This window comes from Veillonella sp. VA141 (assembly GCF_003992175.1).
In the GTDB taxonomy this organism is placed as follows: Bacteria; Bacillota; Negativicutes; order Veillonellales; family Veillonellaceae; genus F0422.
Window position 1 is genome coordinate 1 of record NZ_RQVM01000004.1, and the last position, 57,671, is coordinate 57,671.

General features: G+C 39.4%; 52 protein-coding genes (1 of these 52 running past the window's edge). 44 read left to right on the top strand and 8 right to left on the bottom strand.

The annotated features are described in order from the left end of the window. Both EO112_RS05140 and EO112_RS05145 read left to right on the top strand, forming a co-directional pair. The coding region (locus EO112_RS05140) for a hypothetical protein (protein ID WP_164723757.1) at window positions 1-76 on the top strand (76 nt) is incomplete at its 5' end. A 251-nt stretch (window positions 77-327) separates the two neighbouring features. Continuing rightward, window positions 328-1,140 (top strand): class I SAM-dependent methyltransferase, encoded by an 813-nt coding sequence (locus EO112_RS05145; protein WP_127163285.1) that lies wholly within the window; start codon window positions 328-330, stop codon window positions 1,138-1,140. Between the two features lie 275 nt (window positions 1,141-1,415). Here the strand turns inward: EO112_RS05145 and msrB are convergent, their stop codons facing one another. Further along, entirely contained in the window at window positions 1,416-2,393 is a 978-nt protein-coding gene (gene msrB / locus EO112_RS05150) for a peptide-methionine (R)-S-oxide reductase MsrB (RefSeq protein ID WP_127163287.1), read from the bottom strand. A gap of 762 nt (window positions 2,394-3,155) precedes the next feature. Between msrB and EO112_RS05155 the strand changes: the two genes are divergently transcribed. The 3 genes from EO112_RS05155 (at window position 3,156) to EO112_RS05165 (ending at window position 7,682) form a co-directional block, all read left to right on the top strand. Then, the gene (locus tag EO112_RS05155; RefSeq protein ID WP_127163289.1) at window positions 3,156-7,052 is read left to right on the top strand and encodes a YadA-like family protein; all 3,897 of its coding nucleotides are present in this window, start codon (window positions 3,156-3,158) and stop codon (window positions 7,050-7,052) included. Between the two features lie 179 nt (window positions 7,053-7,231). Continuing rightward, on the top strand, window positions 7,232-7,465 hold the full coding sequence (locus tag EO112_RS05160; protein WP_062401461.1) for a DUF2922 family protein: 234 nt from the start codon (window positions 7,232-7,234) through the stop codon (window positions 7,463-7,465). Between the two features lie 13 nt (window positions 7,466-7,478). After that, window positions 7,479-7,682: a DUF1659 domain-containing protein gene (locus tag EO112_RS05165; RefSeq protein ID WP_009353480.1), complete on the top strand. Its 204-nt coding sequence runs from the start codon at window positions 7,479-7,481 to the stop codon at window positions 7,680-7,682. A 277-nt stretch (window positions 7,683-7,959) separates the two neighbouring features. On the opposite strand, the gene EO112_RS05170 is transcribed toward EO112_RS05165, so the two are convergent. Further along, window positions 7,960-8,586 carry an RNA polymerase sigma factor gene (locus EO112_RS05170; protein ID WP_127163291.1) on the bottom strand — a complete coding sequence of 209 codons (627 nt, stop codon included), beginning with the start codon at window positions 8,584-8,586 and terminating at the stop codon, window positions 7,960-7,962. A gap of 449 nt (window positions 8,587-9,035) precedes the next feature. On the opposite strand from EO112_RS05170, the gene metA reads away from it, so the two are divergent. The 6 genes from metA to EO112_RS05200 all read left to right on the top strand — a co-directional run bounded on the left by metA (window position 9,036) and on the right by EO112_RS05200 (window position 14,498). Then, on the top strand, window positions 9,036-9,995 hold the full coding sequence (metA, locus tag EO112_RS05175; protein WP_127135765.1) for a homoserine O-succinyltransferase: 960 nt from the start codon (window positions 9,036-9,038) through the stop codon (window positions 9,993-9,995). A 47-nt stretch (window positions 9,996-10,042) separates the two neighbouring features. Then, entirely contained in the window at window positions 10,043-11,311 is a 1,269-nt protein-coding gene (locus EO112_RS05180) for an O-acetylhomoserine aminocarboxypropyltransferase/cysteine synthase family protein (protein ID WP_127163293.1), read from the top strand. 326 nt (window positions 11,312-11,637) lie between these two features. Next, window positions 11,638-12,690, top strand: a complete 1,053-nt coding sequence (locus EO112_RS05185) for a hypothetical protein (protein WP_127163295.1) — start codon at window positions 11,638-11,640, stop codon at window positions 12,688-12,690. Between the two features lie 84 nt (window positions 12,691-12,774). Next, window positions 12,775-13,548, top strand: coding sequence for a hypothetical protein (locus EO112_RS05190; RefSeq protein ID WP_127163297.1), 774 nt, complete (start codon window positions 12,775-12,777; stop codon window positions 13,546-13,548). A 114-nt stretch (window positions 13,549-13,662) separates the two neighbouring features. After that, window positions 13,663-13,995 carry a helix-turn-helix domain-containing protein gene (locus EO112_RS05195; protein WP_164723949.1) on the top strand — a complete coding sequence of 111 codons (333 nt, stop codon included), beginning with the start codon at window positions 13,663-13,665 and terminating at the stop codon, window positions 13,993-13,995. Between the two features lie 338 nt (window positions 13,996-14,333). Beyond that, window positions 14,334-14,498 carry a 4Fe-4S binding protein gene (locus tag EO112_RS05200; protein WP_009353470.1) on the top strand — a complete coding sequence of 55 codons (165 nt, stop codon included), beginning with the start codon at window positions 14,334-14,336 and terminating at the stop codon, window positions 14,496-14,498. A 130-nt stretch (window positions 14,499-14,628) separates the two neighbouring features. On the opposite strand, the gene EO112_RS05205 is transcribed toward EO112_RS05200, so the two are convergent. Further along, window positions 14,629-15,528 (bottom strand): virulence RhuM family protein, encoded by a 900-nt coding sequence (locus EO112_RS05205; RefSeq protein WP_240629347.1) that lies wholly within the window; start codon window positions 15,526-15,528, stop codon window positions 14,629-14,631. Window positions 15,529-15,831: 303 nt separating this feature from the next. Between EO112_RS05205 and EO112_RS05210 the strand changes: the two genes are divergently transcribed. Then, window positions 15,832-17,925 (top strand): heavy metal translocating P-type ATPase, encoded by a 2,094-nt coding sequence (locus tag EO112_RS05210; RefSeq protein WP_127163303.1) that lies wholly within the window; start codon window positions 15,832-15,834, stop codon window positions 17,923-17,925. A gap of 239 nt (window positions 17,926-18,164) precedes the next feature. On the opposite strand, the gene EO112_RS08270 is transcribed toward EO112_RS05210, so the two are convergent. Further along, window positions 18,165-18,308: a hypothetical protein gene (locus tag EO112_RS08270; RefSeq protein ID WP_164723950.1), complete on the bottom strand. Its 144-nt coding sequence runs from the start codon at window positions 18,306-18,308 to the stop codon at window positions 18,165-18,167. Between the two features lie 425 nt (window positions 18,309-18,733). Here EO112_RS08270 and EO112_RS05215 point away from each other — a divergent pair, with 425 nt between their 5' ends. The 8 genes from EO112_RS05215 (at window position 18,734) to EO112_RS05250 (ending at window position 29,181) form a co-directional block, all read left to right on the top strand. After that, window positions 18,734-20,827, top strand: a complete 2,094-nt coding sequence (locus EO112_RS05215; protein WP_127163305.1) for a heavy metal translocating P-type ATPase — start codon at window positions 18,734-18,736, stop codon at window positions 20,825-20,827. Between the two features lie 302 nt (window positions 20,828-21,129). Further along, the gene (locus EO112_RS05220) at window positions 21,130-22,083 is read left to right on the top strand and encodes a magnesium transporter CorA family protein (protein WP_127010992.1); all 954 of its coding nucleotides are present in this window, start codon (window positions 21,130-21,132) and stop codon (window positions 22,081-22,083) included. A 546-nt stretch (window positions 22,084-22,629) separates the two neighbouring features. Then, window positions 22,630-23,562 (top strand): nickel ABC transporter permease, encoded by a 933-nt coding sequence (gene nikB, locus EO112_RS05225; RefSeq protein WP_240629348.1) that lies wholly within the window; start codon window positions 22,630-22,632, stop codon window positions 23,560-23,562. A 1-nt stretch (window position 23,563) separates the two neighbouring features. Then, on the top strand, window positions 23,564-24,391 hold the full coding sequence (gene nikC, locus EO112_RS05230; protein ID WP_127010990.1) for a nickel transporter permease: 828 nt from the start codon (window positions 23,564-23,566) through the stop codon (window positions 24,389-24,391). 36 nt (window positions 24,392-24,427) lie between these two features. After that, a complete protein-coding gene (locus EO112_RS05235; RefSeq protein WP_206168568.1) occupies window positions 24,428-26,011 on the top strand; it encodes an ABC transporter substrate-binding protein in 1,584 nt (527 codons plus the stop codon). Between the two features lie 105 nt (window positions 26,012-26,116). Continuing rightward, on the top strand, window positions 26,117-26,908 hold the full coding sequence (locus EO112_RS05240; protein WP_127010989.1) for an ABC transporter ATP-binding protein: 792 nt from the start codon (window positions 26,117-26,119) through the stop codon (window positions 26,906-26,908). Then, on the top strand, window positions 26,901-27,674 hold the full coding sequence (locus tag EO112_RS05245) for an ABC transporter ATP-binding protein (RefSeq protein WP_127163307.1): 774 nt from the start codon (window positions 26,901-26,903) through the stop codon (window positions 27,672-27,674). The genes EO112_RS05240 and EO112_RS05245 overlap by 8 nt, the downstream gene beginning before the upstream one ends. A gap of 184 nt (window positions 27,675-27,858) precedes the next feature. Continuing rightward, a complete protein-coding gene (locus EO112_RS05250; protein ID WP_127163309.1) occupies window positions 27,859-29,181 on the top strand; it encodes an MATE family efflux transporter in 1,323 nt (440 codons plus the stop codon). Between the two features lie 203 nt (window positions 29,182-29,384). Here the strand turns inward: EO112_RS05250 and EO112_RS05255 are convergent, their stop codons facing one another. Then, window positions 29,385-29,963, bottom strand: coding sequence for a TetR/AcrR family transcriptional regulator (locus tag EO112_RS05255; protein WP_009353294.1), 579 nt, complete (start codon window positions 29,961-29,963; stop codon window positions 29,385-29,387). Window positions 29,964-30,243: 280 nt separating this feature from the next. On the opposite strand from EO112_RS05255, the gene EO112_RS08275 reads away from it, so the two are divergent. From EO112_RS08275 to EO112_RS05300, 10 genes are all read left to right on the top strand, one after another. Then, a complete protein-coding gene (locus EO112_RS08275) occupies window positions 30,244-30,399 on the top strand; it encodes a hypothetical protein (RefSeq protein WP_164723951.1) in 156 nt (51 codons plus the stop codon). Window positions 30,400-30,485: 86 nt separating this feature from the next. Beyond that, entirely contained in the window at window positions 30,486-30,764 is a 279-nt protein-coding gene (locus EO112_RS05260) for a glutaredoxin (protein ID WP_127068381.1), read from the top strand. Between the two features lie 108 nt (window positions 30,765-30,872). Then, window positions 30,873-31,493, top strand: coding sequence for a 3'-5' exonuclease (locus EO112_RS05265; protein WP_127163311.1), 621 nt, complete (start codon window positions 30,873-30,875; stop codon window positions 31,491-31,493). 552 nt (window positions 31,494-32,045) lie between these two features. Continuing rightward, window positions 32,046-33,032: a galactose-1-phosphate uridylyltransferase gene (galT, locus tag EO112_RS05270; RefSeq protein WP_127163313.1), complete on the top strand. Its 987-nt coding sequence runs from the start codon at window positions 32,046-32,048 to the stop codon at window positions 33,030-33,032. Further along, entirely contained in the window at window positions 33,025-34,179 is a 1,155-nt protein-coding gene (locus tag EO112_RS05275) for a galactokinase (protein WP_127163315.1), read from the top strand. Before galT ends, EO112_RS05275 begins: the two co-directional genes overlap by 8 nt. A 13-nt stretch (window positions 34,180-34,192) precedes the next feature. Continuing rightward, on the top strand, window positions 34,193-35,356 hold the full coding sequence (locus EO112_RS05280) for an ROK family transcriptional regulator (protein ID WP_240629349.1): 1,164 nt from the start codon (window positions 34,193-34,195) through the stop codon (window positions 35,354-35,356). 62 nt (window positions 35,357-35,418) lie between these two features. After that, a complete protein-coding gene (locus tag EO112_RS05285) occupies window positions 35,419-36,453 on the top strand; it encodes a galactose ABC transporter substrate-binding protein (RefSeq protein ID WP_009353273.1) in 1,035 nt (344 codons plus the stop codon). Between the two features lie 60 nt (window positions 36,454-36,513). Beyond that, window positions 36,514-38,025, top strand: a complete 1,512-nt coding sequence (locus EO112_RS05290) for a sugar ABC transporter ATP-binding protein (RefSeq protein ID WP_062401480.1) — start codon at window positions 36,514-36,516, stop codon at window positions 38,023-38,025. A gap of 10 nt (window positions 38,026-38,035) precedes the next feature. Then, entirely contained in the window at window positions 38,036-39,043 is a 1,008-nt protein-coding gene (gene mglC, locus EO112_RS05295) for a galactose/methyl galactoside ABC transporter permease MglC (RefSeq protein WP_127163319.1), read from the top strand. A gap of 215 nt (window positions 39,044-39,258) precedes the next feature. Then, window positions 39,259-42,936 carry a YadA-like family protein gene (locus tag EO112_RS05300; protein WP_127163321.1) on the top strand — a complete coding sequence of 1,226 codons (3,678 nt, stop codon included), beginning with the start codon at window positions 39,259-39,261 and terminating at the stop codon, window positions 42,934-42,936. A 202-nt stretch (window positions 42,937-43,138) separates the two neighbouring features. Here EO112_RS05300 and EO112_RS05305 read toward each other — a convergent pair whose 3' ends face one another. Together EO112_RS05305 and menA are read right to left on the bottom strand one after the other, a co-directional pair. Further along, a complete protein-coding gene (locus EO112_RS05305; RefSeq protein WP_009353368.1) occupies window positions 43,139-43,960 on the bottom strand; it encodes a MetQ/NlpA family ABC transporter substrate-binding protein in 822 nt (273 codons plus the stop codon). A 176-nt stretch (window positions 43,961-44,136) separates the two neighbouring features. Next, window positions 44,137-45,042: a 1,4-dihydroxy-2-naphthoate octaprenyltransferase gene (gene menA, locus EO112_RS05310; protein ID WP_009353274.1), complete on the bottom strand. Its 906-nt coding sequence runs from the start codon at window positions 45,040-45,042 to the stop codon at window positions 44,137-44,139. Window positions 45,043-45,358: 316 nt separating this feature from the next. On the opposite strand from menA, the gene EO112_RS05315 reads away from it, so the two are divergent. Genes EO112_RS05315 through EO112_RS05325 form a run of 3 tightly spaced genes read left to right on the top strand, consistent with a single transcriptional unit; the run spans window position 45,359 to window position 48,545 of the window. Further along, complete coding sequence (locus tag EO112_RS05315) at window positions 45,359-46,816, top strand: nicotinate phosphoribosyltransferase (RefSeq protein WP_127163323.1); 1,458 nt, start codon at window positions 45,359-45,361, stop codon at window positions 46,814-46,816. Between the two features lie 12 nt (window positions 46,817-46,828). After that, complete coding sequence (locus EO112_RS05320; RefSeq protein WP_127061530.1) at window positions 46,829-47,641, top strand: hypothetical protein; 813 nt, start codon at window positions 46,829-46,831, stop codon at window positions 47,639-47,641. A 4-nt stretch (window positions 47,642-47,645) separates the two neighbouring features. Next, window positions 47,646-48,545, top strand: a complete 900-nt coding sequence (locus EO112_RS05325) for a hypothetical protein (RefSeq protein WP_062401485.1) — start codon at window positions 47,646-47,648, stop codon at window positions 48,543-48,545. A 2-nt stretch (window positions 48,546-48,547) separates the two neighbouring features. Here the strand turns inward: EO112_RS05325 and EO112_RS05330 are convergent, their stop codons facing one another. Then, on the bottom strand, window positions 48,548-49,051 hold the full coding sequence (locus tag EO112_RS05330) for a methylated-DNA--[protein]-cysteine S-methyltransferase (protein ID WP_127163325.1): 504 nt from the start codon (window positions 49,049-49,051) through the stop codon (window positions 48,548-48,550). A 130-nt stretch (window positions 49,052-49,181) separates the two neighbouring features. Between EO112_RS05330 and EO112_RS05335 the strand changes: the two genes are divergently transcribed. The 11 genes from EO112_RS05335 to atpH form a co-directional block, all read left to right on the top strand. After that, on the top strand, window positions 49,182-49,556 hold the full coding sequence (locus tag EO112_RS05335) for a RidA family protein (RefSeq protein ID WP_009353332.1): 375 nt from the start codon (window positions 49,182-49,184) through the stop codon (window positions 49,554-49,556). A gap of 126 nt (window positions 49,557-49,682) precedes the next feature. Next, window positions 49,683-50,675, top strand: coding sequence for a YitT family protein (locus EO112_RS05340; RefSeq protein ID WP_009353335.1), 993 nt, complete (start codon window positions 49,683-49,685; stop codon window positions 50,673-50,675). 1 nt (window position 50,676) lies between these two features. Next, a complete protein-coding gene (locus EO112_RS05345; RefSeq protein ID WP_164723952.1) occupies window positions 50,677-52,401 on the top strand; it encodes a phosphoglucomutase in 1,725 nt (574 codons plus the stop codon). Window positions 52,402-52,593: 192 nt separating this feature from the next. Beyond that, window positions 52,594-53,616, top strand: coding sequence for a glycosyltransferase family 4 protein (locus EO112_RS05350; protein ID WP_062401490.1), 1,023 nt, complete (start codon window positions 52,594-52,596; stop codon window positions 53,614-53,616). A gap of 376 nt (window positions 53,617-53,992) precedes the next feature. After that, window positions 53,993-55,138 carry a non-hydrolyzing UDP-N-acetylglucosamine 2-epimerase gene (gene wecB, locus EO112_RS05355; RefSeq protein ID WP_127163327.1) on the top strand — a complete coding sequence of 382 codons (1,146 nt, stop codon included), beginning with the start codon at window positions 53,993-53,995 and terminating at the stop codon, window positions 55,136-55,138. A gap of 188 nt (window positions 55,139-55,326) precedes the next feature. Further along, window positions 55,327-55,530, top strand: coding sequence for an AtpZ/AtpI family protein (locus EO112_RS05360; protein ID WP_164723754.1), 204 nt, complete (start codon window positions 55,327-55,329; stop codon window positions 55,528-55,530). Between the two features lie 9 nt (window positions 55,531-55,539). Further along, complete coding sequence (locus tag EO112_RS05365) at window positions 55,540-55,926, top strand: ATP synthase subunit I (protein WP_127010979.1); 387 nt, start codon at window positions 55,540-55,542, stop codon at window positions 55,924-55,926. A gap of 14 nt (window positions 55,927-55,940) precedes the next feature. Then, complete coding sequence (atpB, locus tag EO112_RS05370; RefSeq protein WP_009353413.1) at window positions 55,941-56,612, top strand: F0F1 ATP synthase subunit A; 672 nt, start codon at window positions 55,941-55,943, stop codon at window positions 56,610-56,612. Between the two features lie 20 nt (window positions 56,613-56,632). Then, window positions 56,633-56,905, top strand: a complete 273-nt coding sequence (gene atpE, locus EO112_RS05375) for a F0F1 ATP synthase subunit C (protein WP_009353316.1) — start codon at window positions 56,633-56,635, stop codon at window positions 56,903-56,905. 29 nt (window positions 56,906-56,934) lie between these two features. Beyond that, complete coding sequence (gene atpF, locus EO112_RS05380) at window positions 56,935-57,429, top strand: F0F1 ATP synthase subunit B (RefSeq protein ID WP_009353350.1); 495 nt, start codon at window positions 56,935-56,937, stop codon at window positions 57,427-57,429. Window positions 57,430-57,433: 4 nt separating this feature from the next. Then, window positions 57,434-57,671 carry the 5' end (the start) of an ATP synthase F1 subunit delta gene (gene atpH / locus EO112_RS05385; protein ID WP_009353260.1) on the top strand. It continues 329 nt past the right edge of the window, so only the first 238 of its 567 coding nucleotides appear in the window; its start codon is at window positions 57,434-57,436; its stop codon lies beyond the right edge, outside the window.

Below are 57,671 nucleotides of genomic sequence, written 5' to 3' on the forward strand. Positions count from 1 at the left end.
AGAAGGTTTACGTTTCGCGATTCGCGAAGGTGGCCATACAGTAGGCGCTGGTGTTGTTACAGCTATCGAAGCATAATTGAATCGTAGATTCTAAATAGGAAAAGCGACCGCAAGGTCGCTTTTTTGTGTTCTAATACTTCTTGTATGGTTGTACAGATTTTGTTGCTATAGACACAGTATAAACACGTATTGTATTGTATAATTAAAATATATGAATTGATAATTTTTATCATATATAATTTGCTGTATATCGTATATAATGTATAGTAGTAATATTAGTGTAAATGATATCTATCCTATTAAATATAAAGTGATAAGGAGGTTTCTATGAGTACAATCACAACAATGCCTGTTTCTATGGAGGGCTGGCAAGAAGAACAACAATCTTGGAATCAAACATCCAAATTCTTTGTCAATATGCACAAACGTGAGGATCGTGTAGCGCAAGTAGTGGACTTTGTAGCACGATTACAAGAATTAGGGATTCATCCAGCAGAAGGAGAAACAGCACTTGATGTAGGCTGTGGTACTGGGGACTATGCCATGGGACTAGCTCGTAATGGGGTGAGAGTAACCGGTGTTGATCTTTCCACAGGCATGCTAGAAGGGGCAAAACAAATTAGCGAAAAGGAAGGCCTTTCTTTAGATTTATGGCTTGGACCGTGGTCAGAGGAAGCTCGGCAAGCTTTAGGATGGGAGAAGAAATTTGATTTAGTATATAGTATCTTCTGCCCTATTATGTCGGATACAGCTAATTTACGTGCTTTACATCGGGCTAGTCGTAAGCATTGCTTGTGCATCATGTTCGCCGATCGAAAAGATGAATACTTAGATGCCATCTATTCTGAGCGATATGGTGTAAGTGGAAGCCCATGGGAATCCATGTTACAAGATTGCTTGGGCACAGTTAACGAAATCGGAAAGAATGTAAATATTACTTATAAAACGGTAGAAGAAGTAGAAACTTTAACCGTTGATGAAGCAGTCGATTATTTCTGCTTACGTGTGCATCGAAAAGTAGGTGGCGACTTAGAAATGATCAAAGAAGAAATACGTGAATTTTTATCGGAGAAAGCTGTAGATGGTAAATTAGAAAATCACACAACAGATACCATTGCGTGGATTTCATGGCGAGTTTAATCTTCTGCACTTATAAGATATAGACTATACTGGGCTACAATAGTATATGCATAATCTATAGGGATATACGTACTTTATTAAAAGTAATATAGTGTATCAAGTATGCTAGATCTAACGGTATAGATAGGGCATATAAGCATAGACTATTTATATAACGATAAAAGACTGTAAACAATTGGAAATATAATCCTGTGTTTACAGTCTTTTTATGTTGTAAGATACGGTAAGTTGGTAATCGTTGAAATCAGCTTTGTATTATGCTAAGTTGTTGTATACTAAATTTTTTGAGAATCTTGAGATAGAGCGTGGCTACTTTCTACAAATTCACGCAAAGCGCCATACCCTTCTGTTTCTAACTCTTCTAAAGGAATAAAGCGTAAGGAAGCGCCGTTGATACAATACCGGAGACCTCCCATGGACTGAGGGCCATCTTCAAAGACATGCCCTAAATGAGCATCTCCAATGCGACTGCGTACTTCGATGCGACGATGTCCTAAACTATCGTCCTCATAGTAACGAATGACATCGCTGTTGATCGGTTGTGCAAAACTAGGCCAACCACAACCAGAGTCGAATTTCTGAGCGGAGACAAAAAGAGGCTCTCCAGAGGTGATATCTACATAAATGCCGGGGCGGAATTCATCTGTATAGGCATGAGAGAAAGGTCGCTCCGTAGCACTATGTTGTGTTACAGCGTATTCTAAATCACTAAGTTCTTTTTGTAATACATCATCTGCTTTGCGTTGGTATTCCTTTTCATCGATTAAAGGCTCGTAAGCTTTGGATACATTAATATGGCAATAGCCATTAGGATTTTTATCTAAATAGTCCTGATGATATTCTTCAGCCGGATAAAATGACTGTAAGGGTAACACTTCAATGGCAAAAGGCTTTTGGTAATGGCTATTAGCACGTTCTAACGTGGACTCGATGATTGCTTTGTCCTCAGAATGTTCGTAATACACACCGCTGCGATATTGAATGCCAACGTCGTTACCTTGTTTGTTGATACTAAAAGGATCAATAATACGCAAAAAATATTGTAGTACCTTAGAAAGGGAAATCACAGAGGTGTCATAAGTAACCTTGACAGTTTCCACGTGACCGCTGCCACGGCAAACCTCTTCATAACTGGGATTCGGATGAGCGCCATTGCTGTAGCCTACCTCAGTATCTACAATACCGGGAATGCGTTGAAAGTAGCTTTCCACACCCCAAAAACAACCGCCTCCTAAATAGATGGTATGATTCATAGTATCACTCCTTTTTTAATTGTAATCTTAGTATCTATGTTTAACCAGTAATAACCGTATGAGATAGGTGCTACTACCTTACGTATAGTAGGTACTAACTAATATGAATATGCTGGTAGGATAACTATACTCTAGAATTATGTATATAAGGTGAAAGCCACCTAACTCGTATGGGGACGAGTAGGTGGCTTCTTTGTGATAACCGTAGGTGTGTATGGGAAGTCACCGTTATCACATATGTAAGTAGTTTGAAAGGCTGGAACATATGAGGTTCATAGTTCCTGTCGAGTATCACATCGACATAGATAGTATATCAAAAAAATAGGAATAAGTAAAATAATAATAAAATGTTACCACTTATAGGGCGTACCTATTAGGTGCACCGCTAATTATCAAGAGGGTGTATAAACATGAATAATTATACTATACTATACTATACTATACTATACTATACTATACATACTGTTTATAAAGAATGGTTATTAAGCGTTTTTTTGCTAGTGTGAGGGGAGGAGTTGTTTTATGAAACTTCATGAAAATTTCATTTGACATTTATAAGGGCGAATTGTATAATTGTGGCATAAATTGAGATGACATAGTGGATTTATATGAATTATGGCGATAAACTTTTTGGTAAGTCGGGCATATTTTTTTTTGCTTGAAAATGCACCTATCAAGTGTATTTTGTTCATTCATATGTCATCTTAATCGTTTAGTATAGTAAGTCAATATGTGTTTCAATCTGTAAGGAAAAGGAGAATCATGAAAAACCGTACTGAAATTGTTCGAATGAATGCAGCACATGCACAAGGTCAACAAAAAGTAAATCGATTAGCCGCTATGGCTGCTATTTTAGGTGTTACAGCTTTTAGTGTAGCTGGTATGACTACTATATTCGCTGTAGACAATGCAGTAGGTACAGGTGAAGGTACTGCCATTGGTACAAGTAGTAATGCTGTAAAAGAAGGTTCTATTGCCTTAGGTAATAAAGCAGTGACTAATGCAGAAGGTGGCGTAGCCATCGGTAAAGCCACATTAGCAGGGGCAGGTCCACATGTTATTGCACCTTCAAATGCGCCGAAAAATACGGTAGCTATCGGGACTAATGCATATGCATCTCATACAGATACAGTAGTGATTGGTACAGGAGCAACTTCTTTACGAGATAATCAAAATGTTACTCGTCAATCTGGTTCTGAAGCAGTGGCTATTGGTAAACAAGCGTCTAGCCATTGGGATAAAGCTGTTGCAATCGGTTCTGAATCTCGTACAAATATGTCTCAATCTGTAGCTATTGGTTATCAAGCTGAATCCACAGCAAGAGCAATGCGCTCTGCTGGTGCCGTGGCGATTGGTCCAGTAGCAAAAGCTTTAGGAGGCGGATCTTCGGTTATTGGTAATAATGCACAAGGTGTTGGTAACTATACTACAGTAGTTGGTACAGAAGCGCTAGCGCATGACACAAACGGTACAACTGTTGGTAACCAAGCTAGTACTCGAAAAGACAATGATACTGCTATAGGTGCTCTTGCTGGAACTGGTGTGAAGGCTGGTCGTGCGGTAGCTGTAGGTTATGGTTCACATGTGGCAGAAACATCTGGTATGGCTGTGGGTGACCGTGCAGTTTCTTTTACAGCAGGTGGTTTAGCATTAGGTCGTACATCTACTACGTATGGTAGCCAAGCAATCTCTATTGGTAATGGTTCTGCTACAAAAGGAAATGCTGGTGAAAATACCTTTGCTGCTGGTACAGGAGCGATTTCTGTAGGTACGACTGCACGTGCTATGGGGCTTTATGGTTTTGCCTTTGGTAATGAGTCTGTGGCAGGTGGAGATGCAACATTAGCCGCAAAAGTATCTACAGCATTACAAACGTATCAAGGGGCGTATAATACATATTTAGCAAAACAAGATGAAAGCCTTAAAGCTAAGAGCGATATGGAAGCTTCTAAACAACGTTTAGCAGGGGATGCCCGTGATTTTGGTCTTACTGTGTATTCTTTAACCGCTGATGAAGTGCAATTAGCAAAAGCTTTAGGTATCGATTATGATGCAATGAAAGCAGCTTTCTTTGATGGCGTCAAAGTAGATAATGATTATGCATCAGGTAAAGAGGCGGTAACAGGTAATTTGGCAGCTCTTGAAAAAATTGCAGCTCTTGATCCTAAAACAGCATCTAACACTAAGGTGGATATTACTCGCTTAATTAAAAGAGCGAAAGACTTAGTAGATCTTAATAAAAAAGATGATACTAATAAAGAAAAAGCTACTATTGCGGCAGCGGCAGCAACGGCTGAGGAAGCTACTTTAGAAACAGCTAAAACGACATTAAAAGATGCTTATGCAAGTGCTAAGGAATCTGCTTTAGCAGTGGGTACAAAGGCGGTAGCAGAAGGTAAAAACTCAGTAGCTATTGGTAGAGAATCTAATGCTAAAAATGAAAATTCTGTAGCTATTGGTACACAATCTAAATCTTTGGCTGATCATGGAGTAGCCATCGGTGTTAAAGCACAAGCTACAGTGGATAATGGTGTAGGCTTAGGTTCTTACTCTGTAGCAGATATAGAAGCTCGTAAAGGCTATGATGTAAACGAAAACCATTTGAATACTTATGCTGGTCTTAAAGGTAATACATTAACATCCGGTACAGCAGCAGTGGCGGTAGGTACTCCACGTATGACTCGTCAAATTACATATGTAGCAGCGGGTACAGACGATACTGATGCAGTAAACGTGGCACAACTTCGTTCTATCAACTTACGAATTGCCGGTGATACAGTAGCTAATGTATCACCAGTAGAAGATGGCGTATCTAAAGCTGACGTATTGTTAGATAACCAAACATTAAAAGTGGTTTCTGCCAATAAAGATGTATTGACAACAGATGCAACGAATAATACAATTACTATTAAACCTGTTACAGCTAAGCTTAAAAAAGACCCAAATACAGGTTTGGTAACACTTGAAGACCCAACGAAAGGCAATGCCTTAACAACGGCTCAAAACGTAGCTGATATGATCAACAATGCAGCTCCAAAAATTGGCAACGGTTTGACTAATGGTGATGGTACAATCGTAGTAAAACCTGCAGATAAATCCATTAATGTATCGGATGCTGGTGTAAAAGTAAATGCTGATGGCACGACAATAACTGTAGGAGACAATGGTTTACAAGTTAACACTGGTGCTATTACAGTTAATGATAAAGATGGAAAAGGCGCAGATGACAAGCCTGTAAACGCTGGTACTGTATCTGTTAAAGATACAGATAAAGGTAAAATTGCTACTGTTGATACTGTGGTAAACGCTATTAATAATGCAGCTTGGAATGTAACAAGTGGTGAAGATGGAACTGGCAAAGCTGAAGGCACAACGAAAGAAGCTGTAAAAGCTGGTAACACTGTTACTTTAAAAGCTGGTAATAACTTAAAACTTAAACAAGTTGGTAAAGAGTTCACATATTCTTTAAATCCAGAATTGAAAGATTTAACAAGTGCATCTTTCATAAATACTGCAGGTGATACAACTACTGTAATCAATGCAGAGGGTATGACTATCACTCCTAAAGCAGCGGATAAAAACCCAGTTTCCTTAACAACAACAGGTTTAAATAACGGTAATAACAAAATCACTAATGTGAAAGCTGGTGAAAAAGATACTGATGCAGTTAATGTAAGCCAATTAACTGGTGTTAAAAATGATGTAAAAAATCTTAAAGATGAATTAGAGCAACATATTAATTCTTCTGGATTCTCCATTACATCTGATATTGAAGATGGTGGTAAAAAAGCAGACGATACTACTACATCTACTGAAGAAGTTAAAGATGGCAACAAAGTAACGCTTAAAGCGGGTGCTAATCTTAAAATCAAACAAAAGGGTACAAACTTCACATATTCCTTGAATCCAGAGTTGACAGGTATTACTTCTATCGCTGGAGAAGGTGATACTGCTGGTAAAGTAACATTCGGTGATAATGGTGTTGTAACAGTAGGTACTCCTGGTGCTGCTAATGCTATCTCCTTAGACGGTAAAGATGGAAAAATTAGCATGGGCAAAGTATCTCTTTCCAAAGAGGGCTTAGACAACGGTGGCAAGAAAATCACTAATGTAGCTCCTGGTGAAGCTGATACTGATGCAGTTAATGTAAGCCAATTACGTGATGCAGCAGGCAATATGCAAGAAATTACTAACCAATTACAAGGTCAAGTGAACCGTGTTGGTTCTCAAGCGGCTGCGTTATCTGCATTGAAACCTATCCAATACGATCCATTAGAACCAACTCAAATCATGGCTGGTGTAGGTCATTACCAAGGTCAAAACTCCTTAGCATTAGGTGTGGCACATTATAAAAATGAATCTTTGATGTTCCATGCAGGTGCTGCTATTGGTGGTAACCATAGCCAAGTGATGGCAAATGCTGGTATTACTTGGAAAGTAGGATCTAAAGCAGACGAAACAGCTGTAGCAGATGTATACAGACAAGGTCCAATTAGTTCCGCATACGTATTGCAAGATAAAATGGGTGCATTAGAAGCGCAAAACCTTGAACAAAAAGGTGAAATTAACGCATTACGCGAAGAAAACAAATCTCAACGTGCAGAACTTGATGCTGTAAAAGCTCAATTAGCAACAGTATTAAGCCGTTTACAAGGTTAATATAGAATTGTAAACGTAATCTAAGCGTTATATAGAAAAGACTGTAATCGAATGAAAATTATCATTCTGATTACAGTCTTTTTTTGTTTACTCCGATAAGATTATGAATTTGGTTGACAAGTCTTCTTTTTTTGAATGTATCTAAGTGTAAGCACTTGGTACTAGGAAAGGAGAAAATTATGGCAGCAAGTACAGTAGTGAAAAAAGAATTACATTTGGTCTTTACAGACACATCTAAGGAAGAAGTCAATATTGTGGTAGCTTTTCCTAAAGAAGGTGTTACAAAAACTGAAATTGACACAGTAGGTCAACTGATGGTGGAGAAAGATGTACTTCGTGGTCGTAAAGATCAACGTTTGACTAACTTTCAACATGGTGCATTAGTGACTACAGAGTCCACAGTGGTAGAATAAGGAGGATTAGACTATGACAACAACAATGGTAACCAAATTACAATTACAATTTAAAAAAGGTGAAGGTGCACATAATTTAAAAGTGGCTAATTTTGCCTATGTCAATGAAAGTGCTACAGATGAGGATGTAAAAGCTGTAGGCGATGCATTGGGTAAGCTATATGCCTATCCTTTGGTAGGGGTTGTGCGAAATAATGCCATCGCTTTAGAGGCGTAATATGGAAAAGCTTGAAAAAGCATTAAAAATTATTAGGATTACCCTTTGGGTATTAAAGTGGTTAAAACGATAAGGTAGGATAGGACCTTTAGACAGCTGAGAACCACACCAAGAAGGGTATATGTAAATGATAGTGATAGAACTTAGTACCAAGGATTACCGTAGCCATCCTGCTGACACATAGCAGGATGGCTATTGTTATATATTAGTGTACTACACAATAAGAAAACCTGAATCTCTTTGAGAGATTCAGGTTTTACTTCTTTTCAATGTGATGTTATTGAACTGTTTCTAAAGCCTCTTTTAGCAGGGCAATAGCTCGTTTGTATTTCTTATGCATAGCCTGTCGACTCATGCCATAGGTATTAGCAATTTCGCTGATGGATTTGCCTTTTAGCAAGACTTGCCGTAATAGGTTTGCATGCACCGGCTCCATTTCTGATAGAGCTGTGTGCAATGCTAATAGCTCTAAATGATGAATGGCTTCCTCTGCAGTATCATGGCTGGATGGGATAGATACTAGAGGATCTGTTTCATCTTCTTGTGGGGCTAACACCGTTTCATGAGTCCATTGTCGTAGACTCTTTCGATATAGATTCCACTGGGTGAAGCGTATACGAGATTTTACAAATCCAGCAAAAGGGATGTTGCTAGTTATATCATAGGTCTTAATAGCCTGCAAGAAGCATTCCCATAAGGCAGATTCTAAATCACTGTCTATAGAACGAAGTTGGCGCACATGCGCGTATTTTGTAATGAGAGGTACGTACCGTTGACATAAGATAACAGTCATATGACAATAACCAGATTGGATGAAGGCTACCAGTTCTTCGTCAGTGTAGGAATCATCTTGGGTGTCAGAGGCTGTCATCAATAATGAGTGTTTAATGTAAGAATGACTCATTGTTTACCTCCTTGTATATAATATTACATAACATGATTGTCATGGATGATGTATAAGGGGCGTACTTGCATCATAGTTTCTATAGTATCACAGGCCTGTTGATATATAGCTCATTTACTGTAAATTGCTATTATAAGTAATGAAACATGACATCTATATATGTTGATGAAATTATATATCAAAATCCACTCAATAGCAAGTTAAATTTTCTGAAAGTGTGTAAAAGTAACATATTGATATAATAGAATGGATTTCAAGGGCATGTATGACATATGAGCAATATTGGGAAAATATGTATTTATAACTTTCCTTATAGTTTTTTGCTATATATAATAATATGTATCCTGTATAAGGATAAATGTACGCATATTGTTGACATATGATGGACATCCTAGTATACTTAATTCATCGTTAATCGATAGGTTTTACTGGAAAGAGAGGTGGATTGAATGCCTATACGAGTAGTGAAAGGATTACCAGCCATAGGGAAACTTTCAGAAGAGAATATATTCGTCATGGATTCGGAACGGGCAGAGTCACAAGATATTCGACCACTCCACATTGTGGTTGTGAACTTGATGCCACGGAAAGAGACTACGGAAATTCAACTGCTTCGCGCTTTGAGTAATACACCGTTACAAACAAAGGTTACCTTTCTGTACACGGCGTCCTATACAGCGAGTCATACAAGTCAAGAATATTTGGAAACCTTTTATAGAACTTTCGAGGAAATCAAAGATCAATACTTTGATGGTTTGATTATAACAGGCGCTCCGGTAGAGCAAATGCCTTTTGAGGAAGTGAATTACTGGGATGAGCTTTCAGGAATTATGGAATGGAGTAAAACCCATGTGTGCTCTACTCTCTATATTTGTTGGGGAGCCCAAGCTGGGATTTATAAGCACTTCGGCATCCACAAGGAAGATTTGCCTACCAAGTTATTCGGTGTATATGAACAGGAAGTGCAGAACAGTAAGCCCATGCTTATGCGTGGCCTAGATGAACTCTTCTATATGCCTCATTCACGGCATACGACGGTGAGTGAAAGTGAAATCAACGCTCACCCTCAGTTAGAAGTACTAGCCCGCGCGGATAAGACAGGTGTTGGTATCGCCCGGTCCTATGATAATAAACATGTGTTTATCTTTGGACATCCAGAATATGATCGAGATACTTTATACCAAGAGTATGATAGGGATAGAAAGTTAGGATTAGAGATTGAAATTCCAGAAAATTATTTCCCTGATGATGATCCGACGAAAGAGCCCATCATTCGATGGCGATCTGCATCGACCATACTCTATTCAAACTGGTTAAACTATTATGTGTACCAAGAAACACCGTATGAGGTCAGTGAATTACAATCGAGACCGATTGAAGAAGCATATATACAAGACTGGGTCATTTAATCCTAGTCAATAGATAGTAAAGATTTAAGAATGATGAGGAGTTTAACATGAGTAATTACAAATTTGAAACATTACAATTACATGCAGGTCATACAGTAGACGCAACAGGTTCCCGTGCGGTGCCAATTTATCAAACAACATCGTATGTATTTAAAGATGCAGAACAAGCAGCAGGACGTTTTGCTTTAACTGATGCAGGTCCTATCTACACTCGTTTAGGTAACCCTACACAAGACGTATTGGAAGGCCGTGTAGCCGCTTTAGAAGGTGGTGCTGGTGCCATCGCCGTAGCCTCTGGTTCTGCAGCGATTGCCTATGCTATCCAAAACGTAGCATCTGCTGGTGACAACATTGTAGCAGCGTCCACATTGTACGGTGGTACTTACAACTTATTCAGTGCAACATTGCCACGTTTCGGTATTACTACAAAATTTGTGAACCCAGATAATTTAGAAGAATTTAAAGCAGCTATCGACGACAACACAAAAGCTGTGTATGTAGAATCCGTTGGTAACCCAGGAGCTAACTTGGTAGATTTAGAAGCGATTGCTGAGATCGCTCACTCTCATGGTATCATCGTGATTGTGGATAATACATTCGGTACTCCATACTTGTTCCGTCCATTTGAATACGGTGCAGACGTAGTGGTTCACTCCGCTACTAAATACTTAGGTGGTCATGGTACAACTATCGCTGGTGTGATCGTGGAAAGTGGTAAGTTCGACTACAAAGCAAGCGGCCGTTATCCTGGATTCGTAGAAGGTGACGTACATTACAATGGTTTAGTATACGGCGATCTTCCAATTCCTTTCACTGTGAAAGTACGTGCTCAATTATTGCGTGACACTGGGGCAGCTATTACTCCACTAGCAGCATGGTTGATTATTCAAGGTATTGAAACATTGTCCTTGCGTGTAGAACGCCATGTAGAAAACACTCGTAAAGTAGTAGATTTCTTGGTAAACCATCCCAAAATTGCTTATGTAAATTATCCTGAATTACCAAACAGCCCATACAAAGCGTTGGCTGACAAATATTTCCCAAATGGTGTTGGCGCAGTGTTCACATTTGGTGTGAAAGGTGGCAAAGAGGAAGGTATCAAATTCGTTGATGCTCTTGAAATCTTCTCTAACCTTGCCAATGTGGCGGATGCTAAATCCTTGGTTATCCACCCAGCAAGTACAACACATGCCCAATTGAGCCCTGAGGAACAATTAACAGCAGGTGTAAAACCAGAGCAATTACGTGTATCCATCGGTATTGAAAATGTAGAGGATATCATTGCTGACCTAGCGCAAGCATTGGATAAACTGTAAGATATAGCAACTGTATAGTAGTATATAAGGGAACTCACAATAGTGGGTTCTCTTTTTGTTGTACAGTAAAAGCGAGTCTCCTAATTGTATTTCATAGTGATTATGAGAGTATCGTCGGAACCAGTGCTGATATGCATGAATGGCAGTTTGGGTATATACAATGCAAGCTATGGTATACTAGATATATAGTTATATTAGATAAAAGCACGATGATACGGTAATAACCTATTAGGTGGTTATCTAGATATCGAGATGGAGTCAACTATAGACATATATAGAAATTGCATAGGGTGTATAAAGGAATTAGTAAGAAAGGAAATCAACGAATGAAAAGCAAACTAGTTAAAAATACGTGGTGGAAATCTGTGGTATGTGGCATGGCGATGGTTACTTTCACCGGTTTTGTAGGTATGGCGTATACTATAGAGGGAACACCGGTGAGGACTTTCACAAAGGAGTTAGATAGTGTACAAACAGTAGATGCTCAAGGAATAGATGGGGAACACTTCGTATTACAAAAGGAGAATGCTGCACCAGAGAAGAGGGGGCTCTATATTAGCCACCGACCAGCTCATTTTCGGGTGTCTATGTTTGGCACTGTGAAAGATATTCATTGGATTGATAAGGTTGTTCCTACAGATAGCGGACATATAGAGGGATTTTTGCTAGATTTTGACGAGAATACGACTATGATGATCACGAGACGAGATAATACACCAACGCAAGGTGTTTCTCAGGAGAGATGGAATACGACCTGGTATGACCAACCAATCCAAGGGATGACGGATGAGGAGTATATGGCAATTTGGCGACGTGAAGATCCACATTTATCTGAAAAATATACACAGCTCGAAGGTGGATTGTTGTGGAGAGAAGAGATGACTGCGGCTCGTTGGGATCGGTCTGTGCAAATGACAGCAGAAGGTCCGAAAGTGCGTTTTACGGTAGACATGATTTTGAAAGACGATCCTACGCATCGGTATGTGATTACTTTCACCTATGATGATATCCAAAAGTATAGTATAGAATCATTGAAACACCTAGTGGATATTCTGGAGTATTTGCCAGAAGAAAGTGATACAGATGCTCGGCAAAACGAAAAACAACAGGCAAAGGAGCAGAGAGCCCCTTCACTAGCAGATGAAGAGTATAACCTACCATCTGCGTTGCTGCCAGACATGTGGATGGAAACGAAGGATGTAACGGATCTTGAAGATTTATACCATCAGGAGTTAAGCCAAGGCAAGCCATCGGTGCGCAAAGAGCAGGAATTAAGAATTACAGAAGAAGGGATTACGTCCCAATCCACCTGGGAAGATACGAGAAAAACGAAGGCGACTATCCAACGGTCTGGTCGAATAGGGCTAGAGAAAGAATGAGTTAGCGAAAATAGTTGGTGAAAATTGGCATAGACTAAGGGAGAACATTACTAGGAAGAGAAAAGAGGGAGGAATGATGCAACAATGGGTAAGACATTTTGGAAGGCTTTAGCATGTGGCATAGCGATTGCAACTTTCACAAGCACTGTAAGTCTAGCAAATGATATACAGGTAAAGCCTATGGTTACAGTCATAGACCAGGGAAGAATGCAAAAAGGAGTACCATTTTATATAGGAGACCACTATTCAAAAAACAGTTTGATAAAAAACAATAAAGAAGCAGAAAATATACCACACTATACGTACATCAATAGTCGTGAAGGGAATTTCCGCTTTGCGATTCCTTGGGCAATACAAACTATGGTATGGATTGATACGACCGAACTTAAAGGTAAGGGACATACAGTAGGAGTTCTGTTGCATTTGGATAAAGATGTAAATATGACGGTAACTCGTATAGATAATGTAGCACCGAAAGGGGTATCCCAGGAACAGTGGAATACTACATGGTATGACACACCAATTCAAGGAATGACGGATGCGGACTATATGGAAGTTTTGCGTCGAAGAAGTCCCGAAGTTTTTAAAGAGTTCACAGTAGTAGAAGTGGGGGCATTATCTAGAGATGATATGACAATGGCTCGCTGGGAGCGATTTGAACAGCCTACACCGGATGGACCATATGTAACGTTTACCCTGGATATGATTATGAAAGCTGATCCTACTCATCGATATTTGATGGAGATTGAATATGATGATATTCATAGATATGATTTGCAGACTTTGTTGCACTTATTAGATAATTTTGTGTATACAGGGACTGATGAAAGTCGAGGAGCATCCGTCTCATCACTGTAGAACAGCATTTTAGAAAACCATCGTATCAGATATGCCCTTGATTTATGAATTTTGCCTATATATAATGTGAGTAGAGCAGTTCGGTTATATACTTTTGAAATGAGGTGTATAGAGATGGGGACTCACTTACAATCAATGGAATCTATGCCAGAGTATGAAGAGTTTTGTATTTGTTTAGGTAGAAAAATTGCTTGGGTTAGACGTTGTCAGGGACTTTCACAAAAAGAATTATCTAAACGATGTGGTATTAGTCCAAGTTATTTAGCAAAAATTGAAGGCGCTAAAGGTTCCTTAGGGACATCTGTGCAGGTGTTGTATTTGATCGCCAAGACTTTGCAGGTTGAAGTAGCAACCTTGGTATGTCATGATGAAATCGATTACCAGCGGGTGCGGATGTACAAGATTAAGCAACGAGTCATGGGATATGAATCGAATCAGTTACACTAACTGGATGGAAACTAGTTTATGTTCATAGATATCTAATTGATAATATAATTATTATCAAAAACTATATTGAGAAGTAATAATTGAGAATATAGGCGCCTACAGTTATTTTTTGTATATATAGCTAAATACAAATGATAAATTCTATCAAATAGCGTAATATATAGGTTCAGCGATACAAAAAATGCAACATCAATTGTAAAAATTGGATACAAAAAGTATAGACAAGTATTTGACAAGACTAAAAAAACGTGCAATAATGAGAATATAAAAAAGGTAAGTACCTTAGTTAAATGATAATCATAAAGTTAGCGAATTCTATTTTTTTATGGAGGTGTCTCATGCGCGTTATTGGTGATGCATGCATTAAATGTGGTTCTTGTGCTTCTGTTTGTCCAGTAGGAGCAATTTCTGAAGGCGAAGTTAAATACGAAATCAACGATACTTGTATCGATTGCGGTTCTTGCGAATCCGTTTGCCCAGTAGCAACAATCACAGCTGAATAATTCAAGCAAATAACAAACCCCGTAAACATACGTGTTTACGGGGTTTTCTCGTTTTCTATTTACTCTGATTTTAGGCGTTTTCGATTCGGTTGCTCAACCGTTGCTCAACCTTTTTGAGGCTCTCATCATGTTACTCGTTTTGCTTGTGTATGATTCTGTCAAAATCAGAGAATACTTTCTGCGTACGATTAAATTCTTTATACTCAGTAACTGCTTTCTTATCAGCTTGTAGTTTTGAAATATGCCCTTTATTAGTGAGCACTTCGTATTCGTTAAAAGATAGGAATTTATCTACGCTTTCAGCAAAGGCTTTCATGGTAAAAGTATGTTTTCGTTCGATGATGCCTTCGATATAGTCAAAAAAGGAGGATACAGTTCGTTCTAGTTTACGTATTTCGTCGGCGGTTAAATAATTTTTTGCAATGGTTACATCGGATTTATGAATGCGCCCATGAGGGGAGCTTTTCCAAGTTTGTAATCCCATGTGTGGTTTATCTCTATCAACGGCATTATAAATAATTTCAGCTGCAGTTTTGCCTGTGATAGCATAATGGAATTTGTTTTGCACCATAGCGTAAAATTGGCGGGTAAAAGGATCCTGTACATCGTAATCAATGGAGCATTCTGCGAATATATCTGTAATTTGTTGATAGATTTGACGTTCGCTTGCTCGAATGGATTGAACTCTACGTAAAAGCTCTTTGAAATAGTTTTGACCAAAGGGAGTTCCGTTCTTTAACATTTCGTCATTGAGGGCAAAACCTTTTACAATATATTCGCGTAATACCTTGGTAGCCCAAATACGGAATTGTGTAGCCTCTTTTGAGTTTACACGGTAGCCAACAGCGATGATGGCGTCTAGGTTGTACAGTTTTACTGTTGAGCTTTGAGTTTTCTGGGCTAAAGCTCCGTGTTTAGTGGTTATTGCAATTTCTGCAATAACCACTGATTCATCTAATTCATTAGATTCAAAGATGTTTTTTAGATGGCGACTGATAGAAGATAAAGATACTCCGAACAACGTCGCCATATCTTTTTGTGTCATCCAAAATGTTTCGTCTTTAAATAGAACATTATATTACATCTTATAAGAGGGGCAAAGTCAAGAAGAAATGGGATAACATTTATATAGAGGCAGAGATATCTAAAGTATTAGGGGTAAAGTGATATTGAAAATCTATTAAATCTATGGGATAATAGAATAAATAAAAAATTGCTGTTGGTCTACTGGCACGACGATAACATATAAACAAACACTTAAGTGTTAAAGCAGTGTTAAAACAAACAGTAAAATGAGTATAAGGTTACATATTATAATTCATAAGGAGGTACGATGGAACGCATTTTTAAACTACAAAATTTGAATTGTGCCAATTGCGCTAGCGTGATTGAAGCAAAATTAAATCAACTAGAATCTGTGTCAGCAGCAACTTTCACGCTTGGCACCCAGCAATTGCGCATTACCTCTAGTATAGAAGATACAGATATGTTACGAGATCAAATCCAAGCGGTGTGCGATGCTACGGAAGATGGCGTAGTAGTGGTACCATTTGTGCGTGCACCTAAAAAAGCACAACAAGTAGATGATGACCATGAGCATAATTCTAGTTTAGCGGGGATTATTATAGGCGCTATCGTGATAGTGGTAGCAGAGTTTACAAATTGGGTGCCAGAGCAATACCTGACTCCATTATTAATTGTAACCTTTGTTGTGTTAGGTTGGCGCATTGCATGGGCAGCAATTAAAAATGTTATGAAAGGTAAATTATTCGATGAAAACTTCTTGATGTCTGTTGCTACTATTGGTGCGTTAATCATTGGTGAATATGTAGAGGCTGTTTGGGTTATGTTGTTCTTCCAAATGGGTATTTATTTTGAGGAACGTGCTACAGAACGCAGTCGTAATGCGGTTATGGATGCAGTGGATCTTCGTCCAGAAGAAGTGCGTTTAATCGTTTGTGATGGTAGCGTGCAGGTGGTGAATCCAGAAGATGTACAAGTAGGGTCTCATATCGAAATTCGTCCTGGTGATCGTATTCCATTGGATGGCCGTATAGTAGAAGGTACTACGCGTATCGATACAGCAGCGGTAACTGGTGAACCAGTTCCAGTGAGCGCTACCGTAGGTACAGAAGTGATGTCTGGGTGCATCAATGTGGATGGGCGTATTGTCTTAGAAGTAACGCATGAATTAAAAGATTCCATGGTTATGCGTATTCTCGATGCTGTGGAACATGCAGCGGCATCAAAACCAAAGATTGACCGTTTTATTACTCGTTTTTCTCGTGTATATACACCAATCGTAGTGGCATTGGCGATTATCGTTGCCGTAGTACCTCCTCTATTTACTGGAGAATGGCAATATTGGATTTATACAGCGTTAACTTTCCTAGTAGTATCTTGTCCATGCGCCTTAGTATTATCTGTGCCTTTGGCATTCTTCTCTGGTATCGGTGCTGGTTCTAAACAAGGTATCTTGTTCAAAGGTGGTAAAGCGATCGAGGCTATGAGTCGTGTGAAAGCGATTGCCTTCGATAAAACAGGTACTATCACAACAGGTACTTTCAACGTACAAACAGTAGAAGTAGCTGGTACTTATACAGATAATGAAGTGTTGCAATATGCAGCGGCTCTAGAAGCTGGTTCTACACACCCGATTGCTATGTCCATTGTAGAAGAAGTACAGCGTAGAGGAGTAGAGTTTAATACGGCTAAGGATGTAAAAGAAATCTCTGGTCATGGTATGGTAGGCATTGTAGAAGGCCATACCGTATTGGTTGGTAATGGTCGTTTATTAGAAACAGAACATGTAACGGTACCAACCATTGAACATGTATATGGTAGTGAAGTATTCGTAGCTATTGATGGTCAATATGTAGGTCGTATCGTCATTGCCGATGCTGTGAAAGCGGATTCTAAAGAGGCCATCCGTCGTATGAATGGAAAAGGATATCATACAGTGATGCTTACAGGTGATGTGGCATCCAGTGCGAACCATATTGCTCAAGAAGTAGGTATCCAAGGTGTGCGTGCCGAGTTATTACCACAAGATAAACTGGAGGTTGTCCAATCTCTTCGTAATGACTATGGCTCTGTCATGTTCGTAGGTGATGGTATCAATGACGCGCCTGTATTGACAGGTGCTGATGTAGGTGGTGCTATGGGTAGTGGTGCAGATTCTGCCATCGAAGCAGCAGACGTAGTATACATGAACTCCAACCTAGATTCCGTATGGCGTTCTTTAAGCATTGCAGAACGTACCTTGTCCATTGCATGGCAAAATATTTTCTTCGCCATTGCTGTAAAAATTATCGTTATGGTGGCTGGTGTATTTGGCTTTGCAAATATGTGGGTGGCAGTTTTTGCAGATACAGGGGTATCCATTCTTTGTATCTTTAACTCTGTCCGTATTTTCTACAGTAAATAATATAAGTCCTCCTGCTAGCATGTATGCCCAACTATGTAGCAGGAGGCATTGTGATATCTTTCCCCTTTTTTTGTAGTTATACAAGGTATATATCACTACATAACAAGTATACAGCGAAGAGGACTTGGACATTAGGCTAAGTCCTCTTTGTCGTGTAGGGACATAGTCTACCAACTCATTTTGTCCTATAATCCTGAAAGCCAGCAGAACATAGGGACTGCTGGCTTTTGTGTATAGATCTACTTGTGTTGCTTTAGAAGTAATTTATCGTTTTGTGTCATCCAAAATATTTCGTCTTTAAATAGAACATTGGTAGAAATATTTTCTTCTCCTGATTGGTAGATGATTACATCACCATGTAAAGCAGAGTCGATAGGAATCATGTTAGGCCTCCTTAGTGTTATGTACTGCTCTTTCTTTTTCTTATATTACATCTTATCAGAGGGGCAAAGTAAAGAAGAAATGGGATAACATTTATATAGAGGCAGAGATATCTAAAGTATTAGGGGTAGAGTGATATTGAAAATCTATTAAATCTATGAGATAATAGAATAAATAAAAAATCGCTGTTGGTCTACTGGCACGACGATAACATATTGTTATAAAGATGCGGTTCGAATCCGCATACAGCGCTCTAAGTACTAGGGTGCTTTTTTATTATCGAAATGAGATAAAACTAGGGATAAAAAAAATAATAAATGAATATAGAATCATGTATTGACAAAATAGAATTTTGTAGATATAATAAACATATGAATAAACACTCAAGTATAAAATATATGTAATATATCAATAAAAAGGAGTTACTATGGAACGCATTTTTACATTACAAAATTTGAACTGTGCAAATTGCGCTAGTGTCATTGAAGAAAAATTAATTCAATTAGAATCTGTGTCGGCAGCGACTTTCACAATTGGTACGAAACAATTGCGAATTACCTCTACTTTAGAAGATATGGATGCTTTGCAAGAACAAATTCAAGCGGTTTGTGATGCTACAGAAGATGGTGTTGTGGTGGTACCATTTGTACGAGCGGCGAAAAAAGCAAAACAAGATGATCATGACCATGAACACAATGCAAGTTTATCTGCCATAATCGTTGGTGCTATCGTGATGGCAGTGGCAGAGCTTACGAATTGGGTACCAGAACAATATATGACTCCATTGTTAATCGTAACATTTGTTGTATTAGGATGGCGTATTGTATGGGCAGCTGTTAAAAATGGTATGAAAGGTAAATTCTTTGACGAGAATTTCTTGATGTCCATTGCTACTATCGGCGCTTTAATCATTGGTGAATATGCAGAGGCCGTAGGCGTTATGTTGTTCTTCCAAGTAGGGATTTATTTTGAAGAACGTGCTACAGAGCGCAGCCGTAATGCGGTCATGGATGCAGTGGATCTTCGCCCAGAAGAAGTACGTTTAATCGCTGGTGACGGTAGCGTACAAGTTGTAAATCCAGAAGCTGTACAAGTAGGATCTCATATCGAAATTCGTCCTGGCGATCGTATTCCATTGGATGGCCGTGTAGTAGAAGGTACCACACGTATCGATACAGCAGCGGTGACAGGGGAACCTGTTCCTGTAAGTGCTACGGTAGGTACAGAAGTGATGTCTGGTTGTATCAACGTGGATGGTCGCATTGTCTTAGAAGTGACTCACGAATTAAAAGATTCCATGGTTATGCGCATTTTAGATGCTGTGGAAAACGCAGCAGCATCCAAGCCAAAAATCGACCGATTCATTACTCGTTTCTCTCGCGTATATACGCCAATCGTAGTGGCATTGGCGATTATCGTTGCCATAGTACCTCCTCTATTCACAGGAGAATGGCAATATTGGATTTATACAGCTTTAACATTCTTAGTAGTATCTTGTCCATGCGCCTTAGTATTATCTGTGCCATTGGCATTCTTCTCTGGCATTGGTGCTGGTTCTCGACAAGGTATCTTATTCAAAGGTGGTAAAGCAATCGAGGCTATGAGCCGTGTGAAAGCTATTGCATTTGATAAAACTGGTACCATCACAACTGGTACTTTCAACGTACAAACAGTAGAAGTAGCTAGTGGCTATACAGAAAACGAAGTGTTGGAATATGCAGCAGCCTTAGAAGCCGTATCTACACACCCAATTGCGATGTCTATCGTAGAAGAAGTAAAACGTAGAGGGGTAGAGTTTACTACGGCCAAGGATGTAAAAGAAATTTCCGGTCACGGCATGGTAGGCACCGTAGAAGGTCATACTGTATTAGTCGGCAATGGTCGTTTGTTGGCGAAAGAAAATATTGCAACCCCATTGATTGATTATGTGTATGGTAGTGAAGTATTCGTAGCTGTTGATGGTCAATACGTAGGCCGTATCATCATCGCTGACGCTTTAAAAGCTGATTCTAAGGAAGCCATTCGTCGCATGAACGGCAAAGGATATCAAACAGTGATGCTTACAGGTGATGTGGCAGCTAGTGCAAAGTATATTGCTCAACAAGTAGGTATCCAAGGAGTACGTGCTGAGTTATTACCACAAGATAAATTAGAAGTGGTACAGTCTCTACGTAATGATCATGGTTCTGTTATGTTCGTAGGTGATGGCATCAACGATGCGCCTGTATTGACAGGTGCTGACGTAGGCGGTGCTATGGGTAGTGGTGCAGATTCTGCCATCGAAGCAGCAGACGTAGTGTACATGAACTCTAACCTAGATTCTGTATGGCGCTCCTTAAGCATTGCGGATCGTACATTATCCATTGCATGGCAAAATATTTTCTTCGCTATTGCTGTAAAAATCATCGTTATGGTAGCAGGTGTATTTGGTTTTGCTAATATGTGGGTAGCTATCTTTGCAGATACAGGGGTATCCATTCTTTGTATCTTGAACTCTATCCGTATATTCTACAGCAAATAACATACGTCCTCCTGCTAGCATGTACGCCCGACTATGTAGCAGGAGGCATTGTGATATCTTCCCTCCTTGTAGTTATACAAGGCATATATCACTACATAACAACTATACAGCAAAAAGGACTTGGTATTAGGCCAGGTCCTTTTTGTTGTACATGGGTATCGTATTTACTCCTATACATTGATTGAGTGGAAACAGTGAAAGATTGTTAGAAACTTTCATGAGAAATCATAAAAAAATTGACGAATCGGCCTCGATTGATTAAGATAAAGGGTAGGGTTATTAAGACGTTAAGGAGGTGTCACATGTTAACGGTACACAAACACGTAGAGGGGGAATTATTTACAGATTCCACTGTACAAGATGCTACAAAAGGTTCATGGATAAATTTGGTGAACCCAGACCCCGATGAGTTGGCTATCGTCAATATGATGACACAGATTCCAACGGACGTACTGAAAGCAGCTTTGGATACGGAAGAACGGTCTCACGTAGAAATTGAAGATGAATACATTTTCGTCGTTATTAACATTCCAGTACTGCGTGGTTCTGATGTATATGATGCAGTACCTTTGGGTGTCTTTGTGACAGAAGATTTCTTTATTACCATCTGTTTAGAAGAAGCAGAGGTGCTATATCCGTTCTTGAGCAATCAAATGCCAACCTTCTATACTTTTAAAAAGACAAGATTTCTGTTCCAAATCATGTATCGCACAGCGGTACTATATTTGCGATACTTACAACAAATCGACCGCCGTACGGATGACATTGAAAAAACATTACGACATACGACACGGAATAAAGATTTGTTCCAATTGTTGGAATTACAAAAATCCATGACCTATTTTACCTCTGCACTGCGTGGTAATGGTACGGTAATGGAACGGATTTTGCGTATTCGTCGTCATGATGATGTGCGATACTTATTAAAAATCTATGAAGAAGATGAAGATTTATTAGAAGATGTGATCATTGAGAATAAACAGGCTGTGGAAATGGTTGAAATGTATTCTAATATTTTGATGAATATGATGAATGCCTTTACCTCTATTATTTCTAACAATTTGAACTTAGTTATGAAATTATTGGCAGCCATGACAATTATGTTAGCTGTACCAACGGCCATCTTTAGCTTGTGGGGTATCAACGTGCCGGTGCCATTTGCTGATACGGAATATGGCTTTGAGTATGTGATTGGTATTGGCATAAGCTTTGCAGCGCTGGCAGGCTATTGGCTTTGGAAAAACGATTTCTTTTAATTGCATAGTAAAATGGAACACACCTAAGGGGACTCCCGGGGGTGTGTTTTCTTATGTCATGATTCAGGTTAATTATGAAAGTTTCTTATATCTATCTTTAAAAGTCATGAATATTATACAAAATGAATAAAATTACTATATAGATATTTTTCAATTTGTGTAAAAGTGATGATTTAAAATGATATAAATCACAGATAAATACCTATAAATGTACACTTTCAAACAAGTATGAGTTGCATGTCTTGCGATATTCGCATTTGTCATTTGACAATTTTGATAAAAGAAATTAACATATTTATGTAATATCTATATTTAGAATTTGGGCGTAGACATTGACTTTGAATACCGAGTATAAGGGAAGAATAATTTGGGGAAGATATTACTAAAAGTTGTATAGGGTTATGGGCAAGATGGAGCAAGATTGTCTAAGCTGTAGCCCTTGCTAACTTTCTGTATGTATCCACCCCGAAGGGTGGTTTTTCTTTTTTTGCTAGTATTAATTACATCAATGTATGCTCATCAATATTAAGGAAAGGATGTGGATGATTGAAAACCATACTGAGTAAAATGTCACAATTGCTAATTACATTGATTGGTGTTACGTTTCTGACATTTTGCTTGACCTACATTGCTCCTGGGGATCCAGCTTTGATGGTGTTGGAAGCAGGGGACTCTATTGTGTCGCAGGAAATGATTGATGCTACACGAAAAGAGATGGGCTTAGATCGGCCTTTTATGGAACAGTATGTACACTGGGTAGCAGGTGCCGCACAAGGTGACTTGGGAATTTCCTATTCAGGGAAAAAACCAGTGACCGACAAATTATTAGAAGGCTTGGGTGGTACGGCTTTATTAGCAGTGTCAGCCTTTGCACTAAATGTGCTCATTTCCATACCAATGGGGATTTATTCGGCTGTGAAAGCAAATAAACTACCAGATTTTATTATTCGATTTTTTGCCTTTGTGAATGTATCCATGCCAAGTTTCTGGTTAGGTATGATTCTGCTGTACATCTTCGGTTTGAAATTGCACTGGGTACCGATTGCCACATCAGTGATTAGTTTTAAAGCCTTGATTTTACCAGCTATTACATTGGCTTCTGTTATGTCTGCAAAGTTTACGCGCCAAGTACGGACTGTGATTATCGAGGAGTTGCATCAAGATTATGTGATGGGGGCTCGTGCTCGAGGCATGAGTGAATCGCAAATTTTGTGGAAACATGTATTGCCAAATGCTTTATTACCATTGATTACGATCATGGGTATGGGTATCGGTTGGCTCTTGGCAGGGGCTGCGGTTATCGAAATCGTATTCTCTTGGCCAGGTATGGGTAAAATGGCAGTCTATGCCATTGCCATGCGCGACTATCCATTCATTGAAGGCTTCGTATTGTGGGTAGCTCTTATTTATACAGCTATCAACTTCTTAGTAGACATATCCTACTCTATATTAGATCCACGATTGAAAGGGAGGGGATAAGATGAAAGAATTTATTTTGCAACACAAACGCTTTTCTTTCTACTCCCTCTTAGTGGCTATCGTAGTAGGAATTGCTATATTTGCTCCTTATATCACACCGCATGATGCGTTCAATGCAGATATGTCAAAAGCTTTCTTAAAGCCCTCTGCAGATCATCTGATGGGTACTGATAAATTGGGGCGTGACACGTTCTCCCGTATTATTTACGGCACACAAACTTCCTTATTTATGACAATTATTCTAGTGATTCTAACAGCCATTGTTGGTACAGTAGTGGGAATTTTGTCTGGATTCTTTGGAGGCAAAGTAGAACTTGTATTGATGCGCTTTACAGATATTATGTTATCCTTCCCAGGGGTGGTATTGGCCATTGCCATTGCCGGCATTATGGGGGGTAGCGCCATCAATGCGATCTTGGCTCTCGTGGTGGTGAGCTGGGCGAAATACGCACGAATGATCCGTTCTGCAGTGATTAAACTTCGCCATAACGATTTCATTGCGGCAGCTAGAGTGAATGGAACAAAACAAATGACCATTTTATGGCGCCATATTTTACCAAATGTTCTGCCTTTAATTGTTATCACAGGGGCCATGGATATCGGGACTATGATGATGGAAGTTGCGGGACTTTCCTTCTTGGGCTTTGGGGCACAGCCTCCGACGCCAGAATGGGGCTTAATGCTCAATGAGAACCGTCAATATATGTTATCGTCACCAGAATTGATGTTATATCCAGGGTTAGCCATTTTCATTGTGGTTACCATCTTCAATTTATGGGGCGATTCGCTGCGGGATATCTTGGATCCACGTAGTACAGATTCACATTAATGTGTTAGTAGTAAGTTTTATAGAAAGGAACTGAAGATGAAACAAAGTTGGAAAAAATGGCTTCGTAATGCTACATTTGGCGTTATGGCAGTAGCAGCATTAGGTGTGATTGCAGGTTGCGGTAGCGACAATGCGGCACCAGCCGACAAAAGTGTATTAAAAATTGGGGTTACAAACTTCGCAGACACATTGGAGCCAACACAAAACTACTTTGGTTGGGTTGTTATGCGTTACGGTATTGGCGAAACATTAGCTAAATTCGACGACAAAATGAATACGCAACCTTGGTTGGCAGAAAGCTGGTCTGTATCTGACGATAAATTGACTTGGACTTTTAAAATCAACGACAAAGCTAAATTCTCCAATGGTAATAAAGTAACGGCAGAAGCGGTAAAAGAATCCATTGAGCGTGCTTTCGAGAAAAATAAACGTGCTGCTACATTCTTCAAATACACAGATATCAAAGCAGAAGGTCAAAACTTGATCATCACCACAGATAAAGCGTATCCAAATGTACCTGGTTTCTTGGCTGACCCATTATTTATCATCGTAGATGTGTCCGCTGAAAAAGCTGGCCGTGACTTCGCGAAAGAAGGTCCTATCGGTACTGGCCCGTACAAAGTGAAATCTTTCACTAAAGAAAAAGCAGTGGTAGAAGCTAACGAAAATTACTGGGATGGGGAAGTTCCTTTCAAAACAGTAGAAATTCCATCTATCGATGACCCTACAACTCGTGCATTAGCATTGCAAAATGGCGACGTAGATATGGCAGTTAATATCGGCGCTGGCGACATTGAAACTATGCGTAATGACAGCAAATTCAAAGTAGATGAAATCGCATCCTTGCGTACGGTATTAGCTCGTATTAACCAAAAAGGTGTATTAGGTGACGAAAAAGTTCGTGCTGCCTTCATCAGCGGTACTGACCGTAAATCCTACAACGAAGTATTGTTGAAAGGTACGTTCATTCCTGGTAAAGCACCAATTCCACCAAGCTTGGATTATGGTTTCGATGGTTTGAAAGACCCTAATGCATACAATCCTGAACGTTCTAAACAATTATTGGCAGAAGCAGGTTGGAAAGATACAAATGGTGATGGATTTGTAGATAAAGATGGTAAGAACTTAGAAGTGCGTTTCGTAGTATACAACAGTCGTCAAGAACTTCCAATCTATGCAGAAGCAGTTCAATCCGATATGAAAAAAATCGGTATTAAAGTAAACATCGAAACTGTGGACTATAACTTAATTGATAAAATGGGTATCGATGGCGACTATGACTTGTTGATCTCCAACATCGTAACAGCGAACACTGGTGACCCAGAAATCTTCTTAAAATGGTACTGGAAAACTAACGTGAATGGTGAAAACCCTCAAAATGGTTCTGGTTACAGCAACCCTAAATATGATGCCATCATGGATCAATTGGCAGTTGAATTCGACAAATCTAAACGTCAAAGCTTAATTATCGAAGCACAACAAATCTTATTGAATGATGGGGCAGCATTGTTCTTAGGTTACCCTAAAACAAATCTTGTCAATAACACTTGGTTAACAAATGTAGTGATGTATCCAACAGACTACTACTGGTTAACGAAAGATATTAAACCAGCAAAATAATCCTTTGTAGATGTCCGCAACAATCGGGAGGCACAGTGCCTCCCCTTGTTGCATGTAGCAGTAACTTTCAGTACCATACTCACGAAATAGTCAGAAAGGATCTATATGTTACTTAGTATTAAAAATTTAGCTGTTACCTACGGAAATAATCCAAATCCTACGATTGCAGGAGTTAACTTAGACCTAGCTGAAGGGGAGATAGTTTCCATTGTAGGGGAGTCCGGCAGTGGTAAGACTACGGTCATCCGTGCCCTATTAGGGGTATTGCCCAATACAGGTCGTGTGTCTGAAGGCAGCATTACCTTTGACGGTCAAGATTTACTATCTTTTTCCACAAAAGACTGGTTAGACTTACGGGGCAATCATATTGCTATGATTTTCCAAGATAGTGGCAATATGATGAATCCTATCCAAACTATCGGGAAGCAATTTGTAGAGTTTATTCAATTGCATAGTACGATGTCTAAACAAGAGGCAGAGGCAAAAGCTATCGAAATGTTGGCTCTTACCAATTTGCCACATCCTGAGGCCATCATGAAGGCCTATCCATTTGAGCTCAGTGGCGGTATGCGCCAACGTGTAGGGATTGCCATGGCCATCACATTCTCTCCTAAGTTATTATTGGGGGATGAACCTACATCGGCCCTAGATGTAACAACACAAGCGCAAATTGTAGAAGAATTATTGCGCATTAACCGTGAAAATAAAACGTCTATGATCATTGTAACTCATAATATTGGTGTAGCAGCTCATATGTCTGATAAAATCATGGTGATGAAACAAGGGGCTGTGGTGGAATATGGGCCAGCTGAGGAAATCATTCGCAACCCACAAGCGGAGTATACGAAGCAATTGCTCAGTGCAGTGCCAGAAATTGGAGGAAAACGCTATGTCTGATATTATTATGCAAATTCAAGATATTGTGAAAGAATTTCCTCTCGCTGACGGTTCTACGTTGCGTGCATGTAATGGCATTTCCATCGATGTAGAGCGAGGCGAAACCTTAGCTATCGTAGGGGAGTCTGGCTGTGGTAAGTCCACCTTGGTGAAAACGATCATGAACATGCATGAGCCTACCTCGGGGTCAGTGATGTTCCGAGGCAAGGATATTACGAAATTGAAAGGCGAAGAAAAACGCCAAAATTATCGTCATATTCAAATGGTATTCCAAGATCCAACAGCCGCTTTCAATCCGAAGATGAAAGTGCGTGATATCATTTGTGAACCATTGCGCAATTTTGGGTTGATCAACAAAGCTGACGTAGATGCAAAAGCTCGTGAGCTGTTAAAAATGGTAGACCTACCAGAAGATTTTGCAGGCCGCTATCCAAATAACATGAGTGGTGGTCAACGTCAACGTGTAGCCATCGCTAGAGCCTTGGCATTGGAGCCAGAAATCATCGTCTGCGATGAAGCTACAAGTGCTCTTGACGTGTCTGTACAAGATACCATCATCGAGCTACTGGTACGCTTGCAAAAAGAAAAGGGTATTACCTACTTATTTATCTGTCATGATTTGGCATTAGTCCATTTATTCTGCCACAAAGTGGTGGTCATGTATAAAGGGGAAGTAGTAGAGCGCCTCAGTGGAGATGCCTTAGCAGAAGCGCAGCATCCGTATACAAAACAATTATTGAGTGCTGTCTATAACTTAGATCGCTAATCAGTTGATGACGGTAATATTCAACAACTGAATAGATTGTTTTGCAAAGTAGTACAAAATCTATGAATAATGGATATTTGTTATACGTGAACATCTTTTAATATAATAATTATATCAAATGGTGTTAGAATAGAATGTTTCAAGGGGAGCACCGTAAGGGGCTCCCTTTTTTTGTGAGGGTACTATGGAAGAACGATTGACCTATAAAGACTATTTAAAAGTGACAATTCCATTTATGATTTCTACGGCGACACAACCCTTGCTAGGGCTGGCGAATACGGCGATTATGGGACATATGGATAATGCCATGTATATCGCAGCGGTGGCGCTAGGCGTAATCTTGTTCAACAATATGTATTGGCTCTTTGGATTCTTGCGGGTAGCCACTACGGTGTTTTCTGCACAAGCTTTGGGGGAACAATCGAAGGAAAGTACATCCTTAAGTTTTTTTCGGCCTCTCATCATTGCATTGCTTATCAGTTTAGCCTTTATCATTGGCTATCCGTGGATATTTGATTACTATGCAAGTTTTATGCATCCCGACCCAGAGGTAATCGCTTTGATGGCGGACTATACAGATATTTTAATCTGGGGAGCTCCTTTCGTATTGGTCAATTATGTTACTTTAGGTTGGCTTATGGGACAGATGATGATTCGAGCCACTATGATTATGCAAATCTCCATGAATGTGTTGAATATTGGTTTGTCCTTTCTCTTTGTATTTGGCTTTGACTTTGGAGTAAAGGGGGTGGCTTGGGCCTCTTTGATTTCCCAAATCTATGCATCCTTAGTAGGGCTTGGTGCCATGTACTTAGTTCGTGAACGGTTAGACCTAACACCCCATATATGGAATACGTTGAAACGGGTGAAACCATTCCTATCTATTATGAAAGTCAACACAGATCTTATGCTACGCACCTTGTGTTTACTGACCATCAACAATTTGTTTGCCAAGGCAGGCAGTGCCATGGGTAGTGATGTATTAGCGACAAATGCAGTCATTTTAGAGATTATCTTCATCATGGCATACTTCACGGATGGACAGGCTAATGGGGTCAGCGTATTTACTGGAAAAGCTTTTGGTAAGCGTAACTTGGTGCTTTGGAAAGATACCTTAAAAATTTCCTTAGTCTGCCTAGCTGTGTATGTTGTGATTATGGAAGTCGTACTAGGTTTATTCCGCAATGATTTGATTATGGTGATGACTTCGGTACCGGCTATCTATACGATGGCTATGGAATATTCCCATTATCTATTGCTCTATCCTATCTGTGCGGCAGTAGGATTATTATTATATGGTATGTACAATGGCATCGGTCAGACCGCATCTATCCGGAATATGATGTTCATTGCAGTGGTCTTCTTTGTAGGCATGCAAGAATTACTTATCCCTCCATTCGGTAATGACGGCATATGGATGACCTATGTGCTCACGTACCTATTAGAATCTATTATTTTAGTGCTGTTCCTGCCATTGGCAAAAAAACGGTTTTCCTTGGCGGTCTAATATGTTTCTAATGAAAATTGTTGTTTTACAAAATAGCGTAATCGATAGTAGATGGATGTTTTACATTCTAGTCGGCACAATAATATGCCATAAAGAATATCTTACTGACAATTAAAAACATATACAGTTGATATTACTACAAAAAGGCGTTACCGATGAGCGAATTTGCTTAAGGTAGCGCCTTGTTGCGTTTGTTTATGGTATTAATGTTGATGTTCCAAAATCAGTGGTTCTGTAATATGATAAAAGTATCGTGACATGTCTTCAATGGAATACTCTCGACCAGTTTCCAGCCACCAAAGAACCATTTCTACAAAAGATCCTGCAATGTGATTAGAGATAAAATCATGAGGGATATTGTTGTGTGGACAAGTTTGATTGTTTAAGAAATGACTTTGGATGAGTTCTTTCAGACTGCTCTTGAAATGACGTAGGAAGAGTTCGTTACTTTCACAGGAAAGAAGACCCAAAATATTATTATCGTTGTCCTCTAAATGCTGCAAGATGTGGAGGAAGATAGCTTCCTTGATGTGGCTGTTTTTATATAAGCCATGAGCATGGGAGAAGTCTGATGCAGTGTCGATAATATGAGAGAATAATTCGTGACAGAGCGCTTCTAATAGATCTTCTTTTGTTTCAAAGTGTGCGTAAAATGTACTACGGCCAATGAGGGCTTCATCGATAATGTCTTGCACGATGATAGCATTATAATTTTTATGTTCTAAAAGCCTAACAAAGGCGTCGAAAATAGCTTTTCTAGTTTTCATTTGTCGTTTATCCATAATTCCTCCTTACATATATGAATCAAACAAAATGAGATACTTGTTCAATATAGGATATTTTTCTATATATGTTTCGTAAATAACAAAATTAAAAAAGTGATTCTTGTCAAATCTTTTAATTTCACTATACTAATAGTATATCATAAGTGACAAAGTGTTTCATATCTTTGTTATTATGAAAGATAGTTTAGATTTTTAACTGAGAGCATCTACTACAAAGACTGGGTGCAATGATGACTTTCAGCCATATAAAGTAAGAGATTAGAGAGGATGTGTTCTTATGTTAGAACGAATTGATGCGATTATGAGCAGTACTACTGCCACCGTAATTACAGGAGCCATGTTTTTAGCCGTTGCACTACAGACAAAGGTTGATGTGTCTAGTTGGATTCATACATCTTGGACTGCAATTTTGACATACCACGCTGGCTTATAGTTGTAACATGAATTTTCTTGTGGTATACTAATCTTATAATTGAATAAATTCGATATAAAACATCGATTCGATGAAAGGAGTATACTATGAAAGAAATTTTAGGCTTCCATTTACATCATTGTCCATATTGCGCTAACGCATTCCGCGCTATCGAAGAATTGCAAGCAGAAAACCCTGCGTTCAAAGACATCAAAATTAACTGGGTAGAAGATCAAGATGCTGTAGAATTGTTCAAAACACATCCATACGAATACTATCCAAATTTGTGGTTTGATTTGGACAAACAATATGAAGCACAACCTGGTGAAAGCTACGAACAAACAAAATCTTTAATCAAAGCAGTGTTTGAGAAAGCGATTCAATAATCGATTTTACTTTCATTAAAAATACTATATAATAAAAGCAGATGCTATGATGCATCTGCTTTTTCTTGATGTAATCGCAGATGTTAAAGTCTTGCGTGAGGAGGATATATGTTAAATTTTGTGGCCTTAGATTTTGAAACGGCTAATGAAAGTAAGAATAGTGCTATTTCCTTAGCTGTGGTGACTGTGGAAGATGGACGGATCACAAAACGTGGCTATAGTTTAATCAAGCCCCCAGTGATGCAGTTCAACCAAGAGTTCATTGGTATCCATGGTATCCAACCGGAAGAAGTGTTGAATAAGCCTACCTTTGATCAGTTGTGGCCGGCGATTTATAATAACCATTTAAAAGGTAAACTGTTAGTAGCACACAATGCGAAGTTCGACATCGACGTGTTACGTGCCACCTTGGACCATTACAATATTGAATGGCCCGATTTAGAATATACTTGCACCGTCCGCATAACACGAAAAGTATGGCCTGATTTGGTGAATCATAAATTAAATACATTGGGTGGATTTTTAGGTATCAAATTTAACCATCACAATGCCTTGGATGACTCTGAAGTATGTGCTAAAGTAGCCATTGCAGCAGCGAAAGAAAAAGGTGTAGATTCTATGCGAGGATTGTTGCATGTCATTAACATGAAAACAGACTTCTTCATCACCGACGAACGACGGGCCCAAATGGAAGTCAAACAAAGCGGCACACAAGATACCTTCTTCTAGTGAACTTTAGTATCTATTACATTTAGTCATACTACTAGTAAATTGTATTTGTATATATAAAAGCAAGAAAAATATTTAAAAAATATTTTGTATGATATGGATAGGAGTCCTACAGATATCGAAACGATACATACCTATGATATAAGAAAAATAGAGGGGAGTTAACTACTAATTATCTTTGGAAGAAAAGATAATAGTAAATATACTATATTATCCCATTCCCCCTCCGAATAAGCCCTCCTATGATGTACTCATAATCTATGGAGTACTATAATTTTATATAAATCGACGCCGTAGTAATAAGAAACCGGTGCCATATTCCCCTGAACGAACATTCAGAATGCAGTGAGAGAAGGGGGATGTGGCGCCGGTTTTGTATCTAATAAGAGAAAAATTGTGATAAAAATCATGCTGCTCATCAGACTATGAGTAAATCATATAACTTATTATTTAATTAAGTATTGAAAAAAATGTTAAAATATGAAAGAATAGGTATGTATAAAAATTATCTTTCATTTTTTAAAGCATATAACTATAGATTGGAGGTATTCCATGTCGGAATTACGATGGAATCCTTTATTGCGGACTTGGACAATGGTCGCTTCAAACCGTAAAGCACGCCCAACGATGCCAAAGGATTGGTGCCCATTCTGCCCAGGTATTAATAAAAAAGTCCCTGCAGATTATGATGTGTTGAAATATGATAACGACTTTCCAGCCTTAACGCAAACGCCAGAGGCTCCTTATGAAGATGGTAATGACTTTTACAAAAGTCAAGAAAACTATGGGAAATGTGAAGTTATCTTATATTCTCCAGAGCATACTGCTAAATTTTACGAATTATCGGAAGATCATATTGTTAAATTACTAAACCTTATTAAAGAGAGTCATAGTGAATTAGCAAAAGATGAAAAAATTAAATATATCTATCCTTTTGAAAATAAAGGGGAAGCTGTAGGTGTGACAATGCCACATCCACATGGTCAATTATATGGCTATTCCTTTGTACCACAGAAGCTACAAGTGGAACTAGATAGTGCGAAAGATCATCATCATGAACATGGTGAATGCTTATTCTGTAAAATGAATCAAGTTGAGAAAGAAAAAGATGCTCGCATTGTGGGAGAAAATGACTCTTTCTTAGCCTATATTCCGTTCTTTACAGATTATCCCTATGGTGTATTTGTCGTGCCAAAACGCCATATGAATTACATCACAGATTGTACTGAAAAAGAAACGAAAGATTTGGCGCATATGTTAAAAACATTAACGGAAGCCTTTGATCGTTTATTTAATATGCCATTCCCATACATGATGGTATATCATCAAAATCCTGTAAATAGCCCTGAATATGCAGGACATGAAGAATATTATCACTTTAATATTCAATTCTATCCTCCTTTCAGAGAAGCCAATAAAATTAAATACTATGCATCCTCTGAAATGGGAGCATGGGCAGCAGCGAATACAAGTGCCGTAGAAGAAACAGCACCGGAATTGCGCAAACTATATAGTGAGGTTGAACAAGCAAATGAATAAAGATAAATTACAACAGCGTTTTCTGTCCTTCTTTGGCGAAGATTCAGGAGAGGTGCATTGTTATTTTGCTCCAGGTCGCGTGAATGTTATTGGTGAGCACCAAGACTATAATGGTGGTCATGTATTCCCAGCGGCACTTAAAGTAGGTATTTATGGAGCCATTCGTTTACGTGAAGATAGCAAGGTACGTTTACACTCTGATAATATGGAAAAGACAGTAGTGGTTGATGTAAATGAACCTTTCCAATATAATATTGAACACGATTGGGCTAATTATCCATTAGGTGTGATTCAATTCTTAAAAGATAAGGGTCACAAGGTGCCAGGTATGGACATTTATTTTAATGGTAATTTGCCAGCTGGTGCAGGATTGTCTTCTTCTGCATGTATGCTAGATTTAACTGGTTATATGTTGCTTTCAGAGTTGGGTCTAACTCCAATTGATCGCACGGAACTGGCAAAAATGGCCATGCATGTAGAATACCATTTCGTAGGTGTAAAAGTGGGCATTATGGATATGTATGCTATCGCACACGGTAAAGAAGGCCATGGTGTCTTGTTAGATTGCACGCATATGGAACGAAAACTAGTTCCTTTGAACTGGCATGGACATACTCTTGTCATCATGAATACAAATAAACAAAGAGGTCTTGTGGACTCCAAATTTAATGAGCGCAAAGGTGAGTGCGATGCAGCTCTTGAAATTATCCGCAAGCATAAAGATATCTCTGGCTTGGCATTGGCTACATTGGATGATTTAGAATCTATTTCTGATGATGTGTTGATGCGTAGAGCTCGTCACGTCATCACTGAAAATTTACGTGTATTAGATTTCATGAAAGCTTTGGAAGCCGCTGATTTAACAGGGATTGCACATTGCTTGAATGAATCTCATAGATCTTTACAAGTTGACTTTGAAGTGACAGGTAAAGAATTGGATACGATTGTTGAGTTAGCACGATCTCAAGAAGGCTGTATTGCATCTCGTATGACAGGTGCAGGTTTCGGTGGTTGTGCCATTGCCCTTGTAAAAGATGAGCATATTGAGGCTTTTATGAGAGCTATTCCAGAAGAGTACGAGAAACAAATAGGTGTTACCCCTAGTCTATATATTGCTGAAATTGGTGATGGGGTGTATTCACTGTAAAGGAGATAGAATCATGATAAAGCCACAAATAAGCAATGATGAAATTATTTTGAATTACATCAGGCGTCATGGCCCCGTATCAAAGGCCTTGATTGCAAGACAGACCAAAATAACGCCTCCCACAGTGACTAATATTTGTACGAATTTAATTCGGAAAGGATTGGTCTATGAAGATCGTCAAGAGCGGTCTGCATTGGGACGCCCATCAATGTTGTTAGACTTTAATCATGATATTGAAACCTATTTGATTGTCCATATAAGAACACATACGATTGTTTTTTATGTGGCTACAGTGGGACGTCAAATTTTACAGCAATTAGAAACATCTATTATTGGTTGTAGTGCTGATGAAATCATGCAACATATGTATCGTGGCATACAGGATATCTTCAAAGAAGACTATAAAATTAAAAGTATAGGCCTCGTTTTGCGTGGACCTGTAGACTCAGGAAAAGGGATTTCTATTTACTCTCCTAATGGAAAATGGAATAATATTCCTTTCAAGTATATCTTAGAAGAGCGATTCCATGTGCCTGTATATGTAGAAAATGATGTTCGTTGTTTATCAACGGGTGAATATTACTATGGCAGTGGTAAAGAAATGGATAATCTCATTGTCCTTAAATTTAGTTATGGACTCGGTATATCATTGATTTATCATGGTGAACTCTACCGCGGTTTTAACGATAGTGCTGGGGAAATTGGATATGGTGTGATTCGATTAGATGAAGAGGGCAATGAAGTGCGCTTGGAAGATATCGCATCGGAAACATCGATTCATTCCTATGTAGTGGAACAAATGGAAAAAGGTCGATATACGTCGGTACAAGATAATCCATTGGTTGTGAGCAAAGCATTTCGTGTAGAGCCTATTTATGAGGCCGCAGTAGAAGGTGATGAAGTGTGTTTAGAGGCCCTTTCACGAGTAGGTCATTATTTAGGAATTGCTTTGGCCAATATAGCGAACTTATTTAATCCAGAGCGGATTATTTTGAGCAGTGCTATGGGTAATGCGGTAGGAGTAATGGATCCTATTTTACGAGGTGTATTAGAACGCAATTCATACAAAGCACATTCGATTAATCTAGAATATTCTGGCAATGGTTCTTATTATACATTGTTAGGTATGATTGATATTGTCAGTGCAAAACGAGCTGAAGAAGCTTGGTTACGGTAGGTACCACGACTAGATACACTAGTCTTATAGGTATATAGGATATCTAAAAGGAGGATATTATTATGAAACGATCTTGGAAAGCAGCGATGCTTGCATCTGCAGCAGTAGGTGCACTTGTGTTAGGTGGTTGCGGAAGCGATCAAGGAGCAAGCGGTGACAAACCTCAAATTGGGGTTGCTATTTACAAATTTGATGACACTTTCATGAGTGGCGTTCGTGCAGAAATTGATAAAGCTGCTAAAGACAAAGCTAAAGTGGATATCGTAGATAGCCAAAACTCTCAACCAACACAAAACGAAAAGATTGACTTATTCATCAATAAGAAGTACAAAGCAATCGGCGTTAACGTGGTAGACCGCACAGCAGCAGGCGTTATCATTGATAAAGCGAAAGCAGCTAACATTCCATTGGTATTCTTGAACCGTGAACCATTGAAAGAAGATATGGCTAAATGGGATAAAGTATACTATGTAGGTGCGAAAGCTGAACAAAGTGGTGAAATGCAAGGTAAAATCTTAGCAGATTACTTCAAAAAACATCCTGAAGCATACCATAGCAATGATGGTGTTATCCACTATGTTATGATTACTGGTGAACCAGGTCACCAAGACGCAGTACTTCGTACAGAACACTCCGTTAAAGCTCTTAAAGCAGAAGGTATGAAAGTAGAAGAGTTAGCTAGCGATACAGGTATGTGGGACCGCGTTAAAGGTCAAGAAAAAATGGCAGCGTTCTTGAGCCGTTACGGCGATAAAATTGATGCTGTTATCTGTAACAATGACGACATGGCATTAGGTGCTATTGAAGCGTTGAAAGCAGCAGGCTACTTCACAAATGGCAAATACATTCCAGTAGTAGGTGTTGACGCTACAACTCCAGCAGTACAAGCGTTGAAAGACGGCACATTATTGGGTACAGTATTAAACAATGCTAAAAAACAAGGTCAAGCTGTATTTAATCTTTCCTATGTGTTAGCTAAAGGCGAAACACCAAATAAAGACAATACAGGTTTTGATATTGTTGATGGTAAATATATTTGGGTACCTTACGAAATCGTAACAAAAGAAAATGCGGATAAGATTTTAGGTGACAAATAAGAAAATGCAGTAAGGGGGCATTTTGCCCCCTTTATTATCTGATTAGTAGGAGGAAAATGTATGGGCGAGTACATATTAGAAATGCGCCAAATTACGAAGGAATTTCCTGGCGTAAAGGCCTTGGATAATGTCACTTTCAAAGTCCGACCAGGCACCGTACATGCTCTAATGGGAGAGAATGGCGCGGGAAAGTCTACTCTTATGAAATGCCTGTTCGGTATTTATAAGCCTGATCAAGGGGACGTGGTCATTGACGGCGAAGTAGTAGAAATGACAGATTCCCGAAAAGCTCTTGGAATGGGAATTTCCATGATCCATCAAGAGTTATACCCTGTATTACAGCGTAATGTTATGGAAAATTTATGGTTAGGTCGATTCCCAACCAAAAAAATTGGTCCTTTTACATTTGTGGACCATAAAAAAATGAAAGAAGACACACTAGCCTTGTTTAATGAAATCGATGTAGATATCGACCCAGAACAATTAGCTGGTGATTTATCTGTTTCTAAGCTACAAAATATTGAGATTGCAAAAGCAGTTTCCCACCAATCTAGAATTATTGTTATGGATGAACCTACCTCTTCCCTAACGAGTGATGAAGTAGAACATCTTTTCAAAATCATTAACTCCTTGCGTAAAAAAGGGGTTGCAATTATATATATTTCTCATAAAATGGAAGAAATCCTACGCATATCTGATGAAGTAACGATCATGCGTGATGGTCAATATATAGGTACTTGGCATGCTGATGAATTAACGACAGATCTTATCATTCAACGAATGGTAGGTCGTGAAATGACTCAGTTATTCCCTGAAAAAACAAATACTCCAAGTGAAGAAGTATTACGTGTAGAAAAATTAACATCTATTCATCCACATTCTTTTAAAGATGTAAGCTTCTCTCTTCGTAAAGGTGAAGTTCTTGGTGTAGGTGGTCTAGTAGGAGCGCAACGAACAGAGGTTATCGAAGCCTTATTTGGTCTTCGTGGCATTGAATCTGGAAAGATTTATTTACACGACAAAGAAGTGCGTATTCGTCACCCTCGAGATGCGAAAAAACTGGGTATGGCATTGCTTACAGAAGAACGCCGTACTACAGGGATTTTCCCAATGCTCACCATTGTAGATAATACAACGATGGCAGCGCTACCGAAATATGAAAATAAGTTCAAACTATTGAATGATGAAAAACGACTAGACGATACAAAAGAAGGTGTGACTTCCTTGCGAGTGAAAACACCATCTACAGAAACGAAAATTCAAAGTCTTTCTGGTGGTAACCAACAAAAGGTACTCATTGCCCGTTGGTTAAATACGAATCCAGAAATCCTACTCTTGGATGAACCGACACGGGGCATCGATGTAGGGGCGAAATATGAAATTTATTCCATTATTAATGAACTAGCTAGTGCTGGTAAAAGTATCATTATGATTTCCTCAGAAATGCCTGAGTTATTGGGTATGAGTGATCGCATTATGGTTATGAGTAATGGATATATGAGTGGCATCTTGGATGCACATGAAGCGACAGAAGAAAAAATAATGGAACTAGCGACAGCTGGTTTAGTCTAGGAGGTATCGTATGAGCCAAGGTAAATTAGGAAAGTTTCTTTCCCAGAATATTATCTATTTGGTACTAGTAGTACTAGTAGCGGCTATTTCTATGTATAGCCCGAACTTTTTATCCGTCACAAGTTTTCGTGATATTTTAATTCAGTCTTCCCCACGTATTATCATTGCATTAGGTTCTGCTATGATCTTGATCACCGCAGGGTGTGACTTATCTGCAGGTCGTGTGGTTGGTTTGACGGCAGTGGTATCGGCATCCTTAACTCAGTTGCCAGATTATCCACGTCCGTTCTTTGAACATTTACCAGAATTACCTTTGATTCTACCAATCGTGATTGCTATCGTGGTGGGTGCTATCATCGGTTTAGTGTCTGGTGTGATCGTAGCGTATTTAAAAATCGTACCATTTATTTCCACACTAGGTACTATGGTTATTACTTACGGTATTTGTTCCTTGTATTTTGATATGGAACCAAATAACTCCCAACCAATTGGTGGTTTGCGTCCAGAGTTTACGCAAATTGGTACAGGTTCTTTAGACCTAGGATTTATGACGATTCCATACATTGTTATTATCGCTGCCGTGATTTCTTTAATCATGTATGTGGTATATAACAAAACAATTCTTGGTAAAAACATGTTTGCCATTGGTGGTAACCCACAAGCGGCTGTAGTATCTGGTATCAACGTAGCAATAACACTAGTGATTATCTACGTTATCGCCGGCGCTTTGTATGGCGTAGGTGGTATTTTGGAAGCAGCTCGTACTGGTGGTGCTACTAACAACTATGGCAATATGTACGAGTTAGATGCTATCGCAGCATCTGTTGTAGGTGGTGTATCTATCACTGGTGGTATCGGTACTGTACCTGGTATTATCGCTGGTGTGTTAATCTTTACAGTTATTAACTATGGTTTAACATTCGTTGGAATGGGACCATACTGGCAATTGATTATTAAAGGTTTGATCATTGTCGTAGCAGTTGCTTTCGACGTACGTAAATCTATGGCTCGTAAATAATTTAGAGCAGTAAGGTATTAGCCTCTGGCTTTTGCATACTTGTAAAAGTCAGAGGTTTTTTATATGTCAAAAGTCATCGATAATGTTTAAAAAATTCGATTTGAATAGTATACAAAAGTGGTATATAATCAATATTAATAAGAAATGTTTCAACTTAATTCATAGCGATTTGTTAGCATGAATTAAGGATTTTATCAAACTATAAGGGGTGTAGTATGAGAAAAAATAATGCCGCAGTATATGCAGCAAGTGTATTAATCTTGGGAGGCCATATAGCAGGCTATGCAGCTAGTACAGAGTATACAGTAACTGGTGGTCAGGTCGATGGTGCGAATGCCATTGCTGTAGGTGCTAGTTCTAATGTGAATGCAGTGGATGGATTAGCCATAGGATATGAGGCAACTACTAGTGCAGCAAGTGGTGTAGCATTAGGTAGTGGTTCTATTGCAGATCGTGTTGGTAAAAGTGATGCTTACATTGGATATAATCCAATGAGTAACACACATTATAAAGTAGGCGAAGCGGGAGCAGATAATCCAAAACTTGAAGACTTATATGAAAAAATTCGTCAAGCGAATTATAAAGTGCTACAAGCAGAAGAAGATGTTAAAAGAGCTGGAACTAATACAACTGAACTAGCCAAAGCAAATCTTAAAAAAGCAGAAGCAGATCAAGCACTAGTAGATGCTGAAAAAGCCTATGCAGATGCTATAAAAGAAGCGAATAAAGCTGGCAATGAGGCTATTAGTAGCGCTTGGAATGCTACAGATGGAGCTGTATCGGTAGGTAGTACGACAGCTGGAGTGCAACATACTCGTCAAATTACCAATGTAGCAGCAGGCTTTGAAGATACAGATGCTGCCACAGTGGGCCAATTAAAAGTACTGCGCAATCGTTTAGAACGTGAAAAACCGCGGTACATTTCCATTAAAAGCCGTGATCTAGGCAGAGATAGCAATGAGATCAATGATGGTGCTACCAAAGAAGGGGCTATTGCCATTGGTCCGAGAGCGTATTCTAAGAGTGAAAATGCCATTGCGATTGGCCGTAATGTGCAAATTGGCGATAAGTCTGAAAATACGGTAGCTATTGGTTATGGTATTCAAAGAACTGGTGCATATAGTGTTAATATAGGATATGGCGCTTCTACTGATAAAAATTATAGTACTGCTGTAGGGTATGGTGCTACTGCCTTAGAAGACTCTGTTGCTGTTGGGGGATCTTCTAAGACGACAGGCAAAAATAGTGTAGCTGTTGGTCGAGGATCTACTAGTACCATGGAAAGTGTAGCAATAGGCGATTCTTCAACAACTATTAACAAACAAAGTATAGCTGTAGGGTATAGTGCAGAAGCGAGGGATACATCGGCCATTGCTTTAGGTACAATGAGTATGGCTAATGGAACTTCTACCATTGCTATTGGTGCTGGTACAAAAGTGGGAGATAAAGAAACGGGAATCACAGCAACCGCGGGTATCAGTATTGGGGAAAGAGCCTATACAGATGTAAGAACTGGTGTGGCATTAGGATCAGAAACATATGCTAATCGGGGAACGGACTCTCCATCTAACCAAGGCTATGACCCTTCTTTACATGGACCTCACTTTGTTAATGAAGAGGTAGAGAATACAGAGGCTGAAAAAAATCCTGATGTGATATCTGCGAAAGCAAGAGTAACAGAATTAGAAAATGAATATGCTAATGCTCCAGCAGAGAATCGGCATGAGGTAAAAGAACGATTAGATAAAGCGAAGGTTCTATATGGACAAGCAAAAGATATGGTAACCACAACGTGGAAGGCAAATCGTTCAGCAGTATCTGTAGGTAATAGTCGCCTAGGTTATCGTGTCACTCGCCAGATCATTAATGTAGCAGCCGGTGGAGAAGATACTGATGCTGTCAATGTAGCGCAATTAAAAGCCTTAGAAAAACGTAATACTATTTTAGCAGGTAATGATGTGCCATTCAATGCAGATGGAACTGTAGCTACTACAACACCGGATACACGCGTGTACACACCAGGTGATAAAGAGATTAAGATCCAAGGCAAGGCAAATACTGTGTATGGAGTTGCTCCACAAGCTGGTGCCAAAGCTCCAGATGGTAAAAGCGAGTATGCGGCACCAACGTTATATAGCTCTGATAATCTAATTACTTATAAAGACCCAACAGACTCTATCTTGCGTATTGGTATGTTGAAAACGCCAACTTTTACTGGAGTACATTTTGATAATCCTTTGATGAATATTTCCTTAGGTAGTAATGATAGAGGACATTTAACGTTAACTACAGGCGGTAAAGATGGTTCTCCATCTACTACAAGCCCTGTATTGACTGTAGATTCCTTGAAAGAAGTATTAAAACCAGGTAAAGGCATCTCTATTGCTACGAACGACGGTGGAGAATATGGTAAAACATATACTTTTAGCTTAGATAAAGATCAACTAAAAGGGGATCCTGATTTCAAAGGTGATAAAGGCGATCCAGGAGCTAAAGGTGACCAAGGTATTCAAGGTGAAAAAGGCGAAACTGGAGCTAAAGGTGATACTGGGGCTGATGGAAAGTCTGCTTTTGAAGTATGGAAAGAAATGCCAGGCAACGAAGATAAGACAAAAGATGATTTTATCAAAGCTATTACTGGTCCGCAAGGTGAAGTCGGTGCAGTAGGCCCACAAGGTCCTCAAGGACCACAGGGACCTCAAGGACCAGGTGGTACTGGTGGTGGTACTGGTGGAGTAGGTCCACAAGGTCCACAAGGTGTTCAAGGTCCTAAAGGTGATACAGGTGCCGTAGGTCCTAAAGGTGATCAAGGGATACAAGGTGAAGTAGGGCCTAAAGGTAAATCTGCTTTCGAAGTGTGGAAAGACATGCCAGGTAACAAAAGCAAGACAGAAGATGACTTTATCAAGGCCATTACAGGTGCAAAAGGTGCAGATGGTGCAGTAGGTCCACAAGGTGAGAAAGGCGAAAAAGGTGACGCCGGAGCAGCTGGTGTAGCAGGACCTAAAGGTGATGTTGGCACAGCTGGTAAAGATGGAGCTGACGGAAAGTCTGCTTTCGAAGTGTGGAAAGTATTACCAGGTAACGAAAGCAAGACAAAAGACGACTTTATCAAGGCCATTACAGGTGAAAAAGGTAAAGATGGTGCAGTAGGTCCTAAAGGTGAAAAAGGTGAAGCCGGCGCAACAGGTGCAGTAGGACCTAAAGGTGATAAAGGTGAAACTGGCGTAGTAGGCCCTAAAGGTGACAAAGGTGATGCTGGGAAAGCCGGTAAAGATGGCGCTAAAGGCAAATCTGCTTATGAATACTGGAAAGAAATCAAAGGTAATGAAAATAAAACAGAAGATGATTTCCGTAAATCTTTAGAAGGCGGTTCTAAAGGAGATAATCATAACTATGAAAAATTAGAGCGCCAAATTGGTGAACTTGGTAGTGATTTACAAGAATTACGCAAGGAAAGTCGTAGAGGCGATGCCCTAGGTGCTGCATTATCTGCATTAAAACCAATTCAATATGATCCATTAGAACCAACACAAATTATGGCTGGCGTTGGACATTATAAAAATGTGAACGCCGTAGCATTAGGTGTGGCTCATTATACTAAAGAATCTACTATGTTTCATGCTGGTGTATCTATGGTACGTGGTGGCACTATGGTTAATGGCGGTGCAACTTTTAAATTTGGTAATAGTCCAGAGAAAAAAGCTATACCAGAACGTTATCGTAATGGCCCAATTTCTTCGGTGCTAGTATTGCATGATGAAATGGTAGCTATGAAAGAAGCCTATGGTCGTGAACTTACAGTTCTGACAGCAGAAAATGATAACTTACGTCAAGATATTGTGACATTGCAACAAGAAATGCAAGAATTACGAGCTATGGTTCGTAAATAATCAAAGGGGTCCTTCGGGACCCTTTTTTGTATGCTAGAAATGAGTTTGATGGTTTGTGAGCTTGTATAGAAGAACAAGGGTATATGCAAAAACAACAGAGGCAAGTTGAGCGAATCAACTTGCCTCTATTGTTGTATAGTTAAGTATGTATGATAGTTGTTAGTGTTTTTTTATTTGGAGGAGTCTATTCTAAGCGATTTCATTAGAATGCTGGAAGAATAGCACCTTTGTATTTGTCTTCGATGAATTTTTTGATTTCAGGGCTTTGTAAAGCTTTGATCAATTTTTGAATATCTTCACGTTTTTCATCGCCTTCACGAACGGATACGATGTTTACATATGGAGAATCTTTAGATTCTAAGAACAATGCATCTTTTGTTGGGTTCAAGTTAGCACCTAATGCAAAGTTTGTATTGATTACAGAAATTGTGGAATCATCTAATGTACGAGGTAATTGAGCCGCCTCTAATTCAACGAATTTTAAGTTTTTAGGGTTATCTTTGATATCTTGTACTGTAGCAGAAATGCTGTTAGGATCGTTCAAAGTGATTAAACCAGCTTTGGAAAGCAATAGTAATGCACGACCACCATTTGTCGCATCAGATGGGATTGCTACTTGAGCGCCATCTTGTACTTCTTTCAAATCTTTTACTTTTTTAGAGTAAATGCCCATTGGCTCGATGTGTACGGCACCTGCTGTTGCAATGTGAGTACCTTTTTCTTTGTTGAAGTTTTCTTGGTAAGGAATGTGAGCAAAGAAGTTCGCATCAATTTCTTTGTCATTCAAGGACACGTTTGGTTGTACATAGTCGCTGAACTCGATGATTTCTAATTTAATGCCTTCTTTAGCAAGGATTGGTTTTACTTGCTCTAGGATTTCAGCGTGAGGTACTGGGGAAGCACCAATTTTCAATGTTTTACCTGCATCGGAACCAGTGGAGCTAGTGCCAGTGGAACCACAGCCACCTAACAATAAGGCAGCGCCTAATACAGCCGTAGCGGCTAAACTAAATAATTTCTTCATTTGTTATCTCCTTTTCTTTGTGTACTTACATAGTGAATTTCTACTTGCTTAGTATAACAAGAGTTTTGTTATAAGTAAAATATGTTATATATCTAAGGTGTTATAGTTATTGACTATGAATTAGATGGCTACTACTGTGAAAGTAATAAAGACTCCCCTCATAAAGAATGCTAGTTTTATATGATTGTATTACATAGGAGTCCTATAGCCCACAAGAAGTGATACAGTGTACAAGATATAGAAGTAAACTTCATAGCTTCGTTTAATCGTATTGGATCTGCATAGGTGTTGAAGATATGGATGACTTTCATAGCAGGCAGTAAGGAAAGTAAAGCTACTAAGGAAGGCCATGGGATAACTCCGCAGATAGTCCATATTAGTATCCATAGAGAGCTAATGAGGAAGAGCCCTTGTAACAGTTGGAGGCCTCTTTCACGGCCAAGAAGAATGACTAAGGTACGACGACCGTGGTTCGCATCGTTTGTAAAGTCACGTAAATTGTTAGTCATCATAATAGCACCGATTAAGATGGTGGACGGTACGGCAGGAATTAGATAGGTCCAGTGCAAGGTGTGAGTCCAAGCAAAGAGGGTAATGCCCACGATGGCAAAACCCATGGCAAGACCAGAGGCGAGTTCACCAAAAGGGGTACGAGAAATGGGTTTAGGTCCACCAGAGTATAAGATGCTAGTCAGTATGCAAAGCGTGCCTACAGGAATATACCACCATGTGACAGCCTTAGCGAGGGCAATGCCTAAGATGAGTGGAAGTATAGTCGTCATATATCCCCAACGTTTGATAATCGCTGGAGAGATGCCATCACGGACAATAGAACCACTATTTCCAGCTGCTTGTGTGAGGTCAAGACCAGATTTAAAATCAAAATATTCATTCCAAATATTGGCTGCGATTTGCGCGCTTAACACACAAATTAGAATGCCTACGGTATACACCAAGGATAGCCAAATAGGTTGTACGGTTTCAAACTGCGTAGCCCCCATAGCAGCGCCTAGTACAACAGGACTGAAAGCTGCAGTCAAGGTGCGTGGACGTATTAATGCAAAGAATTGTGAAAGATTCATAGAGTGTCCTTTCTTTCAAAATGTTATGTGGATCTTTAACAGCTAATGTATGCTCATGTTAGCAAGATGTACTCGCTGTAAATAATATAATTATCATACCACAAGTATAGTGACAAACCAATATGCAGAGGCCTCGTTGCAATAAGGAGGAAATGATAAAGCACCTATGTTGATAAATAAAAAATATAGTGTATAATTTGAAATATAGGGTATAATAAAAAATAATAGAAACACTATAAGTATATAAGTGGTTAACTCGTAATGATCTGGTGATGCAAGAGATAACACTAGTTGCGAGTAGATATAGGAGTTGTTTATGATTACACATGCTCTATTAACAGATATGTATCAATTTACCATGATGCAAGGTTTATTTACGCAAAACAAACATCGTACTCGTTGTGTATTCGATCGCTTTTACCGGATGAATCCATTTCAAGGCGCCTATACTGTGGTCGCTGGATTGGAACAAGTTATCGAGTATGTGAAAGGCTTACGTTTCTCTGAGGATGATATTATCTATTTACGACAAACGGGTGTGTTTACAGAAGAATTCTTGACATATTTAAGCACATTCCGCTTTACTGGCACCATCTATGCGGCCCCAGAAGGATCTGTGGTATTCCCGGGGGAAGTGTTACTTCGTGTAGAATCTGCCAAGGATGAGGCCATTTTATTGGAAACAGCATTATCTATGTTTTTAAATCATGAGTCCTTGATTGCGACCAAAGCACGTCGTATCCGATCTGTCATTGGCAAGGATGGAGTAGCAGAGTTTGGTATGCGAAGAGCCCAAGGGGTGAGCGCAGCTGTACAAGGAGCTAGAGCAGCTTTCATAGGAGGCTTTGATAGCACTAGTGATGTGTACAGTGCTGCTTTGTATGGCATGCGACCTGTAGGGACTATGGCACACAGTTGGGTCATGAGTTTTCCTACTGAAATTGATGCATTCCGTGCGTATGCAGACCAATACGAAAATAATTTGGTGTTTTTAGTGGACACCTATAATACACTACATAAAGGTGTGCCTGCGGCCATCCAAGTGTTCCAAGAGATTCGTGAACGCCGTGGGGGCACGATGCCGTCTATTTATGGTATTCGCTTGGATAGTGGAGATTTGGCATATTTATCTATCGAGGCTCGTAAGATGCTAGATGAGGCAGGATTTAAAGAGGCATTAATTTTTGCCACCAATGATCTAGATGAATATAAAATTGCAGACTTGAAACAGCAAGGAGCAGAGATCACAGCGTGGGGTGTAGGTACAAAACTGATTACTGCCGATGAAACACCAGCCTTAGGTGGGGTGTATAAACTAGCCGGTCAATGGGAAGGGGACACCTTTATGCCAGCCATGAAATTTTCAGATAATATTGAAAAGGTAACAAATCCTGGCAAGAAAAAAGTATTGCGCCTCATCAATGTACGAAATCATAAGCTCATTGGTGATTTAATTTGTTTAGACCACGAAACAGTGGACACCACACAGGACTATGTGTTTAAAAATCCATTGTATCCATGGAAACACACTGTGTTGAAGGCAAATAGCTTTAAAATACAAGAACTATTGGTGCCTATTTTTGTAGATGGAGAATTGGTGTACAGTGTACCTTCCTTGGCACAGGTGAAAGCCTATGGAGAAGAGCAAATTCAATTACTATGGCCAGAATTTTTACGACTTCGCCGAGCACCAGAGGTGAAAGTTAACATCAGTGAAGAATTGCATCAATTAAAATCTAAATTATTGTTGGAAAAAGTAGGGGAGCCTAGTTAGGAAGGAGTTATTATGAATTGGAAATGTGTGATGGCTAGTGTGGCATTAGTCGGGACGATGCTTTCAGGATATGCAGCATCGATTATACTAGATGGACAAGGTAGTGTAGAGTTACCTAGCTATGTTTCGGTAGTTAACCATGATGATCTCATTGATGGTGGTTTAAAAAAAGAAGATACGGTTCGTAAGGTAGGTTCTAATCATTGGCATATAGATGAAACAGAGGCTAAGTTGCTAGATAAAATTGTCAAAGATGTGGTGCAACGGGGGCAACGGTATCAGTTGCAAGGACGTGATGAACGGGGATTACATACAGCAGAGTTGGTACACCTTCATATGACAGGTGAGGAAGCGACTGAGGTGTGGAAGATACGATATAAAGGAATGACGATAGTGCCACAATCTGTAGGAGAAAAATTATATAACAAAACAGTGAAAGAAGTACAAAATATTGGACTCTACAATGTGGATCTTATGGGTGGAAAACGTATAGAAAAGAATGGCGCAGCATTAGTTCCCTTTGTTACAAGTACTAATCCAGAGTTCAGTAGTACTGAGATTGTGAAAGCCGTATTACCACTTGTGAACGTAAGATTTCTTGATGGAGAGATGATGAAACCTGTACGCCTACAAGGCGATACAGGATTGTATACGCATGGTAGAGTGCAATTGGATGTGGATGGATTTGTGTTACCTGCGTATATTAGTTTTATAGGACGGTATGGTCAAGATGGGGTATCTATCACTCTAATAACGACGGCTGATACATCGAGATCCTATTGGCAACCTGTTATCAAGAGTCTGTTAGGTGTGAAGGGAGAATAAGTAGATGAAATTATGGAAGCAAATGGGACTGGCTGTCATAGTGACCAGCCTTATGATGGGCTATGGACAAGTGTCAGCACAAGTACATGATGATACTTATAGTGCAATAGCTAGTACTAAGCCAATGGCAAAGGGGGAAGTAGGAGTTCCTTCGAGTACTATCTTAGATGCCGAGAAAAAACGTCAAACTGGTGACGAAATCATGGCAGAGTTCGATGCGATGTTAGAACAGAATCCATTGACTGATTTGCGTCAAACCGTAGGGCCAAAGATTACCGTTAAGCAATTGTCTTCTTCAAAGTTAGCAGAGGTAGGAAAAGGGTATGTGTATGCCAACCTAGGTAAAGTGAGCACTACAGTTGGTGTGGTAAAGGACTATACGGGACTGAAGAACATGAAAGAGGGACTTAAGCTAGGACATTATATGGATGTTTATGAATTACAAGGGGCTGATCAATATGGTTTAAATACAGCTTGGGTTCTTGTATTTCCACTACCTAAAGAGTTGTTAATGAATGCGCAATCATCGCTATCATACGGAAAAGAGGGACTTTCATCAGCAGAAATGGATAGAATTACTCGTGATGCAAACGACTTATTAAACCATTTTAATATTCATATTGCAGAAGACAGAGATATTGATTATTCTCAGAATAAACGTCCAGCAAAGATACGATTACGGAATGTAGAACCATTACATACCTTAACAGATACTAAATATGGTACGATGACAACAGCGGGAAATATGACCTATGATATAACAGGGATTCAATATCCTGGATATCTGCGTTTAGCCCTAGTGGGAACACCAGAGTATTTAACAACGATTGTCATGGGTACTACCGAAGTGGAAGGAACATTCTTTAAGCCGTACTTCTTGCAAATGTTACAACATATAAAGTAATTTTACTTGTCTACGAAAGATATATTTTCGATGGATAGTAAGGCTCGCTTAATGGATAGCCCTCCTGTGTAACCAGTGAGGGCGTTTCCTTTGCCTAACACACGATGACAAGGGATGATGAGAGAAATAGGGTTAGCACCAACGGCAGATCCTATGGCTTGGGATCCTTTAGGAATAGGGGAGTTAAATACACGTTGGCTTAGCTCTCCATAAGTAAGGGATGTGCCGTAGGGAATATGCTGTAACTGAGACCATACTTTTTGTTGGAACGTTGTGCCTTGAGGTGCTAAGGGAATCATCATCGTTGGGACTTGTCCAACGAAGTATTGATCTAGCCATTGGATAGTTTGTTGCAAAATGGGGGAAGAAATAGTCTTGTCTATGACCACTGGTTCTTGAAAATTTACAGATTGAGTTGGAAATGTAAGCCCTACTAAGGCGGAGGCTGTGGCATATAGTGTAAGAGTGCCCAAAGGGCTTTCATAAGTAGTATAAATAATAGACATATAGGTACTCCTTATAGAGGTATGCAAATAAAGTACAATAGAAGTATGAAAAATAGCTACACTTCGATACCATTACATGCTATACTAGTGATATATTATAAATGTCTTATGGTAATGAAAGGGGACAACTATGAAACAAGTGTATACAGAGCAAGCACCAGCAGCATTAGGACCATATTCTCAAGCTTACAAAGCGAATGGTTTTGTGTTCATTTCTGGTCAAGGCGGTATTGATCCAGCACAAGGCGCTCTAGTAGAAGGTGGCGTGGAAGCACAAACATTGCAAGCGATGAAAAACATCGAAGCTATCTTAAAAGAAGCAGGCACTGATTTTTCTAAAGTTGTAAAAACAACATGCTTTTTAGCAGATATGGGTGACTTTGCCAAATTTAATGCTATTTATGCTGAGTATTTTACATCTAAACCAGCTCGTAGTTGTGTGGCAGTCAAAACATTACCAGCTAACTTCTTAGTAGAAGTAGAAGTGATTGCCCTAGCAGAATAGTATATTGTATTATACCATAAGCGGTTTAATAAGTACTAAAAAGCTGTTACATTATGATTGACTCTTAATGTGGCAGCTTTTTGCTTATGGTCAGATGATGGAAGTAGTGATAGAATAGGTGAAATTATGTTAAGTAAACCAAAATATTTAAGTACGGTGAAAGCCATAATACATATTATTATTGGATCGACGGTGTTTGCAGTAGGGGTACAAGGATTTATTGTACCGCATAAACTTTTAAGTGGTGGAATTAGTGGTCTAAGCTTGATTATTTATTATGTGACACAAGGTATATTAAGTTTAGGTTCTATTAACTTTCTTTTGAATATACCTGTGCTGTACGCGGCATGGAGATGGTTAGGACGTTGGCACCTAGGGATTACCATCTTAGGCACTATCATTATGTCTATTTTGATCAACCTATTGTCTCCATTAGAAGCCTTGGAATTAACAAAGAATCCAATTATTGGAGGTATCTTAGGGGGTCTATTCTCTGGATTGGGTCTTGGTATCGTCTACCGTGGTGGCGGTAATACGGGTGGTATGGATCCCATTGCTATGATTATTCGGAATCGTTTTGGATTACAAATAGGCAGTATCTTATTTGGTATTAATATGATGATTCTCATCGTTGGTGCTATTGTTATCAATATTGAGGCGGCGGCTACCACTTTGATTAGTACCTATTTAGCAGCGATGGTAACCAATAAGGTAATTACTGGTTTTAACCAACGCAAGGCAATGTTTATCATTTCCTATAAACCAGTGACGATTTGTAATTTAATCATTGATAAAATCGGTCGTGGTGCTACGATTTTGAATGGAGAAGGCGCCTATACACATCAGCCTAAACAGGTTATTATGGTAGTAGTAAGTTTGTTGCAAGTGGCTCGCTTGAAAGCTGCCGTAGAAGCGGAAGATCCAACAGCATTTATGGTTATCACGGATGCAGCAGAGGTTATCGGCACAGGTTTCTCGGCAAGGTCTACGAATGGTGCTGTAGAACGGGTATTGCAAACCTGTGATCCAGTGAAAGCGGCTGAAGCAGAGCAAATGATTCATGAAGTGCAAATGGCAAGAAATGAAATCCCTTCCCAAGAGCATAAGGAGGAACACTAATATGGTACATCCATTGGCAGGACAACCTGTAAAAAAAGAAGATTTGATTCATGTAGATACAGTTGTGAAAGACTTTTTTCGCATTGTTCCTAATCATGAGACTTTAGAAGAACGAGTAAGCTTTGGTACGTCTGGACATCGAGGGATTGCATCCAAAGGGACCTTTAATGAACTCCATGTGGCAGCCATTGTACAAGCAATTTGTGATGTGCGTCAAGAATTTGGTGCTACAGGACCTTGCTATATTGGACAAGATACACATGCCTTATCACAACCAGCTTTGCAAGTAGCCATTGAAGTCTTGTTGGGAAATCGTGTGAAAACACGTGTGGATGCACATCGTGAATTTGTGCCTACTCCAAGTGTGTCTCGGGCTATTTTGCGACACAATGCAGATACAACAGCAGAGAATGTAGCAGATGGTATTATTATTACGCCTTCTCATAATCCGCCAGAACATGGTGGTATTAAATACAATCCACCTCATGGGGGCCCTGCAGATACAGCAGTGACAAAGCGGATTGAAGCCTTAGCTAATGAATATTTGCAAAAAGGCTTAGATAGCATTCAACGATTTTCCTTTAATCATCTAGTGGGTGCTCATGAAAGTGCTCATTGTGGTTGCTGTCATCATGAAGAAGAGCAACGGATGGCTCCAGCTGCAATTTCTATAGACGAAGCGGGACAATATTTAGAACCATATGATTTTAAAATGGCCTATGTAAAAGAATTGCCTCAGATTATCAATATGAAAGCAATCCAAGAAGCCAATCCAAAGGTGTTAATTAATGCGTTAGGCGGCAGTGGAGGGGCCTATTGGCATGCCATTGCTGAGGAGTATAATCTAAACTTTACTATCATTAATAGTGACTATGATCCAACATTTAGTTTCATGTCCTATGACCATGATGGTGCTATTCGTATGGACTGTTCTTCCCCATATGCTATGGCAGAGGTAGCAAAAAATTTAGGGGACCATGAACTAGCTATTGGCAATGACCCAGACTATGATCGTCATGGCATCGTCACAGAAGAAGGTTTGTTAGCACCCAATCAATATTTAGTAGTAGCTGCTAAGTATTTGAATGAAACTCGCCCTTGGGAAGGGAAAGGTGTTGGAAAAACAGCTGTTGTGACAAGCTTGATGGATGCCTATTGCAAAGATTCCAATCATCCAGTCTATGAAGTGCCAGTAGGTTTTAAATATTTTGCTCCATTATTATTTGATGGACGCATAGGCCTAGGGGCAGAGGAGAGTGCAGGAGCGTCCTTCTTGCAACAGGATGGAACCGTATGGACTACTGATAAAGATGGCATCATTTTAGGACTTTTAGCGGTGGAAATGGTATCCACTACAGGGAAAACTCCGGCACAACACTATGTAGATATGACGGAACAATGGGGAACACCGGTGTTTCAGCGTGTAGATATGCCTTGCACAGAGGAAATAAAAAGTGCTTTAAAAGGTATGAAACCTAGTGATGTGACTATGACAAAATTAGGAGGCAGTCCGATTCTAGATATTCGTACGACCTCTTTATTTGAAGAACAACCTATCGATGGTGTCAAAATTGTGACAGATACGGGTTGGTTTGTAGCACGACCATCAGGAACAGAAAACTTATATAAAATGTATGCAGAGTCCTATTTAGGCGAAGAAGGGCTGGCGCAGCTGATGGAAGATGGTAAACACATTATTGAAGGGTTAGTAACAAAATCTATTTAGTTGGTAACTGTCTTTAACAAGTCCATGAAGAGTAGGGAGTCCATGTACTTACTGAGTCTGTTCTTGTATGTACTGTGTTTAGCTGATATAATTAATAAATATGGTCTATATACAATGAACTAAGTATTCGAATAACAGACTATTGACAATCATTTGTTATAATCATGAAATACCACGTATGGAGGTGGTGGAATGACAGTATATTTATGGGCCTTTGTCATTGCTCTCGTAGTAACGTATATTTGCACGCCTTTGGTGAAACAATTTGCTGTTAAGGTAGGTGCTATTGATAAACCAGATGCACGTAAGGTGCATCAAGTGTCAATTCCACGATTAGGTGGATTGGCCATCTATATTGGCTATATGGTATCTTTGCTATATAGTGTGAAAGATGTGTCTTCTGTCAAAGGATTAATTGTAGGTTCAATTATCCTAGTAGCAGTAGGGATTTGGGACGATATTAAGCAAATTGGTCCAAAAACAAAATTAATGGGACAAATTTTGGCGGCTCTTATGTTGCCACTATTTGGCAATGCGGTGCATTTTATTAGCATTGGTGACCATCTATTGTATTTAGAATATTTTGCTATACCGTTGACGGTATTTTGGATTGTAGGATTTACGAATATTGTGAATCTCATTGATGGATTAGATGGATTGGCAGCAGGGATTTCTCTCATTGCGTGTATTACGATTTGTATCGTGACTTTGCAAATGGGGCAAATCGAATTGGCTTGCATTACTTTGGCATTAGCTGGGGCGGCTTGCGGATTCTTGCGCTACAACTTTAATCCTGCCAAAATATTTATGGGTGATACAGGCAGTATGCTATTGGGTTATACCATGGCAGCTATCTCTGTCATGGGCAGTGTAAAAACGGCAGCGACTGTGGCATTGGTGGTACCTGTGATTGTGTTAGGATTACCAATTTTAGATACTTTATTTGCCATTGTACGTCGACGTATTAATGGACGCCCTGTATTCCAACCAGATAAAGGACATTTGCATCATCGTCTACTGGCGATGGGGCTCACACAAAAACAAGCTGTGTTGCTGATGTATGCCATCACTGCACTTTTAGGTTGTGTGTCTATCGTGGCGGCAAAAGCAAACTTTGTCATAGGAGTCTTGCTAGTGCTTGTTATACTTTGTGCATGCGTGTGGACAGCAACAAAAATTGGGATTATATCCAAAGACAACGACGTTCGTAAATAGCTATGCAAAACGCCAGGAGCTCAGGCTTCATGGCGTTTTTTATTTTTAGGCAAAGGAAAAGCGTGGCACATTCCTGAACAAACGGTATTTCATAATGTTTGTTCAGGAATATGCCACGCTTTCTAGTGTTTGTAGAATTAAGTATATTACGCCATGTTGCTTACACTTATGGCGTTTTGTCTAGTGTTTGCTCACTCTGTGAGGGGAGGGTTGTGACGTTTTATTTTGATGTACTTCTTTACAGTTTCTACTAGTATGGAAGGCTTGTACATGATACAATAGAGATAATTGAAAAAGCTTAATAAAGTGATTTAGGAAAGTTTGTATATGACGGCTTTCATGGTAAAGGAAGTAAACGAAATATGTGGGAGGTACTATGTTAAAAGTCATGACCATATTTGGGACACGTCCTGAGGCAATAAAGATGGCACCAGTTGTTAAGGCTTTGGAAGCAGCGCCTGATATGGAGTCTATTGTAACGGTAACGGCACAGCATAGAGAAATGTTAGATCAGGTGTTGCATTTGTTTTCCATAACACCTAATTATGATTTAAATATTATGAGTCAAGGGCAGACCTTGTATGATGTAACTTGCCGTGCCTTAATGGGACTGCAAGAGGTATTGAAAGAAGCAAAACCTGATGTGGTGCTTGTTCATGGCGATACGACCACTACTTTTGTGGGGGCGCTAGCGGCATTTTATGAAGGGATTCCTGTTGGGCATGTGGAGGCAGGTCTTCGGACGGGTAATATTTACTCTCCATTTCCTGAGGAGATGAATCGTAAGTTGACAGGTGCTATTGGGACGTACCATTTTGCACCCACCACTACATCAGAAGCAAACTTATTGAAAGAAAATATTAATCCAGATCACTTGTATGTAACAGGAAATACGGTTATTGATGCATTACGTACAACGGTGAAGGAAGAGTATACATTCAAGGAAGAGTTGCTGAACAAAATTGATTACGTGAACCAAAAGGTTATTTTGGTGACCACTCATCGTCGTGAGAATTTAGGTGATCCAATGCGCAATGTGTATGAGGCAATTCGTGATATTATTGGAGAACATGAAGAGCTTGAAGTTATATTTCCTATGCACCGAAATCCAAAGGTACGCAGTATTGTACAAGAGGTACTAGGTGATATGCCACGTGTACATTTGATTGAGCCATTAGAATATGAACCATTTGCAAACTTAATGGATCGGACCTATCTTATTATGACAGACTCTGGTGGTATTCAAGAGGAAGCGCCATCTTTGGGTAAACCTGTACTAGTTCTTCGTGATACGACAGAGCGACCTGAAGCAGTCCAAGCAGGTACAGTAAAATTAGTGGGCACTGATAAAGCAACTGTATACTCCACAGCTAAAGAGTTAATTACGAATGCAGAAATGTATACTACTATGTCAAATGCAGTGAACCCTTATGGGGATGGATTAGCATCAGAACGAATTGTACAAGCCTTACGGCATGAATTTTTTGAGCATCAAGAAAAACCATCGTCCTTTGGAAAATAATAGTCGATGTATGCATTCTAGTTATAATTAAGTTGATAGCTACTTTCATTGACTGTGTAATTGAGGAATGTACACGGTTTTGAATCAAATCGTCTGAAAAGTTTTGATAGATATAAAATTTATATATTGTTAAAATTGTTCTCATTGGTGGTATAATCTACGATGTTAGAGGTATAGGAGGTATGTCTATGGGGAAAGAAAAATCAGATCTATGGATGGCTATCTCCAAAGCATCAACTACGGGATTTACTATACTTTGTTCTATCGGTATCTGTATGGGTCTTGGTTATGCCATTGATCACTATGTGGGAACGCACCCTTGGGGCGTACTCCTAGGTGGATTAATCGGTGGATTTCTAGGCCTCTACGGTGTCATACGTCAGTGTATGTAAGGAGACTGTATGAAAGAATATATAACCTATATCAAAAGTCATTGCCGATGGATACTGTCAGTGGCTATACTAGGTGTAGTCGTGTTATGGATACTGGACTGGACTCAACACATCACGGGTTGGCTATGGGGCATGATGACATATGTTGTATATTTCTTGTATTTAGCCTTTCAAACCTACAAGATGAAAGACGCCACCTTAGACGATGTGAAACGTCGAGTTTGGATTGGTGTTATGAGTCGGTTTAGCTTAATCGTATTGTTAGTAGGCATAAGCACGCAGATCCCTTCTATTTCCATGAAAGGTGTACTAGGCGGAATCTGTGTGTTTGTTCCTATGCAATATGTTGAGTATAGTATGTATGTACGTCAACGTAATAGGGAATCATCTATGTGAAAGGGGGTGGGAATATGGAGTTACATGCAGGGCATCATCATGTTGTTCAATGGATGGGCATATCCTTTAATATGGATACGCTATACATGACGTGGTTAGTGATGGCAATCATTATTGTGGTCACACTATTAGCTACACGGTCACGGGCCATGGTACCACAGGGGATTCAAAATGTGATGGAAGGCGTGCTAGAAGGATTGACTGGTCAGTTTAAAACGAACCTAGGCAATCAGTGGAAGTTTTTAAGCTCCATCCTATTTACGTATTTTCTGTTTATTTTGGTGAGTAATGAATTGGGCTTGATTCCAAGTCCGCATATCTTGGCATCGCCAACAAATGACATTAACACCACCTTGGGATTAGCCATTTCAAGCTCAATTCTTGTATGGATTGTAGGCTTGAAAGTAAAAGGAATTGGCTATTTTAAGCATTTTGTACAGCCATTTAAATTATTTATCATCATCAACTTAATGGAAGAAATAGCGAAACCTGTCACATTAGCCTTCCGTTTGTTTGGTAACATACTAGCGGGAGAAATTCTTTTAGAATTATTATATGCCTTGGTACCCTATGTACTTCCTATCGTATGGTTAGCCTTTAGTCTAGCAATCGGTATTATTCAAGCGTTTATTTTTGCCATGCTCGTTACCTCGTATTTGGGGATGACAATTGGAGATGGACATTAATAGTTTAGGAGGAAATCATAATGGAATTATTATTAGCAAAAGCGTATGTATTGGTTGGTTCTGCCATTGGCGCTGGTTTAGCAATTGGTTTAGCTGCGATTGGTGCAGGTATTGGTGACGGTCTTGTATCTGGTAAAGCTTTAGAAGGCATGACTCGTCAACCAGAACAATCTGGTAAATTGTTCACAAATATGTTAATTTCTGTAGGCTTGATTGAAGCGGTGCCTATTATCGCAGCAGTTATCGCGATTGTATTAGTGTTCGCAAACCCATTGGTAGACTTACTTAAATAATAGACATTAGCTAAGAGGAGGTATGACCGTTGGTAGATTTAAACGGCACACTCGTACTTCAGATTTTGAACTTTATTGTGCTAGTGTTGATTTTAGCAAAGTATGCGTATAAACCGTTATTGCAAACCATGGAAGAACGGAAACGTCGCATTGAGAATGATCTTACCAGTGCAGAACAAGCTAGAGAAGAAGCGGCTGCGTTGAAAGCTGAATATACAGCGCAATTGCAAGAAGCTCGTAAAGAAGCACAAGGGATTATCGAGACCGCAAAACAACAAGCAGAAGCAGAATCACAAGCACAAATCAAAGAGTTACGAGCTCAACTAGTGAAAGAAAAAGAAATCGCCCGCCAAGAAATTGAACGGGAACGGGAAAAAGCAATGCAACAAATCCGTGCAGAAGTTGTGAATTTGTCTGTACAAGTGGCTGGTAAGTTAATTGGAAAAGACTTTTCCAGTGCTGATAATGTAGCTCTTGTAGAGGATACCATTGCAAAACTTGATAGTACAACTATAAGGTCGTGATACGATGAGTGTAGAAAGAATTGCAGAAACATATAGCTCCGCTATATTTGAATTAGGACAGGAATCAGGTTTGTTACCACAATTTGATACAGATCTTTCCTATGTGCAAGATTTATTTTCCACCCATGAGGAATTACGCCAAATTTTAATCAATCCTATGTTAGAAGTAGCGGGAAAAAAGAAAATTTTACAACAAATCTTTGGTAGTGAAGTGCATCCATTGATTATGAATTTTCTCAATG

What these genes read in the sequence shown, in the direction of transcription:
- EO112_RS05240 (WP_127010989.1), top strand. Translation starts at nt 26,117, where the DNA reads ATGTTACTTAGTATTAAAAATTTAGCTGTTACCTACGGAAATAATCCA.
- EO112_RS05160 (WP_062401461.1), top strand. Translation starts at nt 7,232, where the DNA reads ATGGCAGCAAGTACAGTAGTGAAAAAAGAATTACATTTGGTCTTTACA.
- EO112_RS05345 (WP_164723952.1), top strand. Translation starts at nt 50,677, where the DNA reads ATGGTACATCCATTGGCAGGACAACCTGTAAAAAAAGAAGATTTGATT.
- menA (WP_009353274.1), bottom strand. Translation starts at nt 45,042, where the DNA reads ATGAATCTTTCACAATTCTTTGCATTAATACGTCCACGCACCTTGACT.
- EO112_RS05280 (WP_240629349.1), top strand. Translation starts at nt 34,193, where the DNA reads ATGATAAAGCCACAAATAAGCAATGATGAAATTATTTTGAATTACATC.
- atpE (WP_009353316.1), top strand. Translation starts at nt 56,633, where the DNA reads ATGGAATTATTATTAGCAAAAGCGTATGTATTGGTTGGTTCTGCCATT.
- EO112_RS05155 (WP_127163289.1), top strand. Translation starts at nt 3,156, where the DNA reads ATGAAAAACCGTACTGAAATTGTTCGAATGAATGCAGCACATGCACAA.
- EO112_RS05330 (WP_127163325.1), bottom strand. Translation starts at nt 49,051, where the DNA reads ATGTCTATTATTTATACTACTTATGAAAGCCCTTTGGGCACTCTTACA.
- EO112_RS08270 (WP_164723950.1), bottom strand. Translation starts at nt 18,308, where the DNA reads ATGATTCCTATCGACTCTGCTTTACATGGTGATGTAATCATCTACCAA.
- EO112_RS05325 (WP_062401485.1), top strand. Translation starts at nt 47,646, where the DNA reads ATGAAATTATGGAAGCAAATGGGACTGGCTGTCATAGTGACCAGCCTT.
- EO112_RS05275 (WP_127163315.1), top strand. Translation starts at nt 33,025, where the DNA reads ATGAATAAAGATAAATTACAACAGCGTTTTCTGTCCTTCTTTGGCGAA.
- EO112_RS05365 (WP_127010979.1), top strand. Translation starts at nt 55,540, where the DNA reads ATGAAAGAATATATAACCTATATCAAAAGTCATTGCCGATGGATACTG.
- EO112_RS05255 (WP_009353294.1), bottom strand. Translation starts at nt 29,963, where the DNA reads ATGGATAAACGACAAATGAAAACTAGAAAAGCTATTTTCGACGCCTTT.
- EO112_RS05215 (WP_127163305.1), top strand. Translation starts at nt 18,734, where the DNA reads ATGGAACGCATTTTTACATTACAAAATTTGAACTGTGCAAATTGCGCT.
- EO112_RS05260 (WP_127068381.1), top strand. Translation starts at nt 30,486, where the DNA reads ATGAAAGAAATTTTAGGCTTCCATTTACATCATTGTCCATATTGCGCT.
- EO112_RS05320 (WP_127061530.1), top strand. Translation starts at nt 46,829, where the DNA reads ATGAATTGGAAATGTGTGATGGCTAGTGTGGCATTAGTCGGGACGATG.
- metA (WP_127135765.1), top strand. Translation starts at nt 9,036, where the DNA reads ATGCCTATACGAGTAGTGAAAGGATTACCAGCCATAGGGAAACTTTCA.
- EO112_RS05305 (WP_009353368.1), bottom strand. Translation starts at nt 43,960, where the DNA reads ATGAAGAAATTATTTAGTTTAGCCGCTACGGCTGTATTAGGCGCTGCC.
- EO112_RS05145 (WP_127163285.1), top strand. Translation starts at nt 328, where the DNA reads ATGAGTACAATCACAACAATGCCTGTTTCTATGGAGGGCTGGCAAGAA.
- nikC (WP_127010990.1), top strand. Translation starts at nt 23,564, where the DNA reads ATGAAAGAATTTATTTTGCAACACAAACGCTTTTCTTTCTACTCCCTC.
- galT (WP_127163313.1), top strand. Translation starts at nt 32,046, where the DNA reads ATGTCGGAATTACGATGGAATCCTTTATTGCGGACTTGGACAATGGTC.
- msrB (WP_127163287.1), bottom strand. Translation starts at nt 2,393, where the DNA reads ATGAATCATACCATCTATTTAGGAGGCGGTTGTTTTTGGGGTGTGGAA.
- mglC (WP_127163319.1), top strand. Translation starts at nt 38,036, where the DNA reads ATGAGCCAAGGTAAATTAGGAAAGTTTCTTTCCCAGAATATTATCTAT.
- EO112_RS05180 (WP_127163293.1), top strand. Translation starts at nt 10,043, where the DNA reads ATGAGTAATTACAAATTTGAAACATTACAATTACATGCAGGTCATACA.
- EO112_RS05235 (WP_206168568.1), top strand. Translation starts at nt 24,428, where the DNA reads ATGAAACAAAGTTGGAAAAAATGGCTTCGTAATGCTACATTTGGCGTT.
- EO112_RS05165 (WP_009353480.1), top strand. Translation starts at nt 7,479, where the DNA reads ATGACAACAACAATGGTAACCAAATTACAATTACAATTTAAAAAAGGT.
- EO112_RS05335 (WP_009353332.1), top strand. Translation starts at nt 49,182, where the DNA reads ATGAAACAAGTGTATACAGAGCAAGCACCAGCAGCATTAGGACCATAT.
- EO112_RS05250 (WP_127163309.1), top strand. Translation starts at nt 27,859, where the DNA reads ATGGAAGAACGATTGACCTATAAAGACTATTTAAAAGTGACAATTCCA.
- EO112_RS05265 (WP_127163311.1), top strand. Translation starts at nt 30,873, where the DNA reads ATGTTAAATTTTGTGGCCTTAGATTTTGAAACGGCTAATGAAAGTAAG.
- EO112_RS05195 (WP_164723949.1), top strand. Translation starts at nt 13,663, where the DNA reads ATGGGGACTCACTTACAATCAATGGAATCTATGCCAGAGTATGAAGAG.
- EO112_RS05205 (WP_240629347.1), bottom strand. Translation starts at nt 15,528, where the DNA reads ATGGCGACGTTGTTCGGAGTATCTTTATCTTCTATCAGTCGCCATCTA.
- atpB (WP_009353413.1), top strand. Translation starts at nt 55,941, where the DNA reads ATGGAGTTACATGCAGGGCATCATCATGTTGTTCAATGGATGGGCATA.
- EO112_RS05300 (WP_127163321.1), top strand. Translation starts at nt 39,259, where the DNA reads ATGAGAAAAAATAATGCCGCAGTATATGCAGCAAGTGTATTAATCTTG.
- EO112_RS05340 (WP_009353335.1), top strand. Translation starts at nt 49,683, where the DNA reads ATGTTAAGTAAACCAAAATATTTAAGTACGGTGAAAGCCATAATACAT.
- EO112_RS05350 (WP_062401490.1), top strand. Translation starts at nt 52,594, where the DNA reads ATGACAGTATATTTATGGGCCTTTGTCATTGCTCTCGTAGTAACGTAT.
- EO112_RS05190 (WP_127163297.1), top strand. Translation starts at nt 12,775, where the DNA reads ATGGGTAAGACATTTTGGAAGGCTTTAGCATGTGGCATAGCGATTGCA.
- EO112_RS08275 (WP_164723951.1), top strand. Translation starts at nt 30,244, where the DNA reads ATGTTAGAACGAATTGATGCGATTATGAGCAGTACTACTGCCACCGTA.
- EO112_RS05285 (WP_009353273.1), top strand. Translation starts at nt 35,419, where the DNA reads ATGAAACGATCTTGGAAAGCAGCGATGCTTGCATCTGCAGCAGTAGGT.
- EO112_RS05170 (WP_127163291.1), bottom strand. Translation starts at nt 8,586, where the DNA reads ATGAGTCATTCTTACATTAAACACTCATTATTGATGACAGCCTCTGAC.
- EO112_RS05185 (WP_127163295.1), top strand. Translation starts at nt 11,638, where the DNA reads ATGAAAAGCAAACTAGTTAAAAATACGTGGTGGAAATCTGTGGTATGT.
- wecB (WP_127163327.1), top strand. Translation starts at nt 53,993, where the DNA reads ATGTTAAAAGTCATGACCATATTTGGGACACGTCCTGAGGCAATAAAG.
- EO112_RS05220 (WP_127010992.1), top strand. Translation starts at nt 21,130, where the DNA reads ATGTTAACGGTACACAAACACGTAGAGGGGGAATTATTTACAGATTCC.
- EO112_RS05200 (WP_009353470.1), top strand. Translation starts at nt 14,334, where the DNA reads ATGCGCGTTATTGGTGATGCATGCATTAAATGTGGTTCTTGTGCTTCT.
- EO112_RS05360 (WP_164723754.1), top strand. Translation starts at nt 55,327, where the DNA reads ATGGGGAAAGAAAAATCAGATCTATGGATGGCTATCTCCAAAGCATCA.
- EO112_RS05245 (WP_127163307.1), top strand. Translation starts at nt 26,901, where the DNA reads ATGTCTGATATTATTATGCAAATTCAAGATATTGTGAAAGAATTTCCT.
- EO112_RS05210 (WP_127163303.1), top strand. Translation starts at nt 15,832, where the DNA reads ATGGAACGCATTTTTAAACTACAAAATTTGAATTGTGCCAATTGCGCT.
- EO112_RS05315 (WP_127163323.1), top strand. Translation starts at nt 45,359, where the DNA reads ATGATTACACATGCTCTATTAACAGATATGTATCAATTTACCATGATG.
- EO112_RS05290 (WP_062401480.1), top strand. Translation starts at nt 36,514, where the DNA reads ATGGGCGAGTACATATTAGAAATGCGCCAAATTACGAAGGAATTTCCT.